This window comes from Pseudomonas sp. FBCC-B1667 (assembly GCF_059133255.1).
In genome coordinates this window covers 6845115-6901093 of sequence record NZ_CP101437.1, presented here as the reverse complement: position 1 = coordinate 6901093, position 55979 = coordinate 6845115, and the positions used below count along the sequence as shown (strand labels likewise).

Annotated in this window: 54 protein-coding genes and 1 pseudogene (2 of these 55 cut by a window edge); 28 read left to right on the top strand and 27 right to left on the bottom strand. The window is 59.7% G+C overall.

Going from position 1 to position 55979, the window contains the following annotated elements; genetic code table 11:
* Window positions 1–129 carry the 5' end (the start) of a peptide deformylase gene (gene def, locus NL116_RS31905; protein ID WP_074872237.1) on the bottom strand. The gene continues 378 nt to the left of window position 1, outside the view, so 129 of the gene's 507 nt are visible here — the first part of the coding sequence; it begins with the start codon at window positions 127–129; its stop codon lies off the left edge, out of view.
* A gap of 168 nt (window positions 130–297) precedes the next feature.
* Here def and NL116_RS31900 point away from each other — a divergent pair, with 168 nt between their 5' ends.
* The 3 genes from NL116_RS31900 to tsaC all read left to right on the top strand — a co-directional run bounded on the left by NL116_RS31900 (window position 298) and on the right by tsaC (window position 3115).
* On the top strand, window positions 298–1323 hold the full coding sequence (locus NL116_RS31900) for a LysM peptidoglycan-binding domain-containing protein (protein WP_494375499.1): 1026 nt from the start codon (window positions 298–300) through the stop codon (window positions 1321–1323).
* Between the two features lie 79 nt (window positions 1324–1402).
* On the top strand, window positions 1403–2503 hold the full coding sequence (gene dprA / locus NL116_RS31895; RefSeq protein WP_494375498.1) for a DNA-processing protein DprA: 1101 nt from the start codon (window positions 1403–1405) through the stop codon (window positions 2501–2503).
* Between the two features lie 54 nt (window positions 2504–2557).
* Window positions 2558–3115: an L-threonylcarbamoyladenylate synthase type 1 TsaC gene (gene tsaC / locus NL116_RS31890; RefSeq protein WP_027926187.1), complete on the top strand. Its 558-nt coding sequence runs from the start codon at window positions 2558–2560 to the stop codon at window positions 3113–3115.
* Window positions 3116–3214: 99 nt separating this feature from the next.
* Here the strand turns inward: tsaC and NL116_RS31885 are convergent, their stop codons facing one another.
* A complete protein-coding gene (locus NL116_RS31885; protein ID WP_494375497.1) occupies window positions 3215–4192 on the bottom strand; it encodes an NADPH:quinone reductase in 978 nt (325 codons plus the stop codon).
* 155 nt (window positions 4193–4347) lie between these two features.
* Between NL116_RS31885 and hemF the strand changes: the two genes are divergently transcribed.
* Window positions 4348–5262 (top strand): oxygen-dependent coproporphyrinogen oxidase, encoded by a 915-nt coding sequence (gene hemF / locus NL116_RS31880; protein WP_494375496.1) that lies wholly within the window; start codon window positions 4348–4350, stop codon window positions 5260–5262.
* A 13-nt stretch (window positions 5263–5275) separates the two neighbouring features.
* Window positions 5276–6097: a shikimate dehydrogenase gene (aroE, locus tag NL116_RS31875; protein WP_494375495.1), complete on the top strand. Its 822-nt coding sequence runs from the start codon at window positions 5276–5278 to the stop codon at window positions 6095–6097.
* 131 nt (window positions 6098–6228) lie between these two features.
* Here the strand turns inward: aroE and NL116_RS31870 are convergent, their stop codons facing one another.
* The 3 genes from NL116_RS31870 to betC form a co-directional block, all read right to left on the bottom strand.
* Complete coding sequence (locus NL116_RS31870; RefSeq protein ID WP_494375494.1) at window positions 6229–7797, bottom strand: SulP family inorganic anion transporter; 1569 nt, start codon at window positions 7795–7797, stop codon at window positions 6229–6231.
* Between the two features lie 102 nt (window positions 7798–7899).
* The gene (gene choX / locus NL116_RS31865) at window positions 7900–8820 is read right to left on the bottom strand and encodes a choline ABC transporter substrate-binding protein (protein ID WP_494375493.1); all 921 of its coding nucleotides are present in this window, start codon (window positions 8818–8820) and stop codon (window positions 7900–7902) included.
* Window positions 8821–8836: 16 nt separating this feature from the next.
* Window positions 8837–10351, bottom strand: a complete 1515-nt coding sequence (gene betC, locus NL116_RS31860) for a choline-sulfatase (RefSeq protein ID WP_494375492.1) — start codon at window positions 10349–10351, stop codon at window positions 8837–8839.
* A gap of 114 nt (window positions 10352–10465) precedes the next feature.
* On the opposite strand from betC, the gene NL116_RS31855 reads away from it, so the two are divergent.
* Window positions 10466–11416 (top strand): choline sulfate utilization transcriptional regulator, encoded by a 951-nt coding sequence (locus NL116_RS31855; RefSeq protein WP_494375491.1) that lies wholly within the window; start codon window positions 10466–10468, stop codon window positions 11414–11416.
* Here the strand turns inward: NL116_RS31855 and NL116_RS31850 are convergent.
* Entirely contained in the window at window positions 11403–12074 is a 672-nt protein-coding gene (locus tag NL116_RS31850) for an NAD(P)-dependent oxidoreductase (RefSeq protein ID WP_494375490.1), read from the bottom strand. The two genes, NL116_RS31855 and NL116_RS31850, sit on opposite strands and share 14 nt — an antisense overlap.
* 83 nt (window positions 12075–12157) lie before the next feature.
* On the opposite strand from NL116_RS31850, the gene NL116_RS31845 reads away from it, so the two are divergent.
* Window positions 12158–12484, top strand: coding sequence for a DOPA 4,5-dioxygenase family protein (locus tag NL116_RS31845; protein WP_494375489.1), 327 nt, complete (start codon window positions 12158–12160; stop codon window positions 12482–12484).
* Here the strand turns inward: NL116_RS31845 and NL116_RS31840 are convergent.
* A pseudogene (locus NL116_RS31840) lies at window positions 12485–12592 on the bottom strand (GFA family protein); the annotation flags it as partial. It lies immediately after the preceding gene.
* Window positions 12593–12882: 290 nt separating this feature from the next.
* Here NL116_RS31840 and NL116_RS31835 point away from each other — a divergent pair.
* Complete coding sequence (locus NL116_RS31835) at window positions 12883–14190, top strand: CitMHS family transporter (RefSeq protein ID WP_494375488.1); 1308 nt, start codon at window positions 12883–12885, stop codon at window positions 14188–14190.
* An 85-nt stretch (window positions 14191–14275) separates the two neighbouring features.
* On the top strand, window positions 14276–15043 hold the full coding sequence (locus NL116_RS31830) for a TerC family protein (protein WP_494375487.1): 768 nt from the start codon (window positions 14276–14278) through the stop codon (window positions 15041–15043).
* Between the two features lie 135 nt (window positions 15044–15178).
* Here the strand turns inward: NL116_RS31830 and NL116_RS31825 are convergent, their stop codons facing one another.
* Both NL116_RS31825 and NL116_RS31820 read right to left on the bottom strand, forming a co-directional pair.
* Window positions 15179–15466, bottom strand: coding sequence for a DUF6124 family protein (locus NL116_RS31825; protein ID WP_494375486.1), 288 nt, complete (start codon window positions 15464–15466; stop codon window positions 15179–15181).
* A gap of 189 nt (window positions 15467–15655) precedes the next feature.
* Complete coding sequence (locus NL116_RS31820; protein WP_494375485.1) at window positions 15656–15973, bottom strand: hypothetical protein; 318 nt, start codon at window positions 15971–15973, stop codon at window positions 15656–15658.
* Window positions 15974–16101: 128 nt separating this feature from the next.
* Here NL116_RS31820 and NL116_RS31815 point away from each other — a divergent pair, with 128 nt between their 5' ends.
* From NL116_RS31815 to NL116_RS31785, 7 genes are all read left to right on the top strand, one after another.
* Window positions 16102–17760 (top strand): Na/Pi cotransporter family protein, encoded by a 1659-nt coding sequence (locus tag NL116_RS31815; protein ID WP_494375484.1) that lies wholly within the window; start codon window positions 16102–16104, stop codon window positions 17758–17760.
* A gap of 178 nt (window positions 17761–17938) precedes the next feature.
* Window positions 17939–19315: a M16 family metallopeptidase gene (locus tag NL116_RS31810; RefSeq protein ID WP_494375483.1), complete on the top strand. Its 1377-nt coding sequence runs from the start codon at window positions 17939–17941 to the stop codon at window positions 19313–19315.
* A 203-nt stretch (window positions 19316–19518) separates the two neighbouring features.
* Complete coding sequence (locus NL116_RS31805; RefSeq protein ID WP_494375482.1) at window positions 19519–20547, top strand: DUF5924 family protein; 1029 nt, start codon at window positions 19519–19521, stop codon at window positions 20545–20547.
* 54 nt (window positions 20548–20601) lie between these two features.
* The gene (locus tag NL116_RS31800; RefSeq protein ID WP_494375481.1) at window positions 20602–21750 is read left to right on the top strand and encodes an ABC transporter permease; all 1149 of its coding nucleotides are present in this window, start codon (window positions 20602–20604) and stop codon (window positions 21748–21750) included.
* Window positions 21747–22550, top strand: coding sequence for an ABC transporter ATP-binding protein (locus NL116_RS31795; protein WP_494375480.1), 804 nt, complete (start codon window positions 21747–21749; stop codon window positions 22548–22550). The genes NL116_RS31800 and NL116_RS31795 overlap by 4 nt, the downstream gene beginning before the upstream one ends.
* Window position 22551: 1 nt before the next feature.
* Window positions 22552–23490: an MlaD family protein gene (locus NL116_RS31790; RefSeq protein ID WP_494375479.1), complete on the top strand. Its 939-nt coding sequence runs from the start codon at window positions 22552–22554 to the stop codon at window positions 23488–23490.
* Window positions 23487–24113, top strand: a complete 627-nt coding sequence (locus NL116_RS31785; protein WP_494375478.1) for an ABC-type transport auxiliary lipoprotein family protein — start codon at window positions 23487–23489, stop codon at window positions 24111–24113. Before NL116_RS31790 ends, NL116_RS31785 begins: the two co-directional genes overlap by 4 nt.
* A gap of 120 nt (window positions 24114–24233) precedes the next feature.
* Here the strand turns inward: NL116_RS31785 and NL116_RS31780 are convergent, their stop codons facing one another.
* The 5 genes from NL116_RS31780 to NL116_RS31760 all read right to left on the bottom strand — a co-directional run bounded on the left by NL116_RS31780 (window position 24234) and on the right by NL116_RS31760 (window position 28712).
* On the bottom strand, window positions 24234–25463 hold the full coding sequence (locus NL116_RS31780; RefSeq protein WP_494375477.1) for a nucleoside recognition domain-containing protein: 1230 nt from the start codon (window positions 25461–25463) through the stop codon (window positions 24234–24236).
* Window positions 25464–25679: 216 nt separating this feature from the next.
* Window positions 25680–27011: a glutamate/aspartate:proton symporter GltP gene (gene gltP, locus NL116_RS31775; RefSeq protein ID WP_494375476.1), complete on the bottom strand. Its 1332-nt coding sequence runs from the start codon at window positions 27009–27011 to the stop codon at window positions 25680–25682.
* A gap of 703 nt (window positions 27012–27714) precedes the next feature.
* Complete coding sequence (locus NL116_RS31770; RefSeq protein WP_494375475.1) at window positions 27715–28179, bottom strand: inhibitor of vertebrate lysozyme family protein; 465 nt, start codon at window positions 28177–28179, stop codon at window positions 27715–27717.
* Window positions 28180–28181: 2 nt separating this feature from the next.
* Window positions 28182–28346: a DUF1328 domain-containing protein gene (locus tag NL116_RS31765; RefSeq protein ID WP_003177151.1), complete on the bottom strand. Its 165-nt coding sequence runs from the start codon at window positions 28344–28346 to the stop codon at window positions 28182–28184.
* 78 nt (window positions 28347–28424) lie between these two features.
* Window positions 28425–28712 (bottom strand): hypothetical protein, encoded by a 288-nt coding sequence (locus NL116_RS31760; RefSeq protein WP_494375474.1) that lies wholly within the window; start codon window positions 28710–28712, stop codon window positions 28425–28427.
* 437 nt (window positions 28713–29149) lie between these two features.
* Here NL116_RS31760 and algB point away from each other — a divergent pair, with 437 nt between their 5' ends.
* Both algB and NL116_RS31750 read left to right on the top strand, forming a co-directional pair.
* Window positions 29150–30496 (top strand): sigma-54-dependent response regulator transcription factor AlgB, encoded by a 1347-nt coding sequence (algB, locus tag NL116_RS31755; protein WP_494375473.1) that lies wholly within the window; start codon window positions 29150–29152, stop codon window positions 30494–30496.
* Window positions 30497–30506: 10 nt separating this feature from the next.
* Complete coding sequence (locus tag NL116_RS31750) at window positions 30507–32297, top strand: ATP-binding protein (protein ID WP_494375472.1); 1791 nt, start codon at window positions 30507–30509, stop codon at window positions 32295–32297.
* Between the two features lie 7 nt (window positions 32298–32304).
* Here the strand turns inward: NL116_RS31750 and NL116_RS31745 are convergent, their stop codons facing one another.
* The 7 genes from NL116_RS31745 to NL116_RS31715 form a co-directional block, all read right to left on the bottom strand.
* Window positions 32305–33918: an EAL domain-containing protein gene (locus tag NL116_RS31745; protein WP_494375471.1), complete on the bottom strand. Its 1614-nt coding sequence runs from the start codon at window positions 33916–33918 to the stop codon at window positions 32305–32307.
* A 75-nt stretch (window positions 33919–33993) separates the two neighbouring features.
* Window positions 33994–34773: an N-acetylmuramoyl-L-alanine amidase gene (locus tag NL116_RS31740; protein WP_494375470.1), complete on the bottom strand. Its 780-nt coding sequence runs from the start codon at window positions 34771–34773 to the stop codon at window positions 33994–33996.
* Between the two features lie 102 nt (window positions 34774–34875).
* Window positions 34876–36897, bottom strand: a complete 2022-nt coding sequence (locus NL116_RS31735) for a diguanylate cyclase (RefSeq protein ID WP_494375469.1) — start codon at window positions 36895–36897, stop codon at window positions 34876–34878.
* Window positions 36894–37772: an endonuclease/exonuclease/phosphatase family protein gene (locus tag NL116_RS31730; protein WP_494375468.1), complete on the bottom strand. Its 879-nt coding sequence runs from the start codon at window positions 37770–37772 to the stop codon at window positions 36894–36896. Before NL116_RS31730 ends, NL116_RS31735 begins: the two co-directional genes overlap by 4 nt.
* Before the next feature lie 13 nt (window positions 37773–37785).
* Window positions 37786–38427 carry a thiol:disulfide interchange protein DsbA/DsbL gene (locus tag NL116_RS31725; RefSeq protein ID WP_494375467.1) on the bottom strand — a complete coding sequence of 214 codons (642 nt, stop codon included), beginning with the start codon at window positions 38425–38427 and terminating at the stop codon, window positions 37786–37788.
* Between the two features lie 200 nt (window positions 38428–38627).
* On the bottom strand, window positions 38628–39239 hold the full coding sequence (locus NL116_RS31720; protein ID WP_027926153.1) for a c-type cytochrome: 612 nt from the start codon (window positions 39237–39239) through the stop codon (window positions 38628–38630).
* Between the two features lie 46 nt (window positions 39240–39285).
* Window positions 39286–39576, bottom strand: coding sequence for a c-type cytochrome (locus NL116_RS31715; protein ID WP_027926152.1), 291 nt, complete (start codon window positions 39574–39576; stop codon window positions 39286–39288).
* Between the two features lie 191 nt (window positions 39577–39767).
* On the opposite strand from NL116_RS31715, the gene yihA reads away from it, so the two are divergent.
* On the top strand, window positions 39768–40409 hold the full coding sequence (gene yihA, locus NL116_RS31710) for a ribosome biogenesis GTP-binding protein YihA/YsxC (RefSeq protein WP_494375466.1): 642 nt from the start codon (window positions 39768–39770) through the stop codon (window positions 40407–40409).
* Window positions 40410–40709: 300 nt separating this feature from the next.
* Here yihA and polA read toward each other — a convergent pair whose 3' ends face one another.
* Window positions 40710–43481, bottom strand: coding sequence for a DNA polymerase I (gene polA, locus NL116_RS31705; RefSeq protein ID WP_494375465.1), 2772 nt, complete (start codon window positions 43479–43481; stop codon window positions 40710–40712).
* A 74-nt stretch (window positions 43482–43555) separates the two neighbouring features.
* Here polA and NL116_RS31700 point away from each other — a divergent pair, with 74 nt between their 5' ends.
* Together NL116_RS31700 and NL116_RS31695 are read left to right on the top strand one after the other, a co-directional pair.
* The gene (locus tag NL116_RS31700) at window positions 43556–43846 is read left to right on the top strand and encodes a DUF2782 domain-containing protein (RefSeq protein ID WP_494375464.1); all 291 of its coding nucleotides are present in this window, start codon (window positions 43556–43558) and stop codon (window positions 43844–43846) included.
* 57 nt (window positions 43847–43903) lie between these two features.
* Window positions 43904–44854 carry a homoserine kinase gene (locus NL116_RS31695; RefSeq protein ID WP_494375463.1) on the top strand — a complete coding sequence of 317 codons (951 nt, stop codon included), beginning with the start codon at window positions 43904–43906 and terminating at the stop codon, window positions 44852–44854.
* 57 nt (window positions 44855–44911) lie between these two features.
* Here NL116_RS31695 and NL116_RS31690 read toward each other — a convergent pair whose 3' ends face one another.
* Window positions 44912–45832 (bottom strand): zinc ABC transporter substrate-binding protein, encoded by a 921-nt coding sequence (locus tag NL116_RS31690; RefSeq protein ID WP_494375462.1) that lies wholly within the window; start codon window positions 45830–45832, stop codon window positions 44912–44914.
* A gap of 66 nt (window positions 45833–45898) precedes the next feature.
* Here NL116_RS31690 and zur point away from each other — a divergent pair, with 66 nt between their 5' ends.
* Genes zur through NL116_RS31670 form a run of 4 tightly spaced genes read left to right on the top strand, consistent with a single transcriptional unit; the run spans window position 45899 to window position 48701 of the window.
* Complete coding sequence (gene zur / locus NL116_RS31685; RefSeq protein ID WP_494375461.1) at window positions 45899–46381, top strand: zinc uptake transcriptional repressor Zur; 483 nt, start codon at window positions 45899–45901, stop codon at window positions 46379–46381.
* Window positions 46381–47166 carry a zinc ABC transporter ATP-binding protein ZnuC gene (znuC, locus tag NL116_RS31680; protein ID WP_494375460.1) on the top strand — a complete coding sequence of 262 codons (786 nt, stop codon included), beginning with the start codon at window positions 46381–46383 and terminating at the stop codon, window positions 47164–47166. Before zur ends, znuC begins: the two co-directional genes overlap by 1 nt.
* Window positions 47159–47947 (top strand): zinc ABC transporter permease subunit ZnuB, encoded by a 789-nt coding sequence (znuB, locus tag NL116_RS31675; protein ID WP_494375459.1) that lies wholly within the window; start codon window positions 47159–47161, stop codon window positions 47945–47947. Before znuC ends, znuB begins: the two co-directional genes overlap by 8 nt.
* 37 nt (window positions 47948–47984) lie before the next feature.
* The gene (locus tag NL116_RS31670) at window positions 47985–48701 is read left to right on the top strand and encodes a PA5502 family lipoprotein (RefSeq protein ID WP_494375458.1); all 717 of its coding nucleotides are present in this window, start codon (window positions 47985–47987) and stop codon (window positions 48699–48701) included.
* Window positions 48702–48795: 94 nt separating this feature from the next.
* On the opposite strand, the gene katE is transcribed toward NL116_RS31670, so the two are convergent.
* Window positions 48796–50934 carry a catalase HPII gene (katE, locus tag NL116_RS31665; protein ID WP_494375457.1) on the bottom strand — a complete coding sequence of 713 codons (2139 nt, stop codon included), beginning with the start codon at window positions 50932–50934 and terminating at the stop codon, window positions 48796–48798.
* Window positions 50935–51197: 263 nt separating this feature from the next.
* Here katE and NL116_RS31660 point away from each other — a divergent pair, with 263 nt between their 5' ends.
* From NL116_RS31660 to NL116_RS31650, 3 genes are all read left to right on the top strand, one after another.
* Window positions 51198–52205, top strand: coding sequence for a methionine ABC transporter ATP-binding protein (locus NL116_RS31660; RefSeq protein WP_123433290.1), 1008 nt, complete (start codon window positions 51198–51200; stop codon window positions 52203–52205).
* Window positions 52205–52879: a methionine ABC transporter permease gene (locus NL116_RS31655; protein WP_027926140.1), complete on the top strand. Its 675-nt coding sequence runs from the start codon at window positions 52205–52207 to the stop codon at window positions 52877–52879. Before NL116_RS31660 ends, NL116_RS31655 begins: the two co-directional genes overlap by 1 nt.
* 90 nt (window positions 52880–52969) lie before the next feature.
* Window positions 52970–53740, top strand: coding sequence for a MetQ/NlpA family ABC transporter substrate-binding protein (locus tag NL116_RS31650; protein ID WP_494375456.1), 771 nt, complete (start codon window positions 52970–52972; stop codon window positions 53738–53740).
* Window positions 53741–53916: 176 nt separating this feature from the next.
* On the opposite strand, the gene NL116_RS31645 is transcribed toward NL116_RS31650, so the two are convergent.
* The 3 genes in view from NL116_RS31645 to NL116_RS31635 are tightly spaced (each overlapping or abutting the next) and all read right to left on the bottom strand, a layout consistent with a single transcriptional unit that may run on beyond the window.
* Window positions 53917–54552 (bottom strand): SCO family protein, encoded by a 636-nt coding sequence (locus NL116_RS31645; protein WP_310262989.1) that lies wholly within the window; start codon window positions 54550–54552, stop codon window positions 53917–53919.
* On the bottom strand, window positions 54549–55448 hold the full coding sequence (gene cyoE, locus NL116_RS31640) for a heme o synthase (RefSeq protein WP_059181881.1): 900 nt from the start codon (window positions 55446–55448) through the stop codon (window positions 54549–54551). The genes NL116_RS31645 and cyoE overlap by 4 nt, the downstream gene beginning before the upstream one ends.
* A protein-coding gene (locus tag NL116_RS31635; RefSeq protein ID WP_494375455.1) for a COX15/CtaA family protein crosses the window boundary here: on the bottom strand, window positions 55436–55979 show its 3' portion. The gene runs 536 nt beyond the window's last position; 544 of the gene's 1080 nt are visible here — the last part of the coding sequence; its start codon lies beyond the right edge, outside the window — the gene reads right to left on this strand; the stop codon is at window positions 55436–55438. Before NL116_RS31635 ends, cyoE begins: the two co-directional genes overlap by 13 nt.

The window sequence follows — 55979 nt, the reverse complement described above, 5'->3', positions numbered from 1 at the left end:
TGGCGCTTCATACATTGTTTCAAACATGTCATCGACCAACTGACGCACTTCGTCGTCCACTACGGCCACAGGTTTGGCAATAGTGCGCAGGCGCGAGTCGGGGAATTCGAGGATGTCTAAAATGGCCATAAGCTTGATTGCTGCACATGTGAGGAAAGTCGGGTCGATGGCCTGGCGGGTCCGAAGATGCAGGCTACCGTTGTAAAACGTAGCTCCCTTTTCTTAGTAAAGCACGGGGAGCGAGCCACGAAGGCTCTGGCGTTTTACGCGAACGCACATAATAAAGGGATTCACCGCATGAGGAAATCACTACTCGCCTTGCTCCTTCTGGCTTCGGCCGGTGTGGCGCACGGGCAAGTGCAACTCAAGGAAGGTTTTCCACAGCGATACACAGTGGTTGCGGGGGACACGCTCTGGGACATCTCCGGTAAATACTTGCGCCAGCCGTGGCAATGGCCCGAGCTGTGGCAAGCCAATCCGCAAGTCGAAAACCCCAATATCATCTACCCCGGCGACTCGCTGGCGCTGGTCTACGTCAACGGCCAGCCGCACCTGACGCTCAATCGCGGCGTATCGCGCGGCACCCTCAAGCTCTCGCCAAGTGTGCGCAGCTCCCCGGTGGCCGAAGCCATCCCGAGCATTCCGCTGCGTTCGATCAACAGCTTTTTGCTGAGTAACCGCATCGTCGACAAGGTCGAGGATTTCAACGAGGCGCCTTACGTCGTCGCCGGCGATGCCGAGCGCGTACTGAGCGGCATGGGCGACCGCATCTTTGCCCGAGGTCATTTCGACCCCGATCAGCCGGTTTACGGGATCTTCCGTCAGGGCAAGGTCTACACCGACCCCGAGACCAAAGAGTTTTTGGGGATCAACGCCGACGACATCGGTGGCGGCGAGATTGTCGCCACGGAAGGTGATGTCGCCACCCTCGCCTTGCAGCGCACGACCCAGGAAGTGCGCCTCGGCGACCGCTTGTTCAGCGGTGAAGAACGCTCGATCAACTCGACCTTCATGCCCAGCGCGCCGAAAACCCCGGTCAACGGGCTGATCATCGATGTACCGCGCGGGGTGACGCAGATCGGCGCGCTGGATGTGGTCACGCTGAACAAGGGGCAACGTGATGGCCTCGTCGAAGGCAACGTGCTGGTGGTGATGAAAACCGGCGAAACCGTGCGCGACCGGATCACTGGCCAGCCGCTGAAAATCCCTGATGAGCAGGCCGGCCTGCTGATGGTTTTCCGCACCTACGACAAGCTCAGCTACGGGCTGGTGCTCAACGCTTCGCGCTCGCTGGCCATCATGGACAAGGTGCGAAATCCTTAGCCAGCTCCACAAGTTACCAACAGAGTTATCCACAGCTTATTCCCGTTTGAACGGGGCTCATAACGATCAAGGATGATCCATGTCGCTGCCTGCCGTTACACCGGTTTCCCCTGCGGAGCTGGAAGCACGTTTACGTTTGCACCGTTTGCCGGAACTCGGCCCAGCGCGATTCAAAAAGCTGCTTGAAGCCTTCGGTTCCGCGTCCAAAGCCATTAGCGCGCCGGCCAGTGCCTGGCGTTCGTTGGGTTTGCCATTGGCGTGCGCCGAGGCTCGTCGCGCCAACGAAGTGCGCGATGGCGCCAGCCACGCATTGGCCTGGCTAGAGCGTCCGGGCCAGCATTTACTGATGTGGGACCAGCCTGAGTACCCGGCGTTGCTGGCGGAAATCAACGACGCCCCGCCGCTGTTGTTCGTGGCGGGCGATCCGGGGATTCTGGAAAAACCGCAACTGGCGATGGTCGGCAGTCGCCGCGCTTCACGGCCGGGAATGGACACCGCTGCCGCATTTTCCCGCAGCCTGGCGGGCGCCGGTTTTGTCATCACCAGCGGTCTGGCGCTGGGCATTGATGCGGCCGCGCATCAAGCTGCACTGGATGTGGGCGGGCGGACGGTCGGTGTACTTGGCACGGGACTTGAAAAGTTTTATCCACAGCGCAATCGACGACTGGCCGACGCCATGATTGCGTCGGGCAGTGCGGTGCTTTCGGAGTTCCCGCTGGACGCCGGCCCTACCGCCAGCAACTTCCCCCGGCGCAATCGAATCATCAGCGGTTTGTCGCTGGGTGTGCTGGTGGTTGAGGCGAGTGTGGCGAGCGGTTCGCTGATCACCGCGAGGCTGGCGGCAGAGCAAGGTCGGGAGGTGTATGCGATTCCTGGTTCGATCCATCATCCCGGCGCCAAAGGCTGTCACCAGTTGATCCGGGACGGCGCGACGCTGGTGGAAACCATCGAACATATCCTCGAAGCCTTGCGCGGCTGGCAACAATTGCCGTTGTCCATCGAGGCACCTGCGGTGACCCATCCGCTGCTCATGCTGTTGCACGCGGCCCCGCACACCAGCGAAGCGTTGTCCGTCACCAGCGGCTGGGCCTTGCCCAAAGTGCTGGCGGCGCTGACCGAACTGGAAATGGAGGGCCGCGCCGTTTGCGAAAGCGGTCGCTGGTTTGCGCGGGTGAGCTAGGTTTTATAAGGAAGATCGGTAAACTGCGCAGAGCCTTATTCCGGAGAGTTTTTCATGGTCAACAGTTGGCGTGTGCAACAAGCCGCGCAAGCCGTTCGCGCAGGGGCGGTGATTGCCTATCCAACCGAAGCGGTCTGGGGGCTGGGTTGCGACCCGTGGGACGAAGAAGCGGTTGAGCGTCTGCTGATGCTCAAGGGTCGGTCTGTGGGTAAGGGGCTGATTCTGGTGGCCGACAACATCCGGCAGTTCGACTTCCTCTTCGAAGACTTCCCTGAGCTGTGGATGGACCGCATGGCCAGCACCTGGCCGGGACCGAACACCTGGCTGGTGCCGCATCAGAACCTGCTGCCGCAGTGGATCACCGGGGTGCATGAAACCGTGGCGTTGCGAGTCAGCGATCATCCGCTGGTACGGGATTTGTGCGCGATTGTCGGGCCGCTGGTGTCGACCTCGGCCAATCCGCAGGGACGGCCGGCGGCGCGGACGCGGATTCGCGTGGAGCAGTATTTCCGTGGGCAGCTGGATTTGGTGTTGGGCGGGAACCTGGGGGGGCGCAAGAATCCGAGCGTTATCCGGGATCTGGCGACCGGCCACGTTGTGCGTCAGGGCTGACACCGCGGCGCTGCCAATCGCGAGCAAGCTCGCTCCCACAGTGGTTATGTGTTGATCACAAATACCCTGTGAGAGCGAGCTTGCTCGCGATGGCGTCCGTCAAGGCAACAAAACAGTCGAGCCGGTCGTGCGCCGCGCCGACAACTCGGTCTGCGCCTTCGCCGCGTGAGCCAGCGGATACGTGTGACTGATGTCCACGTGCAGCTTCCCGCTGATGATCATCTCAAACAGCTCATCCGCCATCCGCTGCAGGTTCTCGGCATTGTTGGCGTAAGTCCCGAGCGTCGGCCGGGTCACGTACAGCGAACCCTTCGCCGCCAGGATCCCCAGGTTCACCCCGTCCACCGCACCCGATGCATTGCCGAAGCTCACCACCAACCCGCGGGGCGCTGCGCTATCGAGCGAGGTCAGCCACGTGTCTTTGCCGACACCGTCGTACACCACCGGCACCTTCTTGCCGTCGGTCAATTCCAGTACGCGTTGTGCGACGTTTTCATGGCTGTAATCGATGGTCGCCCAGGCACCATTGGCCTTGGCCAGCGCGGCTTTCTCCGGCGAGCTGACCGTACCGATCAACTTCACGCCCAGCGCCTTGGCCCATTGGCAGGCCAGCGAACCGACACCTCCGGCGGCGGCGTGGAAGAGAATGGTTTCGCCACCCTTGAGTTCATAGGTCTGACGCAGCAAGTACTGCACGGTCAGGCCCTTGAGCATCACCCCGGCCGCCGTTTCGAAACTGATCGCGTCCGGTAGCAGCATCAAATTGGCTTCGGGCAAGACGTGAACGTCGCTGTAGGCGCCCAACGGGCCGCTGCCGTAAGCCACGCGATCACCGACCTTGAAGCGGGTCACTTCGCTGCCCACCGCCTCGACGACGCCCGCGCCTTCCGAACCCAGGCCCGACGGCAGGGCGGGTGGTGGATAGAGGCCGCTGCGGTAATAGGTGTCGATGAAGTTCAGGCCGATGGCCTTGTTGGCGACGCGGACTTGTTGGGGGCCGGGCTCAGCGGGTTGGTAATCGACGTACTCGAGCACTTCGGGGCCGCCATGGGCGCGGAACTGGATTCGCTTTGCCATCAGAACTCTCCTTAGGTCATTTGCCAAGCGCCCTATCGGACTCCTAACCCTGATCTTCGTCAACTGCGGTGGAGCAAGGTGCAGTGTTATCCTACGCAGCAATTTGCCGCCGGCCATTGATGACCGCGTAGCTTTGCCCGATTCAAGGTGATGACATGACAACCCGCACCGAGGCCGTAAAAGCCTACCTGCTCGACCTGCAAGACCGCATTTGCGCGGCCCTCGAAGCTGAAGACGGCGGCACACCCTTCGTCGAAGACGCCTGGATCCGGCCTGCCGGCGGTGGCGGTCGCACGCGAGTGATCGAAAACAGCACCGTGATCGAAAAGGGCGGCGTCAACTTTTCCCACGTCTTTGGCAGCGGTCTCCCACCCTCCGCCAGCGCCCATCGGCCGGAATTGGCCGGCCGTGGCTTCGAAGCCCTCGGCGTGTCGCTGGTGATTCACCCGCACAACCCGCATGTGCCGACTTCCCACGCCAACGTGCGCTTTTTCATCGCTGAAAAAGAAGGTGAAGAACCGGTCTGGTGGTTCGGCGGCGGTTTCGACCTGACCCCTTATTACGGCAATGAAGCAGACTGCGTGCACTGGCACCGCGTCGCCGAGCAGGCTTGTGCGCCGTTCGGTCCGGACGTCTATTCGCGCTACAAAGCCTGGTGCGACAGCTATTTCCACATCAAGCACCGCCACGAGCCGCGTGGCATTGGCGGCCTGTTCTTCGATGATTTGAACGAGTGGGACTTCGACACTAGCTTCGCCTTCATGCGCGCCATCGGCGACGCGTATATCGATGCTTACCTGCCAATCGTGCAACGCCGCAAAAATGACGCGTTCACCGCCAAGCAGCGTGAGTTCCAGGAGTTCCGTCGTGGGCGTTACGTCGAGTTCAACCTGGTCTACGACCGTGGCACCTTGTTCGGCCTGCAATCGGGCGGGCGTACCGAGTCGATCCTCATGTCGCTGCCGCCACAAGTGCGCTGGAGCTACGACTGGAAAGCCGAACCGGGCAGCGAAGAAGCACGCCTGACCGAGTATTTCCTGCAAGACCGCGATTGGTTGGCCGAGGCCTGAACGAGGAGTTCTGATGGACCGTTACGTCGTATTCGGTAACCCGATTGGCCACAGCAAGTCGCCATTGATCCATCGTTTGTTCGCCGAGCAAACGGCTCAGCAACTGGACTACAGCACTTCGCTGGCACCGCTTGATGATTTTTCCGACTTCGCTCGGGGATTTTTCCGCGAAGGTCGGGGCGCCAATGTGACGGTGCCGTTCAAGGAAGACGCCTTTCGCCTGGCCGACAGCCTGACGGAGCGTGCGCAACGAGCTGGTGCGGTGAACACCTTGAGCAAACTCGCCGATGGCAGCTTGCTGGGGGATAACACCGACGGCGCCGGGCTGGTGCGTGATTTGACGGTCAACGCCGGTTTCAGCCTCAAGGGTAAACGCATCCTGCTGCTCGGCGCGGGCGGCGCGGTGCGTGGTGCGTTGGAACCCTTGCTGGCCGAGCAACCGGCGTCGGTGATCATCGCCAACCGCACGGTGGAAAAAGCCGAATTGCTGGCGGAGTTGTTCGCGGACCTGGGGCCGGTGTCGGCCAGCGGGTTCGATTGGTTAAAGGAGTCGGTGGACCTGATCATCAACGCCACGTCGGCGAGCCTGTCGGGTGATGTGCCGCCGATTGCCAGCAGCTTGATCGAGCCGGGCAAGACCGTTTGCTACGACATGATGTATGGCAAGGAACCGACTTCGTTCTGCCGGTGGGCCACGGAACATGGCGCGGCGGTGTCGATGGATGGTTTGGGCATGCTCGCGGAACAGGCGGCGGAAGCATTTTTCCTGTGGCGCGGTGTGCGCCCGGACACAGCGCCGGTGCTGGCCGAACTGCGCCGCCAGCTCGCGCTCTAGGCTTTTTGTGGCGAGGGGGCTTGCCCCCGTTGGACGGCGAAGCCGTCCCTCCAAGAAGTCACGACCGCTTCGCGGCCGAACGGGGGCAAGCCCCTCGCCACAGGTTCTGCTTTCGTCATTACAGCGTTGTTTCAGTCTTCGAACCGGATCGGGCACTTTTCCGCCCCTTCCAGCTTCCTCAACTCCTCCACCACCTGCGGCCGCGCGCGTCGCAACGTCAGGCTGCGTTCCTGCTTCAGCAGCCGGCGCGCTTCCTGGTGCAGCATTTCCACCCCTGAATAATCGATGAAGTTGATCTGCTGCGCCTCGATCACTACGCGCGCACCGTGCAGGCGTTGCAGGCGCACTTGCAGGTAATGGCTGGCGCCGAAAAAGATCGAACCCCCGACCCGCAAAATATCTTCATCGCCTTCGCGAGAGTGCTGCACCCGCGGTTGTGAGGTGCGTTTGAGGTAGAAGAACAACGAGGCGAGCACACCGGCATAAATCGCTGTCTGCAACTCCAGCAGCAACGTGGCGACACAGGTCAGCGCCATGACCAGGAATTCGGCGCGGCTGACGCGCAGCAGCGCACGAATCCCGCGATGGTCCACCAGCCCCCAGGCGATCAGCAGAATGCTGCCGGCCATGGCCGGGATCGGAATGCGAGCGATCAGCCCGGCACCGAAAATCGCGAACAGCGCCACCCACGCAGCCGAGAACACCCCGGCCATCGGGGAGCAGGCGCCGGCTTCATAACTCAAACCCGAACGGGTGAAGGACCCGGCCGACAGCGAACCGGAAAAAAACGCCCCGACGATGTTCGACAGGCCCTGAGCGCGGATTTCCTGATTGGCGTCGAGCAATTGCTGCGAGCGGGCCGACAATGAGCGGGCAATCGACAGGCTGGTCACCAACCCCAGCATGCCCACCGCCACCGCGCTCGGCAGCAGACGCAGGATCAGGTCCAGATCCAGCGGCACCGGGCTGAACGGCGGCAAGCGCCCGACAAAGGTGCTGACTAATTTCACATGACCGAACATTGATGGCCACAGCCACACCAGCAGCCCGCCGAGGGCCAGCGTGATCAACAGGGTCGGCCAGCGAGGCAGCAACATTTTCAGCACCGCGCCGACTGCGACCGTCGCCAGCCCCAACACCAACGATGGTTTATCCAAAGCACTGAGGTGCTTGAACAGCGTCAGGAAACTGTCCAGTGCCGTGGCCTGGCTGGGCAAGTCCAGCCCCAGCAGGTTGGGCAATTGCCCGATGGCAATCACCACCGCCGCACCGAGGGTGAAACCCAGCACCACCGAATGCGAGACGAAATTCACCAGTGCGCCGAAACGCAGTAAGCCGAGCAACCATTGGAAAATCCCGGCCAGGAGCGTCAGCAACAGGATCAGGGTGATGTAGTCCTGAGACGCGGTGACGGCCAGCGGACTGACGCTGGCGAACAAGACAATGGAGATCGCCGCCGTAGGACCGCAGATCAAATGCCACGACGAACCCCACAAGCACGCGATCAACACCGGGATGATCGCAGCGTACAAGCCATATTCCGGTGGGAGACCGGCGATCAGTGCGTAGGCAATGGACTGTGGCAACGCGAGAATCGCCCCGCTAAGACCGACGATCAGGTCACGCCCGATGCTGGCGCGGGTTTGCCGGGGCAACCAACTGAGGAAAGGGAAGAGTGAATGGCGGCTGGGGAAGGCCATGGGTCCTCTCGGATGGGGTTTTGCGCAAGGGTAGCAGGGTGACGCGATAGTTGTGGCGAGGGGCAAGCCCCCTCGCCACAAAGCCCCCCAACACCCATTGGTTCAGAGTTTGGCTTTCACTGCTGGCAACGCTTCCTTGCCATCGGCTGTCTTCACGCCATCCAGCCACTTATCCAGCACTGCCGGGTTGGCTTTTATCCACGCTTTAGCCGCATCCGCGTTGCTGACTTTCTTGTTGACCACCTCGGCCATGATGCTGTTCTCCATGTCCTGGGTGAAACTCAGGTTGGTCAGCAGTTTGCCTACATTCGGGCAGGCTTCGGCGTAGCCCTTGCGAGTCAGGGTATGCACGCTGCCGGTGTCGCCGAAATATTTCTCCCCACCTTTCAGGTAATGCATTTTCAGCTGCACGTTCATCGGGTGCGGGGTCCAGCCGAGGAACGTCACGAATTTCTGTTTCTTCACTGCGCGAGACACTTCGGCCAACATCGCCTGCTCGCTGGACTCGACCAGTTTCCACTGGCCCATGTCGAAGTCGTTTTTCTTGATGATTTCCTGCAAGGAGATGTTCGCTGGCGCGCCCGAGCCGATGCCGTAGATCTTCTTGTCGAACTTGTCGGCGAATTTGTTCAGGTCGGAGAAGTTATGCACACCCGCGTCCCACACGTAATCCGGAACCGCCAGCGTGAATTCAGTGCCGTCCAGGTTTTTTGCCAGTTGCGTGACATCGCCGGTAGCCACGAACTTGTCGTAGAAGCCCTGCTGCGCCGGCATCCAGTTACCCAAAAACACATCGACCTGGCCATCCTTCAGCCCGCCAAAGGTGATCGGCACCGCGAGGGTGTCGACTTTGGCCTTGTAGCCCATGCCATCCAGCAGAAACCCGGTGATGGCGTTGGTCGCGGCGATGTCGCTCCAGCCTGGGTCGGCCATTTTCACCGTTTCGCAGCTTTGATCGGCAAAGGCCGAAGCGCTGCCCAGAGCCAAAAGCCCGACCGTCATTACTGTGGATAACTTTTGCATGGACTTCCCCTTCACATTATTGGTTTTGGCAGGGTTGTGGATAACGTGCTTTGCGCTCCAGATCATCGAGGTCGATGTGGTTGCGCATGTACTGCTGACTGGCGTCCACCAGCGGCTGGTGATCCCAGCTCTTCAGCTTGCCGATGGTCAACGCCTCGGCAACGAAACGTCGGCGCCGCTGGCTGGCGAGCACTTGTTGGTGAATCGCCGGGATATTCCATTTGGCGCGTGCTTCGGTGAGAAATTCTTCGAAAAGAGAACGATGTAGCGGCGATTGGCTGAGTTCTTCCAGTTCTCGTGGGTCGTTGTGTACGTCGAAGAGCAGGCAAGGGTCGTCTTCGCTGTAGATGAATTTGTAAGCGCCGCGACGGATCATCATCAACGGACTAAGGGTGCCTTCGGCCATGTATTCGCCGAATACTTCGTCGTGACCACCCTGCCCTTGCAGGTGCGAAACCAGCGAGCGCCCGTCCAGCGGCAAACCTGGCTCCAGCGAGCCACCGGCCAGTTCCACGAACGTCGGCAACAGGTCAGCGGTGGACACGGCGGCGCTGACCCGTCCAGCCCCGAACTGCCCTGGCGCACTGATCAACAGGGGCACACGGGCGGCCATTTCGTACCAGTGCATTTTGTACCAGAGGCCACGCTCGCCGAGCATGTCGCCATGGTCGCCGGAGAAGACAATGATGGTGTCGTCGATCAGGCCGGTTTCCTCGAGTGTTTTCAGGAGTTTGCCAACGTTGCTGTCGATATAGCTGCACGCTCCGAAGTAGGCACGGCGCGCGTCGCGAATCTTATCCACAGGCAGCGGTTTTTCCCACAGGTCATAAACCTTGAGCAAACGCTGTGAGTGCGGATCGAGGTCGCCTTGTGCCGGGGTTTCGGGTAACGGAATGTCGGCATCGTCGTACATATCCCAAAAAGTCTTGGGGATCGTGTACGGATCGTGCGGATGTGTCATCGAAACGGTCAGGCAAAACGGCTGGTCACCGTCTTCGCGAATGTGGTCGAACAGGTATTGCTGGGCTTTGAACACCACCTCTTCGTCGAAATCCAGCTGATTGGTGCGCACGCACGGCCCGGCTTGCAGCACCGACGACATGTTGTGATACCAGGTCGGACGCACCTCCGGCTCGTCCCAATTCACGGCCCAACCGTAGTCTGCCGGGTAGATATCGCTGGTCAGGCGCTCTTCGTAGCCGTGGAGTTGGTCTGGGCCGCAAAAGTGCATCTTGCCGGACAGTGCGGTGCGGTAACCGAGTCGACGCAGGTAGTGGGCATAGGTTGGAACATCCGCGGGGAAATCAGCCGCGTTGTCGTAGGCGCCGATCTTGCTCGGCAACTGACCGCTGACCAGGGTAAAACGCGACGGCGCACACAGCGGGCTGTTGCAATAAGCGGCGTCGAACACCACGCCTTCAGCGGCGAGGCGGCTTAGATTCGGTAGTTTGATCGGCGAAGGACCGTAGAACGGCAACATTGGCGCGGCCATCTGATCGGCCATGATGAAAAGAATGTTCTTGCGCTTCATGTGATCGCGGCATTCCATAGTGAATATTTATGCGAGAGTGCTGCAATCGAGCATGTTACCCATGCACTTTGAGGTAAAGCCCCTGCCAGGCAATGACTAGGATTAGCCCAGCTTATGTATGACGCCCTTGGTGATTTGTCGTTGGATCTGCTGCGAGCCTTTGAAGCGGCCGCCCGTCATCGCAGCTTCACCGCTGCGGCCGTGGAGCTTGGCACCACGCAGCCGGCAGTCAGCCAGCAGATCAAGCGACTGGAGGAGCAACTCGGCACGCGGTTGTTTGACCGCATCTATCGGGGCATCGAATTGACAGAAGCCGGAACCATTCTTTTCGAGCAGGTTCAGCTCGGTTTGCAGAATATAGACGCAGGATTGAGCGCGATAAGCGCACAACAGCAACATGAGGTGCTGCAAGTCGCCACCGATTTCGCCTTCGCCGCGTATTGGCTGATGCCGCGGCTGCACCGCTTCCACAAAGCCAATCCACACGTGGACGTCAGCCTGGTCACCAGTGAACGCAGCCACAACATGCTGCGTCCCGATATCGATGTGGCGGTGTTGTTTGGCGACGGACGATTCAAACAGGACGATAGCCATTGGCTATTCAGCGAAGAAGTGTTTCCGGTGTGCAGTCCGCTGTTGCTCAAGGATCGTTCCCTACCGTTGTCTGCGCAGTCGCTGCTGGAATTTCCGCTGCTTCATTTAAGGGGTGAAAACAGCAGTAACTGGTTCGACTGGAGCGGTGTCTTTCGCGAGTTAGGAATAACGTCGGCACCTGCACCTGGGCAGTTGCGCTTCGACAATTACACGCTATTGATTCAAGCGGCGATTGGCGGACAAGGCGTCGCGATTGGCTGGCGGCACCTTGTGGATAACTTGCTGTTGCAAGATTTATTGTGTCGGCCAATTGCCGAGACTGTTATTTCCCGGCTGGGTTATTACGTGGTCCTGCCCGAGCGCAAACGACGCAGGGTGTTGATTCAACAATTTGTGGACTGGTTGATGGAGGAGCAGGCCAGTAGCGCGCAATCGCTCAATGGTTTGCCATTGCCCTCTATCGCTGTTTAGTGTCCGCCGAGATGAAACCCACATGCTCGCCAATGTGCAGGTTCAGCTTTAGCTCATCGGCAATCCCAACGGCAACGCGGTTCAACCGTTGCAGGGATTCGGCGAGGCCCGATTCAAGGCTGCTGCTGACATGGCTGAAGTGCTCGATAGTCAGGCCGGCGACGCCGCGCGGCGCATTGACCAGCGTCCAGTGCAACGTGCTGTTTTGCAGCGCTTCGCGGATTTCTTCGGCGGCGTGGCGCTGCAATCGGTCGTCTATTTCCGGATCGTCCAGCAATTCAAAATCACCCACCAGAAACAGCCGCCCAATGCCCGCCGCCTGCATGCCATCGATCAACGCATCCACGGCCAGTACTTGTTCGACCGGGCCCGGTACGATGGTTCTTTCAACGTATGCGCTGTTGAACGGCAATCCTGGTGCGTCCAGTAAACAGATGACCGCCGAGCAGCCCGCCACACTTTGTTTAACGCGTTCCGCCTCGAACAGGTCGCCGGTTTTTGTTCGCAGGCCCGGGCGTGGTGCCAGGGCGGTGAGGTTGTCCAGAATGGCGATTACTTCATGTTGGCGCCGCAGCATTTCAGCCATCAGCGCACTGCCTAGGCTACTCATGGCACCATAAAGCACCACTTTTACCACAGGGGTTTCGGCATTTTTCATGGCTGAAGTTCCTTGTTTCCTACGTATATGGCGTGTGACCTGTAGGAAACGGTGAGGGTTCGACCGGGTTTAGAGGGATTCCGATGCACCAGATCAAGGGTTATCACGCCCATGTGTATTTCGACGCGAGCACCATCGATCAGGCGCGAACGTTATGTGAACAGGCGGCAAAGTTGTTTGGCCTGAAGATGGGCCGCGTACACGAGCGCCCGGTCGGCCCCCATCCGGACTGGAGCTGCCAACTCGCGTTCGGCCCCGAACTCATCGGTGATGTGCTGCCGTGGCTGGCACTCAACCGTAAAGGCCTGGTGGTGTTCCTGCATCCGGACACCGGCGACGATTTGCTCGACCACACCGAGCACGCAATCTGGATGGGCGCGATCCGGCCACTGGACTTGTCTATTTTCTGATCAGATCGTTTCTGCTGCTTCGCCCGGCAGGTGTTCGTCCAGGTGCAGCCAGAGCAAACGGCTGTCGATCCATCTATGCCGCTCGGCTGGCGCGAGCTGCGGATGGTCGCGGTGGCCGCAACCCGCTCCGACGACCGGTCGCCCATCCGCTCAAAGCTTTCACCCGCGAAAGCTGGCTGAAAGCTTCCCCGATTAGGATCGCCTCCACTGCCGGCAACAGACCGGTTGGCCTATGAGTGTTTTATCGCTCGCTCGGTCCATTTAACAACAACAATGGTGATCCTGATGTCCTTTGCTACCCGCCGCTTCGCTGTTACTCCGCCCGTACGCCTCGTGCTTCCCGTTCTGCGCTGACCCCAGCCCATTTCCCCTAGCCGCGCTACGCCTGGAGTATTCCCATGCTGACTTTCCTTGGCTTTGCCATGGTCATCACGTTCATGTTCCTGATCATGACCAAGCGCCTGTCCGCGCTGATTGCCTTGATCATCATCCCGATCCTCTTCGCCCTGTTCGGCGGTTTTGCCCCGAAGATCGGTCCGATGATGCTCGAAGGCATCACCAAGCTCGCGCCGACCGGCGTGATGCTGATGTTCGCCATCCTGTACTTCGCCCTGATGATCGACTCCGGCCTGTTTGATCCGGCCGTGCGCAAGATCCTCAAACTGGTCAAGGGCGACCCGCTGAAAGTTTCGGTCGGCACCGCCGTACTGGCGCTCGTCGTTTCCCTCGATGGGGACGGCGCGACCACTTATATGATCTGCGTGGCCGCCATGCTGCCGCTCTACAGCCGCATCGGCATGAGCCCGCGGATCATGGCCGGCCTGATCATCCTCGCCGGTGGCGTGATGAACATGACCCCGTGGGGTGGCCCGACCGCTCGTGCGGCCAGCGCCCTGCATGTGGACCCGTCGGACATTTTCGTCCCGATGATCCCGGCGATGCTGGCCGGTGTGGTGGCGATCCTGGCGATTGCCTACTTCTACGGTAAACGCGAGCGTGCTCGACTGGGTGAGTTGCACCTGGCCGGCGATGAAATCGACCACAGTGAAATCAGCGTTTCGCAGTTCCCGGACGCCCGTCGTCCGAAGCTGATCTGGTTCAACGGTTTGCTGACCCTGGCCCTGATGTGCACCCTGATTGCCGGCCTGTTGCCGCTGCCGGTGCTGTTCATGGTGGCGTTCAGTATTGCAATGATCGTCAACTATCCTTGCCTGCAACAGCAGAAGGATCGCGTCGCGGCCCACGCCGGTAGCGTGCTGGCGGTGGTCGGCCTGATTTTCGCGGCCGGTATCTTCACCGGTATCCTGACCGGCACCGGTATGGTCGACGCGATGTCCAAAAGCCTGCTGGCGGTCATCCCGGATTTCCTCGGGCCGTACCTGGCCGTGATCACCGCGCTGGTGAGCATGCCGTTCACGTTTTTCATGTCGAACGACGCATTTTATTACGGCGTGTTGCCAGTTCTTGCCGAAGCTGCCAGTCATTACGGTATAACCGCGGTTGAAATGGCACGTGCCTCGATCGTCGGTCAGCCCGTCCACTTGCTGAGCCCGCTGGTACCATCGACCTACTTGTTGGTGGCCCTGGCCGGGATCGAATTCGGTGACCACCAGCGCTTTACCCTGAAATGGGCAGTGCTTGTGTGCATGTGCATACTGGTTGCTGCTCTGCTGTTGGGGACTTTCCCGCTGTTCAGCACTCTATAAGCCCAAGACTCGCCACAACGGGTCCCGGCTTCGCGATTTGAAGTCCGGGCCCTTTGTGGTTTAACACTCGCTCAAAGGAATACACATGGAATGGCTGACCAACCCTGAAATCTGGGTTGCCTTCTTTACCCTGACCGCCCTGGAAATCGTCCTGGGTATCGATAACATCATCATGATTTCGATCCTGGTCAGCCGCATGCCCAAGCACATGCAGGCGCGCACCCGGATTTTCGGTCTGGCCCTGGCCATGGTCACGCGGATCCTGTTGCTGCTGTCGATCACTTGGGTCATGCGCCTCACGGCCGACCTGTTCGAGGTGTTCGGCCAGGGCATTTCCGGGCGAGACCTGATCCTGTTTTTCGGTGGACTGTTCCTGCTGTGGAAGAGCTCGCAAGAGATGTACCACGCGCTGGAAGGTGAAGACGAAACCAACGAGGAGCCTTCGGGCAAGGGCGGCAACTTCCTCTATACCATCATCCAGATCGCGATCATCGACATCGTGTTCTCGCTGGATTCGGTGATCACCGCCGTGGGCATGGTGTCGCACGTTCCGGTCATGGTCGCCGCCATCGTCGTGGCCGTGCTGGTGATGATGTGGGCGTCCGGCACCATCAGCGAGTTCATCGACAAGCACCCGTCGCTGAAGATGCTGGCGCTGTCGTTCCTGCTGATCGTGGGTACCGTGCTGATTGCCGAATCCTTCGACGTGCACGTGCCAAAAGGCTACGTCTACTTCGCCATGGCGTTCTCGCTGGCGGTTGAAGCGATCAACATCAAGATGCGCACCGCCATCGCGAAAAAGAAGAAACAGCAAGATCCGGTGAAACTGCGCAAAGACGTTCCTGGCCAATAACCTCAACGTCACCGCAAAACCTGTGGGAGCGGGCTTGCTCGCGATAGCGGTCTTTCAGTCAACATAAATGTTGCCTGACACTCCGCCTTCGCGAGCAAGCCCGCTCCCACATTTTTTTTGCGCAAGGTTCAGGGGTTAGGGGCTGGCGGGCGGATCGAGGTTATCCAGCACTCGATTCACTGCCAATTCCCCAAGCATGATCACCTGCTGAATCCCCAGCAGGGTGTCGCGTTGCGGGCCCCCCAGAAACCCGGCGAGATCACTCGCCATCACGCTGGCTGACGCCAACGATTCACAGGCATGTGCAAGCAGGGTTTCGTTATCGACCTTGGGGTCTATGAGGAAAATGGTGCTGGGTTTGCGCGGCGGGAAGTCGTGGGGGACCGGATCGGTGTCCGGTGGGTTGGGCGTTACCTTGAACATAAATAGAACTCCAGTACTGGTTACGTGGAGCCCTCACACTCGCTACCAAACGAAGGTGGTGGCCATACACAGGTTGGTAGACCGGAGTACTGGAACCGGCGCCCCCGAAGGGGCCCTGCGCATGGCCACCATAAAGCTGCGACCTGAAAAAAGCGTCCGCAAGAAGTGGCTATGCGCCAGAACTCCGGGCTACCAAACCCGATCACTGTTTTCAGCGAAAAAAATCGACTTCAGACCAAACGCTTCGATCAACTGGACGGGGTAATCCTGTTGATCCCGCACAAGTACAGCTTGATCCTTCATATCAAATGCTACGCCCGCTGCGATCAGCGAAACCCCGAGACAGCGAAGTATCTGATCGACATAAGACTGGGTAAGGATCATTTCAGCGATTGACCCCCTCCGGGTCGGTGGATCAGTCCCTATTGGTGATGAAAGCAATGCCGCCATCACGAGTAGCCCCGATCCCACAAGGGCGGCGCAGTTTTCATGACAGTTCTGTTTCATTCACCTCTTTAGCTGTGCAATGCTGGCGCCCAGACCGTTAGCCAACTACAGCTTAAGTACAGAACGTAGAAGAACGCGCGGTACCGTCAATTTGCCCCTCTGGGGCGCGACCATCACAGGGGGCCTTTATGCTCACCCTGCTCAATTTGTTATCGGCCGTGGCCTTGTTGATCTGGGGCACGCACATCGTCCGAACCGGCATCCTGCGGGTTTACGGCACCAACCTGCGCCATGTGATCGGCCAGAACATGTCCAAACGGTGGCTGGCGTTTATCGCCGGCATCGTGGTGACAGCGATGGTCCAGAGCAGTAACGCCACCGCCATGCTCGTCACCTCGTTTGTCGGGCAAGGCCTGATGGCGTTGACCCCGGCGCTGGTGACCATGTTGGGGGCCGACGTCGGTACGGCACTGATGGCGCGGGTGCTGACCCTGGACCTTTCCTGGCTGTCGCCGCTGCTGATTTTTGTCGGGGTGATTTTCTTCCTGTCGCGCAAACAGACCCGGCTCGGGCAGATGGGCCGGGTCGCCATTGGCCTTGGGTTGATCATTCTGGCGCTGCAACTGATCGTCGAAGCGGCTGCGCCGATCACCCACGCCAAAGGGGTGAAGGTGATCTTTGCCTCGTTGACCGGCGACATTCTGGTCGACGCTTTGGTCGGCGCATTGTTCGCGATGATCTCCTACTCGAGCCTGGCCGCGGTGCTGCTGACGGCGACGCTGGCCGGGGCCAAGGTCATCAGTTTGCCCGTGGCCATCGGTCTGGTGATCGGCGCCAATATCGGCAGCGGCATTCTCGCGTTTCTCAGCACCAGCATGCAGAACTCCGCCGGGCGTCAAGTGGCGTTGGGCAGCCTGTTGTACAAACTGATTGGCCTGGTGTTGATCATTCCGGCGCTTAACCCATTGGTACACTGGCTCGATGGCCTGGACTTCAGTCCTCAGGAAACGGTCATCGGCTTCCACCTGCTCTACAACACCGTCCGATGCTTGATTCTGGTGCCGACTGTCGCAGGCATGGCCAGGCTGTGCGCCTGGCTGTTGCCGGAGCGGCCGGTTGCCAACGGAATGGCCAAGCCCCGACACCTCGACCCGACCGCGCTGGACACGCCGAGCCTGGCGCTGGCCAATGCGGCGCGGGAAACCCTGCGCATGGGCGATCTGATCGACAACATGCTCGAAGCGATGCTCGATGTGCTGCGCGGCAAGCAAACCGCCGTGACCCAGGAAATGCGTCGTCTGACCGATGATGTCGAAGCTCTTTACAGCGCGATCAAGCTCTATCTGGCGCAAATGCCCCGTGAAGACCTCAGCGACCAGGACAGTCGGCGCTGGGCAGAAATCATTGAATTGTCGATCAATCTGAAACTCGCCAGCGATCTGATCGAACGCATGTTGCGCAAGGTTCAGCAGCAGAAAACCTCACAGCGCCGGTCTTTTTCCGACGTGGGTCTGGAGGAGTTGGCTGGGCTGCACAGTCAGCTAATCTCCAATCTGCGCTTGGGGTTGTCCGTATTCCTGAGTGCCGACAAGGAAAGTGCCCGTCAGTTGTTGCGCGAAAAACGTCGCTTTCGCGCACAGGAACGGCGTCTGGCCCATGCCCATGTCAGCCGCTTGCAACGTAAGATTGTGCAAAGTATCGAGACCAGTTCGCTGCACCTTGAGCTGATTGCCGACATGAAACGGTTGAATTCGCTGTTTTGCAGCAGCGCGTATGTGGTGCTGGAAACGTCCGATACCGGGGCATTGTCGGTCGACGATTTCGCGGACATCACGCATTCGCCTTGAACGTCTGGCAGTGTGATCAGTCAGTTACATGGGCTCCGGTTCAAATCATCGTCGGAACGCCGCCCGGAGTAAGCTCGCTCCCCCACTGGATCTTCGGTGAAACGGTGGGCGCGAGTTTGCGCGCGATGGCTGCCCGGAAAGCGACACGGATCTCCAATCAGCCGTATGGAAACCTGTTATGCGTTGTCTGTTCTTCGCCTGTCTGTTGCTGGGTTCATTTCCTTCGTTTGCCCTGGATCGTTTTCAGGTCGAGGGCTATACGCTGCCCAATGGCCTGCAATTGCTGCTCAAGCCGGGCGCTGACCGCGGGCATGTGGCGATTCGTCTGGTGGTCGGCGTAGGCCTGGATGATTTCAGTTGCGACGACAAAGAACTGCCCCATCTGCTCGAACACTTGTTGTTCAGCGGCATCGACGCCACTGGTGAAGGGGGGCTGGAGGAGCGCATGCAGGCGCTGGGTGGTGAGTGGAACGCTTACACCAGCAACGCCGACACCACGTTCGTCATCGAAGCCCCGGCGAAAAACCAGCGCAAGGTCCTCGACCTGTTGCTGGCGCTGCTGACCCAGACCCGCATCGACGACAACGCTATCGACGCCGCCAAGCAAGTGGTCGAGCGCGAAGATGGCGGTCATTACACTCACCTGCAGCGTTGGCTGGATCGCCAGGACCTTGGTCACACGGCCAGTAATCAGCTGGCGGTGGAACTGGGCCTCAAATGCCCACAGCGCGCCGAAGTCGACCACCTGACCCGCGAACAATTGGAGAAGGTGCGCAAGCTCTGGTACGCGCCCAACAACATGACCCTGATCGTGGTCGGCGACCTCGACCGGTTGCTGCCAGCCTATCTGGAACGGGCTTGGGGCGAGTTGGTGGCGGTCGATCCGAGCGAACACTTGCCCCTTCCGGACATTCGCTCCAGTGCCGCCCACGAGCGCACGTTGAGCAGTGGATTCGTCGGCGATGGTGCCAAGTTGCACTGGCTGGTGCCGGAGCCGGTGCTGGAGGATGAGCACGACCAGACGTTCGACCTGCTCAAGGACTATCTGGACTGGGCGCTGTATCGCCAGATGCGTCTGGTCCATAGCCTGTCTTACGGGCCATCGGCGGAACGCGAGCTGTTTGGCGGTGTGGGTTTCGTGAGCCTGAACGCCGACCTTGAGCGCGACGATGTGCCGGAGGCCAAGCAGGTTCTTGAAGCGTTGAAAGCGCAGCTGCTCAAGGACGGTCTCGACGCCGACACCTTCAACCGTCTCAAGCAGGCGGCCATCGCGCGCCAGGCCTGGGCCGTGCAAGGCAATAGCGCGCTGGCGGATTATTACTGGAGCGCCCTTGGCGACTATGAGGACGGGCGCTTCGCTGACCCTGCGAGGGAACTGCAAGGCGTGACGCTGGAGGAAGCGAACAAGGCATTGCGTGAGTTGCTGCTGCAGCCCGGGTATTTGCGGATCGAGAAACCGGTGATGGGCGATGACCAAGTGATGTGGGTGATTGCCGGGGTGTTGGGACTGCTGATGTTCGGACTATTGGGCTGGCGTTTGCATCGCAGACAGTAGCGAGTCCCTGTGGGAGCCAAGGCTTTTGTGTTGAGGTGGGCTGGTGTGGCGAGGGGGCTTGCCCCCGTTGGGCTACGCAATAGCCCACTCCTGCTGCATCCACCGCATTTGGCGTGACGGGACGAAGGCAAGCCCCCTCGCCACAGGGGCCCACGGCGGGTAACCTGTCGAGGAAATTTCCTACGACGAATGTGAACCGCCGAATGCCGATCCTGACGCAATACGTCCAGCGCATCCTGGAATTGATGAAGCGCTATCCAGGGGTTATCGCGCTCGGTGGTTTCATCTCCGGTGTCGGCAGCTTCATCCTCGTGGATCGCCAACAAGGCCTGGCGACCTGGATCACCATCATCATGGTGCTCAGCTGGGTCTGGCTGATGCTGGAAAACAGCCTCACCCAGCTGTTCACCAAAATCTTCAAGCGCGAGATTCCCCAGCCGCTGCTGCGTTACGCCACGCAGATGATCCACCAGGAAAGCCTGTTCTTCGTTCTGCCGTTCTTTTTCATCACCACCACCTGGAACAGCGGCCAATTATTCTTTACCGGGCTGCTGAGCATTGCGGCGCTGATTTCCATCACCGATCCGCTCTACTACAAATGGCTGGCGCCCCGGCGCTGGGCGTTTCTGGCGTTGCATACCCTGACGCTGTTCGCGGCATTGCTGACCGCCCTGCCCGTCATCATGCACCTCACCACGTCCCAGAGTTTCAAACTGGCGCTGGGGATCGCCGTGCTGCTGTCGTTCCCGAGCCTGGCGTCGATCTTCCCGATCCGCACCGTGCGCAATGCGTTGGCGATCCTGAGTATCACGCTGGGCATCGGCGCGCTTGGTTGGGTTTTGCGTTCGTGGGTGCCGCCGGCGACGCTGTGGATGACCGACGTGGCGATCAGCACGCAAATGCAGGACCGCACCCCCGGCGAAAGTCTGGATGAAGTCACTGCCGAGCAGATTCGTGGCGGCGGACTGTATGCCTACACCGCGATCAACGCCCCGCGCGGTCTGGATGAGCGGATTTATCACGTGTGGCAGTTCAACGGCAAAGAGGTCGACCGCATCCCGCTGGATATCCATGGGGGACGCAAGGAAGGCTACCGCGCCTGGACCCACAAACAGAATTTCCCGGGCAACCCGTCGGGAAAATGGCAGGTCCGGGTATTGACCGAAGATGGCCAGGTCATCGGCGTGCTGCGCTTCATCGTCACGGACAGCACACCGACCAAAGAAAAGTAGCGCGGTTCATGCTATTACGTAGCTCTGTGTATTATCCGAACAAGCACGGAGCTTATGACCAGCAGCACAATGGCCGGCAATGCCCAACTGGACGCCTCTCACTCCCCTGCTCAACTGCGGGTTTCGGGTGACTGGACGCTTGCCCATTACGCCGATCTCAAGACCTTGTGCGAAAAGCTTCGCGGCCAGTACGACGACGACACCCACATCGATCTGAACAGCCTGGGCGCCCTCGACACCGCCGGTGCCTCGCTGCTGGTCGAGCTGTTGGGGACTGAGCGCCTCGGTCGATCCGCCGAACACCCCGGTTGCACGCTGACCGCCGCCGATCGCGCGTTGTTGCAGACCATTTACCGCTCAATGACCGATTTCTGTGTGCCGATCAAGGAACCGGAAATCAGCGTCAGTCTTCAATTGCTGACCCGCATTGGCCGCGCGGTGGACGCGGTCTGGCAGGACACCCTGCAACTGTTGGGCTTCGTCGGGCTGATTATCGAAACCATCGGCCGTGGTCTGTTTCAACCCAAGCGTTGGCGCATCACGCCGATGGTCGCGCACATCGAACAAACCGGTCTCGACGCTGCGCCCATCGTCGCCCTGCTGACCTTTTTGGTGGGCGCTGTGGTGGCGTTTCTCGGGGCGACGGTGTTGGCCAGTTTCGGCGCCACGGTGTTCACCGTGGACCTCGTGGCCTTTTCCTTCCTGCGCGAATTTGCGGTGTTGCTGACGGCGATCTTGATGGCCGGGCGCACCGCCAGCGCATTCACCGCGCAGATCGGCTCGATGAAGGCCAACGAAGAAATCGACGCCATCCGCACGTTGGGCCTCGACCCGATGGAATTGCTGGTGGTGCCGCGCGTCCTGGCCCTGCTGGTAGCGTTACCGATGCTGACTTTTCTGGCGATGCTCTCCGGGATTATTGGCGGCGGCGTGGTCTGTGCCGTGGCGCTGGATATTTCGCCGGCAATGTTCCTGTCGCTGCTGCAATCGGACATCGGCGTTCAGCATTTTCTGGTGGGGATCGTCAAAGCACCGATTTTCGCGTTCCTGATCGCCTCGATTGGCTGTCTTGAAGGGTTCAAAGTCAGCGGCAGCGCCGAGTCGGTCGGTGCGCACACCACGTCCAGCGTAGTCCAGTCGATTTTCGTAGTGATCGTGCTCGACGCCGTGGCAGCGCTGTTTTTCATGGAGATGGGCTGGTGAGTCGTATACCCCGAACGCCTTCCGAGGCGGTGATTGAAGTCCGTGGGCTGTGCAATCGCTTCGGCAGTCAAAGCGTGCACGAGCACCTCGACCTCGATTTGTACAAAGGTGAAATTCTCGCCGTGGTCGGCGGTTCCGGCAGCGGTAAGTCGGTGCTGCTGCGCAGCATTGTCGGCCTGCGTCGGCCCAATGAAGGGGATGTGAAGGTCTTCGGTCAAAACCTGCCGACCTTGTCCGAGCAGGAACGCTCGAAGGTTGAGCGGCGTTTCGGTGTGCTGTTCCAGCAAGGCGCCCTGTTCTCTTCGCTGACCGTGACTGAAAACGTTGCCCTGCCCTTGATCGAGCACGCTGGCCTTAGCCGTGACGACGCCGAGCATCTGGCGGCGGTCAAACTGGCGCTGGCCGGGCTGCCGCTGTCGGCCGCCGACAAGTACCCCGCTTCGCTGTCTGGCGGCATGATCAAGCGGGCGGCGCTGGCCCGTGCGCTGGCGCTGGACCCGGACATCCTGTTTCTCGACGAACCTACGGCCGGCCTCGACCCGATTGGCGCGGCGGCGTTCGATCAATTGATCCTGACCCTGCGCGATGCGCTGGGGCTGAGTGTTTTCCTGGTGACCCACGACCTCGACACGCTCTACACCATCACCGACCGGGTGGCGGTGTTGGCGCAGAAGAAAGTGTTGGTGGCGGACGCCATCGACAAGGTGTCGGAAACCGACGACGCGTGGATTCACGAATACTTCCATGGCCCTCGCGGCCGCGCGGCGCTGACGGCCGCTCAACAGTTGAACGAGGTCTGACATGGAAACCCGAGCCCATCATGTATTGATTGGCCTGTTCACCGTGATTGTGGTGGCGGGCGCCCTGCTCTTCGGCTTGTGGCTGGCCAAGTCCAGTGTCGACACCGAGTTCAAGGATTACGAAGTGGTCTTCAACGAGGCGGTCAGCGGCCTGTCCAAGGGCAGTTCGGTGCAGTACAGCGGGATCAAGGTCGGTGACGTGGTGACGCTGCGTCTGGACCCGAAAGACCCGCGCCGGGTGCTGGCGCGCATTCGTCTGGGCGGTGACACCCCGGTCAAGGAAGACACCCAGGCCAAACTGGCACTGACCGGCGTCACCGGGACTTCGATCATCCAGCTCAGCGGCGGCACTCCTCAGAGCCCGGCGCTCAAGGGCAAGGACGGCAACCTGCCGACCATCGTCGCATCACCCTCGCCCATCGCGCGCTTGCTCAATGACAGCAATGACCTGATGTCCGGGGTGAACACGCTGATGCAAAACGCCAATCTGTTGTTCTCCACGGAAAACGTCGAGCACATCAGTAAAACCCTGGAGCACTTGGAGCAAACCACCGGGACGATTGCCGATCAGCGCGGCGATATTCGTCAGGCGATGCAGCAACTGGCGTCGGTGGGCAAGCAAGCCAACAACATGCTGGAGCAGACCACGACGTTGATGCGCAATGCCAACGGCCTGCTCAATGATCATGGCAAGGACGCGTTGGGCAGCGCCGAGCAGGCGATGAAGTCACTGCAGCAGAGCACCGCGACGATCAACAAGTTGCTCGCCACCAACCAGGACTCGCTCAACAGCGGCATGCAGGGCCTGAATGGCCTGGCCCCAGCGGTGCGCGAACTGCGTGAAACTTTGACCTCGTTGCGCGCCATCTCTCAACGTCTGGAGGAAAACCCCAGCGGTTACCTGCTGGGCAGTGACAAGCACAAGGAATTCACGCCATGAAGCTGACTCGTATCGTCCTCCTCGCCGGCTTCACGTTGATCAGTTCCTGCTCGATCCTGCCCAAGCCCGAGCCGTTCGATGTGTATCGATTGCCGTCGGCCCAGAGCAACGTGTCGGCCAGTCATGGCGCGCCGCAGCGCTGGTCGCTGCGCCTGACCAAACTCCAGGCCAGCGACGCGCTGAATGGCCCGAACATCGCGGTGATTCCCCAAGGCAACGTGATCAGCAGTTACAAAGGCTCGCGCTGGAGCGATCCGGCGCCGGTGCTGCTGCGTAATCGCCTGCTCGACGGCTTCCAGCATGACGGCCGGGTGCCGCTGTTGAGCACCGATGACAGCATTTTTCAGGCGGATCTGGAACTGGGCGGTCATTTGCAGGCGTTCCAGACGGAGTATCAGGGCCCGACCGCCACTGTGGTCGTGAGTCTGGATGCCTTGCTGGTGCGTGGTTATGACCAGCGCATCCTCGCCAGCCGCCGCTTCGAAGTGCGCCAGCCATTGAGCGATGTGAACGTGCCCGCGGTGGTCGCCGGGTTTGGTCAGGCGAGCGACCAGTTGACGGCGCAAGTGGTGAACTGGGCGGTTGAGCAAGGGCAGAAAGTCGAGTTGCCCGCGAGACCTTAAACCCAACGCAAACCCAAATGTGGGAGCGGGCTTGCTCGCGAAAGCGGTGTGTCATTCAACGTTGATGTTGCCTGACACTACGCCTTCGCGAGCAAGCCCGCTCCCACAGGGGATATGTGGTTAGCCGAAGAACCAGTAGCACACCCCGATGGCGCCCAGTACGCCGGCCAGTTCTGCCAGCAACGCACACCCTACCGCATGCCGCGCGCGCTGGATGCCCACCGAACCAAAGTACACCGCCAACACATAGAACGTCGTTTCGGTACTGCCCTGGACCGTGGCCGCCACTAGCGCCGGGAAGCTGTCTACGCCGGACGTCTTCATGGTTTCAATCAGCATCGCCCGCGCGGCGCTGCCGGAGAACGGTTTGACCATCGCCGTCGGCAACGCGTCGACGAAGCGTGTGTCCCAACCGGCCCACTCCACCAGGTGCCGAATCCCGTCCAGGCCAAAGTCCAGTGCGCCGGACGCCCGCAATACGCCTACCGCGCAGAGCATCGCCACCAGGTACGGCAGCAGGTTCTTGGCCACGTCGAAGCCCTCTTTGGCACCTTCGACGAACGCTTCGTAGACCTTAACTTTGCGCAGCGCGCCGATGATCAGAAACAGCATGATCAGCCCGAACAGCGTCAGGTTGCCGAGGATCGATGACAGGCCGGCCAGCGCGGTGGCTGAGAGCGTCGCCAGCAGCGCCATGAAGCCACCGAGGGCGAGGGCCCCGGGAATCAGGTACGCCAGCACCACCGGGTCCCAGATGCGCAGGCGTTGCATGAACGCGACTGACAGGAAGCCGACGATGGTCGAGCAACTGGTGGCGAGCAGGATCGGCAGGAACACCAGCGTCGGGTCCGGCGCGCCTTGCTGGGCGCGGTACATGAAGATCGTCACCGGTAGCAGGGTCAGGGAGGAGGCGTTAAGCACCAGGAACAGGATCTGCGCGTTGCTGGCCACGGTGGCGCTGGGGTTGAGCTCCTGCAGGGCCTTCATTGCCTTGAGTCCGATCGGTGTGGCGGCGTTGTCCAGGCCCAGGCCGTTGGCGGCGAAGTTCAGGGTGATCAGGCCGATGGCGGGGTGACCGGGCGGCACTTCCGGCATCAGGCGCAGGAACAACGGGCCCAGCGCCTTGGCCAGCCATTCGACGATCCCGGCCTTCTCGGCGATGCGCAGAAAGCCCAGCCACAGGGTCAGGGTGCCGAACAGCAGGACCATGACTTCGACCGACAGCTTGGCCATGGCGAAAATACTCTCCACCATCGCCGCGAAGATCCCGGCGTTACCGCCGATCAGCCATTGCGCCAGCGCCGAAACGGCCGCCACGATGAAGAAGCCAAGCCACAGGCCATTAAGCATCAGTCAAATCCCCCGGAAGATGCGGCGAATGATAGCGGGGTGGCCAGAAACGACAAACCCCGGATTGCTCCGGGGTTTGTTTGTTCGGCTTGCGCCGGGCCTTTGTTGGCGTGAGCTGGCTCCGGGCGGCGATCCGACGATGAGGGCGGTACATCCAACATCTCTGTTGTTTGATACACCGCGATCGCGAGCAGGCTCACTCCTACAAGGTTTGCGTTAGTTCCTGGAAACTTCGCCAGCCGGCAGCTTTTCCTTGCTGCGCCAGTGCGGCAGGGAGTTCCAGTAGCGCTGACCCTTGGCGTCGTCGTACATGCCTTCCCAGCGCGAGATGACCAGCACGGCCAGTGCGTTACCGATCACGTTCAATGCGGTACGGGCCATGTCCATGATGCGGTCGACACCGGCGATGAATGCCAGGCCTTCCAATGGAATGCCGACGCTGCCCAACGTGGCCAGCAGCACCACGAAGGACACCCCCGGTACACCGGCGATGCCTTTGGAGGTGACCATCAAGGTCAGCACCAGCAGCAATTGCTGGCTGATCGACAGGTCGATGCCGTACAGCTGGGCAATGAAGATCGCCGCGATGCTCTGGTACAGGGTCGAACCGTCGAGGTTGAACGAGTAGCCGGTCGGCACCACGAAGCTGCAAATGGCTTTCGGCGCGCCGTAGGCTTCCATCTTCTCGATCACGCGCGGCAGCACGGTTTCGGAGCTGGCGGTGGAGTAGGCCAGCACCAGCTCATCCTTGAAGATGCGCATCAGCTTGATCACCGAGAAACCGAACATTTTGGCGATCAGCCCCAGCACCACAAAGGCAAAGAAGGCGATGGCGAAGTACACCAGCACCACCAGCTTGGCCAGCGGCAGCAGGGAAGCGAAGCCGAAGTTGGCCACGGTCACCGCGATCAGTGCGAATACGCCGATCGGGGCGTAGTTCATGATCATGTGAGTGACCTTGAACATGCTTTCCGAGACGCCCTGGAACATCTTCACCAGCGGCTCGCGCAGGTCCGATTGAAGGCTCGACAGACCGAGGCCGAACAACACGGAGAAGAAGATGATCGGCAGCATCTCGCCGCGGGCCATGGCCGCAAAGATGTTCGACGGGATCAGGTTAAGGATCGTTTCGATGAACGCGTGTTCATGCTGAACCTCGGCGGCAGTCGCCTGGTACTTGGAAATATCCACGGTACCCAGGGTGCTCATGTCGATGCCGGTGCCCGGATGGACCACGTTGGCCAACACCAGACCGACCAGAATGGCGATGGTGGTGACGATCTCGAAGTAGATGATGGTCTTCAGTCCGATGCGACCGAGTTTCTTGGCGTCACCAACGCCAGCGATGCCGACGACCAGTGAGGAGATCACGATCGGGATCACGATCATCTTGATCAGACGGATAAAGATATCGCCTGCCGGTTGCAGGACATTGCTGATCCACCAGGCTTTTTCGGCACTGAAATGGTTGAGCAGCGCACCGATTGCAATCCCCAATACCAGACCGATGAGGATCTGCCAGGCGAGGCTAAGCTTTGCCTTCTTCATATCATTACCCTTACTTGCGTTTGACTCAGGCAGACGCAGTCACTGGTTCGCTTGTGGCGAAAAGTGCGTGCATCTGCCCCCGTATAAGGAGCCCCGGAGCGCTTGTTAGTGGCTCTCTGGCAGGCGAAAAAAGGCGCAACTATTCCGATGCAAGGATGCGACGTCTAATGCCGTAAACGCCTACCCTATGCCGAATCGGCATGAGCTTTTCCAAATGAAACAGGCGTCCCAACCGGTTCGAATACGCCAATTCGGCAGCCATAAGTGCCGTTAACCGGCCATTTCAGAGGAGGTTGGTTGTTTTTGAAGCGGAGGATTCTGGGTTAAATCTTCAGATAAAACCTACGTTTAGCTGCGCAAAATCGTCGCTGTATTCGGTAGGCTTCTCGATATACGGTCGCGAAGAAACACCGCGAAATGTATTTGCGGTGGATGTATCGCAACTGGCATACGGATAAGTGAGCGGTCCGCTCTGAAAGAATGTCTGGCGAAGGAAGCTCTCCGCAAATTCGCCGAGCCCCTGATGGCCCGGCGAACTTGCGTCGCAGCTTTTGCCTGACCCGGCCCTTGCGCAGGCACTCCCTGTACCCGTAGGTCACTCCGACCCTGTAACAGTCAGAACGTCCCGGCCCCATGGTCATGCGTCTACCTTCCTCGGGTAGCGCAGTAGAGAGAAGCAGGGTGCTTCTCTCATGTGACAAATTCAGTACCAGTTCGGATCTTTTTTAAGCTGCTCCATCAACAGGTCCTGCATGCTCTGGTCCGGTTTACCCAGGAAGCGGTACGTGGCATGTCGTGTGGGCGACTTGTCGGCCGGCAGTCCTTCGGGCACTTCGACCAGCATGGCGTAGGCATCTTCCTTGTCGAAACTGAAAGCCACGATCAAGCGCTCGTTCAGGCAGGTGGGCTGTGATTCACACAGCGGTCCGACCAGATACTTGTGGCCATCCTCCTCAACAGCAGTCATTTGCTCGGCGTCGCCGGACAGGTTCATCACCCATTCCGGCAGGCGTTCTTCCTTCCTCACCACGCCTTGCCACGTTTCACGGTATTGCGGGTCGGTGGTGAGTAACTCGTTGGCCCGCGTTTGGCCATCATTGGCCGCCATTGCCATGGCACTACCGCCCAAAAGCAGGGCGGCTGCCAGTGTCTTGTACGAAACGCTCATGTTCAGCCTCGGCCGCGACGGCCAAAGAAGAAGGAGGCAATGAACATCACCAGGAATACGACAAAGAGAATTTTGGCGATACCCGTGGCGGTGCCCGCGATACCACCGAAGCCCAATACTGCAGCGATGATGGCAATGATCAAGAAGGTGATTGCCCAGCTCAACATGGTGATTCTCCTTACGCTTCATTATTTAGGGGGTAGCTTGTGGTGCTTGTCCCGGCGCAGAGATCACGCCAAGTTAGTTTAGAAAACCCAACGCTCCTGTCTTGGCCTCTCGTCCAAGGGCTGCGCCTGGTCGACGTCCATCATCCGCATTGGGGTGAGATCGGCCTCGATGTTGCTGGCAGCGCTGAAATGGGTTTGGGCTGCATGGTGAATCGATACGTGCGGCGCTTCTGGCTGTTGGCTCTGCTCCCAGCGCAGGAACTGTTGGCCGGCGATCAATGTGATCAGCAAGGCCAGAACAGCAAACAATCCTTGCTGGATATGCAGTGGCGAGATTCGCAGTTGGGCGGCACGGTAGCGATTCATCCTGAAGCTCCTCCCACGTTGGTGGTGATCTTGTGAGTCGGCATACATAAATGCCCTTATTACCTAGACCATTGCAGCCTGCATGCCAGCTTTTTTATATGAATAAAAGCCAATAAAATCAATAGGTTAGCCAGAGCATGAAAATCGTTTGCGACGCATCCTGCACGATGGCCTCTCCAGGGTCGTGCGAAATGCACGATGGATTCGCCAGCACTTTGAATATTATTGAATTGAGCGACGGGGGCAGATGTCAGAAAGGGAGGCAGGTAACCGCCAAAAAACCGGTTTTTTGATAAAAAACCATAAAAATCAGCTCATTAGGCAGGTAAGCCTCAGATAGCTACCCTGCGAGCGCTGGAATGGATCAGAATCGACCATGCAACTTGCCCGATTTATCCGGGACTAACCAAGATCAATCATCAAAGGAGGGCGGGAACATGGAATCAGCCACGGTGCATCAAGGCCGCATTCTGTTGGTAGACGATGAGTCCGCTATCCTGCGAACCTTCCGCTATTGCCTCGAAGACGAAGGCTATAGCGTTTCCACCGCGAACAGCGCGGCGCAGGCCGATGCCTTGTTGCAGCGTCAGGTCTTCGATCTGTGTTTTCTGGATTTGCGCCTGGGTGAGGACAACGGTCTGGATGTGCTGGCGCAGATGCGTATACAAGCGCCCTGGATGCGAGTGGTGATCGTCACCGCGCACTCGGCCGTGGACACCGCAGTCGATGCGATTCAGGCGGGTGCTGCCGATTACCTCGTCAAACCGTGCAGCCCGGATCAATTGCGCCTGGCCACCGCCAAACAGTTGGAAGTGCGGCAACTGTCCGCTCGCCTGGAAGCGCTTGAAGGTGAAGTGCGTAAACCCAAGGATGGCCTGGACTCCCACAGCCCGGCGATGAAAGTGGTACTTGAAACTGCCCGCCAAGTGGCCGGGACTGATGCCAACATTCTTATCCTGGGTGAGTCTGGTACCGGTAAAGGTGAGCTGTCTCAGGCCATTCACGGTTGGAGCAAGCGTCAGAAGAAGTCCTGCGTCACGATCAACTGCCCGTCGCTGACCGCCGAACTCATGGAAAGTGAACTGTTCGGTCACAGCCGTGGCGCTTTCACCGGTGCCAGCGAAAGCACACTGGGGCGAGTCAATCAGGCCGACGGCGGCACGCTGTTTCTTGACGAGATCGGCGATTTTCCGCTGACATTGCAACCCAAGTTGTTGCGGTTCATTCAAGACAAGGAATACGAGCGGGTGGGGGATCCCGTGACCCGCCGCGCCGATGTTCGCATTCTCGCGGCGACTAACCTGAACCTTGAAGACATGGTGCGTGACGGTCGCTTCCGCGAAGACTTGCTCTATCGCCTGAACGTCATCACGTTGCACCTGCCACCACTGCGCGAACGCCGCGAAGACATCCTGAACCTGGCCGACCGTTTCCTCGCTCGTTTCGTCAAGGAGTACGCACGCCCGGCCCGGGCCTTCAGCGATGAGGCCCGCGAGGCGCTGCTGGGTTATCGCTGGCCCGGCAATATTCGCGAATTGCGTAACGTAGTGGAGCGGGCGAGCATTATCTGCCCACAGGAACGGGTCGAGATCAGCCACTTGGGCATGGCCGAAACCCCGGTTAACAGCGCGCCGCGCATTGGCGCGGCGTTGAGCCTGGATGAATTGGAAAAAGCCCACATCGGTGCAGTACTTGCCACGGCGGATACGCTGGATCAAGCGGCCAAGACCTTGGGCATTGATGCCTCTACCCTGTACCGCAAACGCAAGCAATACAACTTGTGAGCTGGCTCCGATGAAACTGGCGATGAAGCTGCGTACTCGGCTGTTTCTGAGTATCTCCGCACTGATCACCGTGGCGCTGCTCGGGCTCATGCTCGGGCTGGTCAGCGTGATGCAGATGGCCGGGTCCCAGGAGGCGCTCGTTCGCAATAACTTCGTCACGCTCGATCTGGGATTGAAATTACGCCAGACCCTCGGCGATCAATTGATGATCATGGCCAACGAAAAACCCGACCCAGTCAAGTTCGAGGCGGCCAGGCAACGCTACGTGCAGTTGCTCGATGAGGGCATCGCCCTCGAGCAAGCCGGTAATGGTGGGCAGTACGGGTTCAAACAGGCCAAGGTTGATTATCTAGAGTTTCTTCAGGCCTACGCTCAGGCCGCTGAGCCCACCAAGGTACTGAGTGGCAGCGAAGCCCTCACGGAAAAATTCAATACCTTGCGCAACGGTCTGCTCTCAGAGCACAAGCGTGCGCTGGATGACATCAGCATCACCGAACGTCAGTCCCGGGAGCGCGCGTTGCTGGTAGCTGGCCTGCTGGGTCTGGTGGGATTGGCGGTGCTGATCATCGGCTTCGTGACGGCCCACGCGATTGCCCGACGTTTTGGCGGACCGATCGAGGCCTTGGCCCAGGCCGCCGATAATATTGGCCAAGGCAATTTCGAGGTGACCCTGCCGGTGTCCTCCGCCGTGGAACTGAACCTGCTGACCAAGCGCTTCGGGATCATGGCCGAGGCATTGCGTCAGCATCAGGCCACCAACATCGATGAGCTGCTCGCCGGTCAACAACGGCTGCAAGCGGTGCTCGACAGTATCGACGATGGGCTATTGATGATCGATCGCGACGGCCATCTCGAACACCTCAATCCAGTGGCGCAGCGTCAGTTGGGTTGGGACACCGATCGGCTCGGCCAAGGGCTCGGCGCGGCGCTTGAGCGTCCCGAGCTGGATGAACAGCTGAATCTGGTGCTACGGGGCGGCACGCTGGAGCGTGCGCCGGAAGACTTGAGTATCGAGGTCGACGGCGAATCGAGGCTGCTGACTTACAGCCTGACGCCGGTCAGCCATACCCAGGGCCATATCCTCGGCGCGGTGATGGTGTTGCATGACGTGACCGAACAGCGGGCGTTCGAACGGGTGCGCAGCGAGTTTGTCTTACGCGCTTCCCATGAATTGCGCACGCCGGTGACCGGCATGCACATGGCTTTCGGTCTGTTTCGAGAGCGGGCGAAATTTCCACAGGACTCTCGCGAAGCCGACCTGCTGGATACGGTTAATGAAGAAATGCAGCGCCTGATGCAGTTGATCAACGACCTGCTGAACTTCTCTCGCTACCAGAACGGCTTGCAGAAACTGACCCTGGCCCCATGCTCCATCGAGGAACTCTTGGCGCAGGCCCATGCCCGCTTTGCCGAGGCGGCGACTGAGCAGGGCATCGAATTGCGCTTAGAGGTGCAAGGGCCGTTGCCCCGATTGCAGGCCGATCAACCGCAGCTGGACCGGGTGCTCGACAACCTGATCGACAACGCTTTGCGCCATACCGCACGGGAAGGCCTGATCCGGTTGCAGGCCCGGCGCCATGGCGAGCGGGTGATTATCAGTGTCGAGGACAACGGCGAGGGAATTGCCTACGGCCAGCAAGGGCGAATCTTCGAACCCTTTGTCCAGGTCGGCCGCAAGAAGGGCGGCGCGGGACTTGGTCTGGCGCTGTGCAAGGAAATCGTGCAGCTGCACGGCGGACGGATGGGCGTTTATTCGCGGCCGGGGCAGGGTACTCAGTTCTACATGGCGCTGGCGGTGTAAGGCGTTTTCACGCCTCGTCATCCAGGCGCCGGCCTTTCATTCGTCGGCCGCGGGTAATCAGTTCGATGAACTGCACGGAGCTCAAGGCATGCGCGAACAGCCAGCCTTGACCGAACTTCACCCCTTCACTGCTTAAAAACGCTGCCTGCGCTTCATGCTCGATGCCCTCGGCAATCACTTTGAGTTGCAGCGCTTGAGCCATGTGGATGATGTGCGGTGCCACGCCACTGCTGGCGGCATCATGCCCCAGTGCGTCGATAAACGCCTTGTCGATCTTCAGGCAGTCGACCGGCAGGGTTTGCAGGTAGGCGAGGCTGCAATAGCCGGTGCCAAAGTCATCGATCAGCACTTGATGCCCGACATCGCGTAACGCTTGCAGGTTTTCCCTGGCCACCACCACATCGATCAATCCCCGTTCGGTCACCTCAAAGGCAATTTGTTTGGCCGCGACGCGGTGCAGCGTCAGCAGGCGGGCCATCACTTGGCCGATACGCGGCACCATTACATCGCACGCTGCCAGGTTGACCGAGATGTACAACTGAGGATTGGCGCGTAGCAGTTGCCCCAATTGTTCGAGCAAGCGCTGCAGGACGAAATCGGTCATCTGGCGGATCTGGCCAGTGTTTTCTGCCATTGGAATAAACAGGTCGGGGCTGGTCAGCGTGCCATCAGGCCTTCGCCAGCGCAGTAACGCTTCGGCACCCACGCAATTGCGACTGTCGAGATCGAAAATCGGTTGATACAACACCTGCAACTCTCCACGTCGTATGGCGCCATGCAACTCGGCATCCAGTGACTGCCGCTGGCGAACCAGAAGAAACACCAGAAATCCGACAATGATGCCCAGCACCAGACTGGCCGGAAGCAGCCACCACCAAACCGCTGGCACGTGCATGCCAGTGCGCGGCGTGATTAATACCAATTGGTATTCCGGGTTGTTGGTCGGCATGCGGTAAATCAACCGGCTTTGCGTGACTTGCAGTGCGTCGCGGCTTTTGGGGGCCCAGGATTCCGTCGGTGGCCAGACTTGGGCGGCGCCCAGTACGGGAATGGCGCGAGTGCCGTGGTCCAGCACCACCAGCAGGCTGCTTCCGGGCGTCAGGTCGACCATGTCCGTCAAATGCCCTCGAGACGTCGCCACCCGGAAATTGCCTCTGCCGAGCATCAGGGCAGCGCGGTTTTCATCCGGTTCTGTGGTGGTGTTCAGCCAGTAGCTGTAGGTGGGGCCTCGAATGTCGGGCGGGCGCAGCAGCGAAAGTCCTTCCTGGCGAGGACGATTGGAGCACAGGCGTGATGCATCGATGTAGGCCGCTTCGTAAACGAAGCGGTAGTTGAAGCTGACCTGTTGCAACGTGGCGATCATTTCGGCATCGCAGCCTCGAAGCGGTTGGGCTTCGAGGTCGTCCAGGCTTTCGCGCAGTTGGCCGAACAGCTGTTCCAGGCGGGCTAGAAAGCGCTCGCCTTGAGCATTCATCTCCCCGCTTTCGTTCTGTTCAACCTGGTGCATCGCGACGAACAGGCTGCCGGTCATCAATAGAGTTGCGCTGAGGGCAGCAGCCAGTATCGCCAGAAACCAGGGGCGATAGAACCAGCTACGGAGGGTCTCTCGTGCGGCAGCCATTATTGATATCCGAAGAATTACCAATGAGTTATAGCTGCTGATTGAGAAAAAGCTCTTACTGTCGGACGGGTGTCATTATTTTGTCTGATTCAGGACCTGCAGGATCGCAGCGGTTTCTGCATCCGGCGTGCCGTCGAATCGGGCAGGGCGGAAGTGCATCTGAAAAGCCGCCAACACATGACGCGTCGCTACGTCCAGCTCACCGGTTTGTGGCGTGGCGTAACCCAGTCGTGCCAGTTGCCCCTGAAACCAGCTGATGCTCGGCAGTTGTATCGCGAATTGGGCCTGCTGGCGCGCCACGGCCTGCTCGTTGGGCCAGACACCCAGTCCTTCGGCGGCCAGGCGTTTCCAGGGGAACAGCGGACCGGGATCGAGTTTGCGCAACGGCGCGATATCGCTATGGCCGATGATCGCGTGTGGATTGATGTTGTAGCGCTTGCTGATGTCCTTGAGCAGGACGATCAACGATTTCACCTGGTCTTCGCTATAGGGATACCAGAGGCGCCCGGTGGGGGTGTCTTTGAAGCCTGGGTTGACGATTTCGATGCCGATGGAGCTGGAGTTCAACCAGGTCCGGCCTTGCCATTCGCTTTCGCCCGCGTGCCAGGCGCGAAAATTTTCGTCCATCAGCTTATAGATAGTGGCGCCCTTGTCGTCGCCAATCAGGTAATGACTGCTGACTTCGCCGTGGGTCAGCAGTTGCAGCGAGCGCTCGAGCGAGGCATTGGTGTAATGCACCACCACGAACTGGATGCGGCTGTCGTAGTTGGCCGAGGGGTGGCTGGTGTCGATACGCGGGCCGCTGGAACAAGCGGCCAACAGCAGCAGTGACACGATGAGAGCAAGATATTTCATGGCAGGAGACGTACACGCAAGACAGTAATGCAACAGTGTAACGTACTGTCTTGCGTGCCGACGGCAAATGGCCGGTTTTAAACAAAATGGAACAATTGGCCGTCAGCCAGCTTCCACCCGATTGCGCCCGGCATGCTTGGCGCGATACAACGCCTGATCGGCTCTTTTCAGCGTCATATCGCTATGTTCGCCGGGTTTGAACGCGGTAAAGCCCATGGAAATGGTGATGATGACCCGTTCACCTTTAAAGTGGAAAGGGCAGGCTTCGATTGCCGCGCGCAACGTTTCCAGTAGTTTTTCACCGACTGCCGGCACCGTGCCGGGCATCAGGAGCACAAATTCCTCACCGCCAAATCGCGCGATGAAATCCGTCCCCCGCAGGCGCTTGCGCAACACATTGGCAATGATTTTCAGTACCTTGTCGCCCGCCAGATGGCCGTAGTTATCGTTGATGCTTTTGAAGTGATCGAGGTCCAGCATGGCCAGCAACAGCGTATTGCCGTGCCGCTGCCATTGACCGATTTCGTGATCCAGGCGTTCGCTCCAGGCGGCGCGATTGGCCAGGCCGGTGAGAGGATCAATCAGTGCTTTCTGGCGTTGTTCTTCAAGATGTTCACGGTAGCCCAGCGCCTCTTGCTCCATATGCGCCACCCGTTCGGCCAAACTGTAAAGGCGTGCCGCCACTTCCTGCTCACGCTCATCGCGCTGCTTCTGGTGGTGATCCATGGTGCCGAGCAGACCTTCCAGGTGGTTCTCCAGAACGACTTTCAGGTCTTCCAGGTTTGCAGCTTCTTGCACGCTGCTTTGCAGGCCGTCGACCTGTTCGCGGATCTGCGTATCCATCTGGCGCGCCGCAGAACGGCTGTCGGCGTGGCCTTCGCTGGCCGCCTGCAAATTATTCTGGAAGGACTCAAGGCGTTCATTGAGTTGCTGAAGATAGACTTCGAATTCATGCTGGCCGCTGTCATTGATCGCCAGCATCAAGGTCGCCAGATCGTCGAGTATCGGGATCAATTCGTACCAGTTCAGACCATTTTGCAGGCGATCGCGCATCGCTTCGGCTTGCGGGCGGTGACGTTCCGGTAATGTCAGGTCATCGAGCAGGCCCAGCAAGGTGTCTTCGATGTGCTTGGCGACGGAGCTATAGGACGGCTCTGGCGAGTCGGGCAAGGCGTAGAAGATGTCCTCGTGTTCGGTTTGCTCCGGATCAATAGGCGTCGATGACCGGGTCAGTTCATCAGGATTGATGGCTGGTTGAACCGGAGTGGCTGGCGAAAGAATCGGAAGGGCGGGCGCTTCCAGGTGTTCACCGTTCGGCGGTGTTGGTGATTTTGGCGCGGGCACAGGGACGATGTCGGGCTGAAGTACAGGCGGGACAAACGCTACCACCTCCGGAGCGGGCGCCGGTGCGTGAGTCTCTAGAGGTTCAGGGGTGACCGCCGTGGGATGGATGCTGTGCGCCGCTGGCGGTGCGACTGGCAGCTCGTCCTCTTCCTCATCGGCGTCATCCGTGTGCGCCATCTCGACAACCCGTTCCACAGCCTGTGCAGCCGATGCGTGAACGACAGGAGCGACGACCTGCGGCACTTCCTCATCCGTTTCGTGGCCACCGAACAGTCTCTGCAGAAAACCGGGCCGCCCAGGCTCGACGGGGTTCTCCAGTTGCCTCAAGGCTTTGCCTTGCAGGCTACTCAGTTCGCTGAGCAGAAGCGGAATCTCACGGGCCTGACTGACTCGTCCATCGAGCTTTTTGGCAAAGCTCTTGAGCGGCCGGCTGACTTCCCGAGGCAGCGGCAACGATTGCAGCTGGGCGACCAGCGCAGTCAGTGCTGCGCTGGTTTGATTGACACGGGTTTCACGGCGCTGTTCGGAATCGAGCACGGCTTTTTCGAGTCGCGGCAGCAGGGCTGCCAAGCCGGCATCCATGTCATCGGTGCGCACGACTTCGCGCATCTCTTTCATGCATTGGTCGACAGCGCGGTCGGTGCCCTCCGCCGCCAGCGTACTGCGCACCAGCCCACGGCGCAGCAGGTCGAGCCGTGCATCCCAGCGACGCTCAAGCTTTTCCTGTTGTTCGATGCTTTTGAGGTATTTCTCTTTCCAGCGCTGTGTTTCGTCGCTCATTCATGGGATCCGCGAAGGGCAGGACTCAACGCGGGCAATGCATCAGCCGTGAGCGAACCCGGCAGACGAATCTCTACCGCGACCGGCAGGTGATCGGAAATGGGCTGCGCCAGCACTTCGACCTTTTCGAGGGTCAGTGTCGGGCTCAGCAGAATGTGATCCAGACAGCGCTGCGGGCGCCAGCTGGGAAAGGTCGCTTCCAGTTGCGGCGCGAGCAGGCCGAGGTCACGCAACGGAGAGTTTTGCAGCAAATCACTGGCATGGGTGTTCATGTCGCCCATCAGTACCTGGTGTTTATAGCCGCCGATCAATTCGCGGATGTAGGCCAGTTGCAGGCTGCGCACGCGAGCGCCCAGCGCCAGGTGCATCATGACCACTACCAGCGCCTCCGGACCTTCGCCAAAGCGCACCAGAATCGCCCCGCGGCCCTTGGGCCCTGGCAGCGGGTGATCTTCAATCGCCCACGGACGCAGGCGGCTGAGCACGCCATTGCTGTGCTGGCCGAGTCGTCCGAGGTTGCGGTTGAGTTGTTGATACCAGTAGGGGAAGGCACCGAGTTGCGCCAGGTGCTCGACCTGATTGACGTAGCCTGAGCGCAAGCTGCCGCCATCGGCTTCTTGAAGGGCGACCAAGTCGAAGTCGCCCAGCAGGTTGCCGATTTTTTGCAGATTGTCGGCACGGCCGGAGTGCGGCAACAAGTGTTGCCAGCCCCGGGTGAGGTAGTGCCGATACCGCTCGGTACTGATGCCGACCTGGATATTAAAACTGAGCAAGCGCAGACGACTGTCTGCGGGCAGGCCCGTGGATTCCAGGTGATGTTCGTTGACCCTTGGATCATGCAGGCCAACAACGCGGTCAGTTCCCCAGCGGCGCATGGTAGTGCTTCGCTTAGTTGGCGGCAGCCTTGTTAGCCGCTCGCTCTTTGTCGACCAGTTTATCGGCCAGTTGCAGGGCTTGCTCGGCACCGCCGGCAGAGCCCACGTCAAAACGATACTTACCGTTGACGATCATGGTGGGTACGCCAGAAATCTCATATTTCTTGGCCAGCTCTTTGGCCTGGACAATTTTGCCCTTGATGGCGAAGGAGTTGTAGGTGGCCAGGAACTTGTCCTTGTCGACGCCCTGGGTGGCAAGGAATTCAGCCATCTCTTCCGGGGTGGTCAGTTTTTTGTGTTCTTTCTGGATCGCTTCGAACACTGCTGCGTGAACCTTGTGCTCGACGCCCATGGCTTCCAGGGTCAGGAACATCTGGCCGTGTGCGTCCCAAGGGCCGCCGAACATGGCCGGAATGCGCACGAAGTTGACATCGGATGGCAGCTTCTCGACCCATGGATTGATCACTGGCTCAAAAGCGTAGCAATGCGGGCAGCCATACCAGAACAGCTCCACGACTTCGATCTTGCCAGGCACGGCAACCGGAACCGGATTGGTCAGTTCGACATAAGGGGCGGCGGGTGCTTCGGCGGCTTGGGCAGTCATGCCGAACAGGCTGGCAGCGACGAGTGCGGCGCTGATGATCAGATTACGCATGCTTTACTCCTGGACAATTTTGGTCGCCTCGCGCGACCTGTTTTCAGACAGGTCCTGGCGGGCTTGAGTTCTGTAGTGTAACGGCAGCGGCCACAAAAAAGGGCGGCCTAAGCCACCCTTTTTATACTTGCTGCGACGGATTAATCGAGCGTTAACGTTGCAGGAGATGTTCATCGCACGCAACGCTCGATCAACGGGCCTTAGTGCAGGCCTTGAATGTAGCTGGACACGGCGGCGATATCTTCGTCGCTCAGTCGTTTGGCGATGGTCTGCATGGTTTTGGCATCACCATCGTTGGTGCGTCCGCCTTCTTCCTTGCGGAAGTCGGTCAGCTGCTTGGCGACGTATTGAGCGTGCTGGCCACCCAAGTGCGGGAAGCCGGCAGCGACGTTGCCTGCGCCATTCGGCGAGTGGCAACCGGTGCAGGCAGGCAAGCCTTTGGCCAGGTCGCCGCCACGGAACAGTGCTTCACCGCGAGCCACGATTTTAGGGTCGGCGGCGCCAACACTGCCGTTCTGCTTGGCGAAGTAGGCGGCGATATCAGCCAGGTCCTGGTCACTCAGGTTGGTCAGCAGGCCGGTCATTTCCAGAACGGTGCGCTTGCCCGACTTGATGTCGTGCAATTGCTTGGTCAGGTAGCGTTCACCCTGACCCGCCAGTTTCGGAAAGTTAGGCGCCATGCTGTTGCCATCCGGGCCATGACAGGCGCCACATACTGCGGCTTTCGCCTGACCAGCAGTCGCATCACCTGCAGCATGGGCAATGCCGGAGATCCCCACGGTCAACAGCAGACTCACGATCAATTTGTTCATCAGCTAATCCAACTACGGCTAAGGGTTAAAGAGTTATGGACCGGGATCACTCGCTCATCCAGTGGATGATGGCCTGGTAATCCTCGGCACTGCAGTCCATGCACAAACCACGCGGCGGCATCGCCTTGAAACCCTGGGTCACGTGTTGCACCAGCGTCTCCATACCTTTCGCCAACCTCGGCGTCCAAGCTTCCTGATCGCCTTTTTGGGGCGCCATGGGGAGTTGGCCGGAATGACAGGCACCACAAACACGGTTGTACACAGCTTCCGGATCCTGTGTAGCCTGAGCGCTGTAAAGCGGTATCAAGACACCGGCAGCTAGCAGCCATTTCGTCATAAAACGACCTTTTCAGGGTTGAGAGCGTTCTGCGTTCTAATGCGCAATCAAGGTCAATCGCTCTCGTGAACTTCATCCTACGCTGGGACAAAGCGCACACAAAATCTGCGGCATTATATACTGGCGTCACTGAAACGGAAACGACACCGCTTGCCGCGTCCATTCCCGGCGCCGCCCACATCGGAAATCCCATGCAACTCAAGAATCCCATCCTCGGCCTGTGCCAACAGTCCACCTTCATGCTCAGCGCTGCCAAAGTCGACCAATGCCCGGACGATGAAGGCTTTGAAGTGGCCTTCGCGGGCCGTTCCAACGCCGGCAAGTCCAGTGCGCTGAACACCCTGACGCACGCCAGTCTTGCGCGAACCTCGAAAACGCCGGGGCGCACGCAGCTCTTGAACTTCTTCAAGCTAGACGATGATCGTCGTCTGGTCGACCTTCCGGGGTACGGTTACGCAAAAGTACCCATTCCGTTGAAGCTGCACTGGCAGCGTCACCTGGAAGCGTACCTGGGCGGTCGCGAGAGTTTGAAAGGCCTGATCTTGATGATGGACATCCGTCATCCAATGACCGACTTCGACCTGTTGATGCTTGATTGGGCCGTCGCCGCCGGCATGCCGATGCATATTTTGCTGACCAAAGCCGACAAGTTGACGTACGGCGCAGCGAAAAACGTCTTGCTCAAAGTTCAGGCAGATATCCGCAAGGGCTGGGGGGATGCGGTCAGTATCCAGTTGTTCTCGGCGCCAAAACGCTTGGGCCTGGAAGACGCCTACACTGTACTGGCGGGCTGGATGGAGCTGGCGGACAAGGGTTCCGAGATTGCCGAGTAAGGCGTTCAGGCAAATCGCGGGCAAAAAAAACCCCGGACTTCTATGGGGAGGGGGAAGTTCCGGGGTCCAAGTTCCGGACCGCTAGGGCGGGGTCCAGATATCTGCCAACACTTAACACAACATAGGAGCATCGAAGGGCTTCACCAGCCATTCAGTAACTCTGAGTGGCGGTTGACGGAATTAGTTCCGAAGAAGTTCCAAATCCATTGGAAATAAGGCCAAGCATTTTTCGACATAATGGTGCTCCCTGTTTTTCTGCCGCGGCACTATGCCGCAGCAGAAAACGCCTGTTTAGACGGCTCAGTGAGCCTCATCCCAGTTATTTCCGACCCCAACCTCAACCAGAAGCGGCACGTCCAGCTTCGCCGCATCGCTCATGTGGACACGAATTTCTTCGCGAACCTGATCCACCAGGTCTTCACGCACCTCAAGCACCAATTCATCGTGCACCTGAAGGATGACTTTGGCGTCGAGCCCTGATGACGTCAGCCAGTTATCCACAGCCACCATGGCTTTCTTGATGATGTCCGCCGCCGTGCCTTGCATCGGGGCGTTGATCGCGGTGCGCTCGGCCCCTTTGCGCAAGGCCGGGTTTTTCGCGTTGATTTCCGGCAGGTACAGGCGACGGCCGAAGATCGTTTCAACGAAACCTTGCTCGGCCGCCTGGGCGCGCGTGCGCTCCATGTATTGCAGCACGCCTGGATAACGGGCGAAATAACGGTCGATGTAGGCCTGAGACTGTTTGCGATCCACGCCGATCTGCTTGGCCAGGCCAAACGCGCTCATGCCGTAGATCAAGCCGAAGTTGATCGCCTTGGCACTGCGGCGTTGATCGGTGGTGACGTCGGCCAGTTCCACGCCGAAAACTTCGGCGGCGGTGGCTTTGTGCACGTCCAGGTCATTGCGGAAGGCGTGCAGCAAGCCTTCGTCCTTGGCCAGGTGGGCCATGATCCGCAGTTCGATCTGCGAGTAGTCCGCCGCCAGCAATTTGTAGCCTGTAGGTGCAACAAACGCCTGACGAATACGACGGCCTTCGGCGGTGCGGATCGGAATGTTCTGCAGGTTCGGATCACTGGACGACAAACGTCCGGTCGCCGCGACAGCCTGATGATAGGACGTGTGAATCCGCCCGGTGCGCGGGTTGATCTGCTCCGGCAGCCGGTCGGTGTAGGTGCTTTTCAGCTTGCTCATCGAGCGGTACTGCATCAGCACCTTAGGCAGCGGGAAATCCTGCTCGGCCAGTTCCGCCAATACTGCTTCGGCTGTGGAGGCCTGGCCCTTGGCCGTTTTGCTGAGCACCGGCAGGCCGAGTTTTTCGTACAGGATCACGCCCAATTGCTTGGGCGAGCCGAGGTTGAACTCTTCCCCGGCGATGGCGAATGCCTCACGCTCGAGTGCGACCATCTTCTCGCCCAACTCCACGCTCTGAATGCCCAGCAGGTTGGCGTCGACCAACGCACCCTGGCGTTCGATCCGCGCCAGCACCGGCACCAGCGGCATTTCGATGTCGCTCAGGACTTTGCTCAGGCTCGGGATGGCGTTGAGTTTTTCCTGCAGGGTTTGGTGCAGGCGCAGGGTCACGTCGGCGTCTTCGGCGGCGTAAGGCCCGGCCAGCTCCAGAGAAATCTGGTCAAAGGTCAGCTGCTTGGCGCCTTTGCCGGCGATGTCCTGAAAACTGGTGGTGGTGTGATTCAGGTACTTGAGCGCCAGGCTGTCCATGTCGTGACGGGTCGCGGTGGAATCCAGCACGTAGGATTCGAGCATAGTGTCGAAAGCGATGCCCCGCACGGTGATGCCGCAGCTCTGATCACCGCCGATGGCGCAGTTGGCCAGGATGTTCATGTCGAACTTGGCGTGCTGGCCAACCTTGAGCTTGTTCGGGTCTTCCAGAATTGGCTTCAGCGCACGAAGTACGGTGTCACGGTCCAGTTGATCCGGCACGCCCATGTAGGAATGGGTCAGTGGGATGTAGGCCGCTTCGTTGGCTTGTACAGCGAAAGACAGGCCAACCAATTGCGCCTGTTGGGCATCGATGCCGGTGGTTTCGGTGTCGAAGGCGATCAGTTTGGCGTCGTTGAGCTTCTTCATCCACAGGTCGAAATCGGCCTGAGTCAGAATAGTGGTGTACTTCAGTTCGGTCTCGGCGGCGACTTCTTCAACTACCGGCGCGGTCACTTCCTGCCCGGAGCGCTTGGCGTCGCGCTGGTTGTCTTCGAACCAGCTTTTGAACTCCAGCAGGGTGTACAACTCAGCGAGCTTGTCATGATCCGGCTTGCCCATTTGCAGGTCATCGAGTTCGATGTCGAGCGGCACGTCGATCTTGATGGTTGCCAGTTGGTAGGAGAGGAAGGCCATCTCCTTGTGCTCTTCAAGCTTGGCCGGCAGGGTTTTCGCGCCGCGAATCGGCAGGGTCGGGACGATGTCGAGCTGTGCATACAGCTCGGTCAGGCCGCCATTTACGCCCACCAACAGGCCGGAAGCGGTCTTCGGGCCAATGCCCGGAACGCCCGGGATGTTGTCGGAAGAGTCGCCCATGAGGGCCAGATAATCGATGATCTGCTCGGGAGCGACGCCGAATTTCTCCTTCACGCCCTCCACGTCCATGCTGCTACCGGTCATGGTGTTGACCAAGGTAATGTGGCCGTCGACCAGTTGCGCCATGTCCTTGTCGCCGGTGGAGATGATCACCGGGCGATCCGCTGCCGCGCTGCTGCGGGCCAGGGTGCCGATCACGTCATCGGCCTCGACACCTTCGACGCACAGCAGCGGGAAGCCCAAAGCGATCACGCTCTGGTGCAGCGGCTCGATTTGCACGCGCATGTCGTCGGGCATACTTGGGCGGTTGGCCTTGTACTCGGCGAACATCTCGTCGCGGAACGTCCCGCCTTTGGCGTCGAACACCACGGCAAAGGGACTGTCCGGGTACTGCTTGCGCAGACTCTTGAGCATATTCAGCACACCTTTGACCGCACCGGTCGGCAAACCTTTGGAAGTGGTCAGCGGCGGCAGGGCGTGAAAGGCGCGGTACAGGTAAGAAGAACCGTCCACCAGGACGAGGGGGGCTTGGCTCATGAGCAGGATCAACCTTTTCGGCGGGGCCGGCGCTAGAATAGCGGGACCGTTGACGACAAAGGGACAAGGTTATCATGCGCACACTAAATCGCCTGTTGCTGGCTGGCTTGTTTGCAACTGTTCCATTGACTGTCATGGCGGCGGGCGATGTTTCAAAGTCCGAGCCAGAAGTCACGATCCACACGGAAGGGGACAAGGTCATTCAGGAGTACCGTCAAAACGGTTTCCTGTATGCGATCAAGGTCACGCCGAAGGGCGCACCGCCGTATTTTCTGGTGCGCGCGGACGGGACGGACGCAAACTTCATCCGCTCGGATCAACCGGATATGCTGATTCCGGCGTGGAAAATTTTTGAGTGGAAGTAGTTTCTTAATTTCAATCGGCGCCGGCTCACGAGCAGCGCCCGTACTGGCAGTTTAAACATGTCTGTGTTCACCCCCCTGGCTCGGCCCGAGCTGGAAGCTTTTCTCGCCCCTTATGGCCTCGGCCGCCTGCTTGATTTCCAGGGGATTGCTGCCGGTAGCGAAAACACCAATTTCTTTATCAGCCTGGAGCAGGGCGAATTCGTCCTGACCCTGGTCGAGCGCGGTCCGGTCGATGAAATGCCGTTCTTCATTGAGCTGCTCGACGTCCTGCACGAGGCCGATTTGCCGGTGCCTTACGCCCTGCGCACCACCGACGGTGTTGCCCTGCGCGAACTGGCCGGCAAGCCTGCACTGCTGCAACCGCGACTGGCCGGCAAGCACGTCAAACAGGCCAACGCGCAGCACTGTGCGCAGGTCGGCGAGTTGCTTGCCCACCTGCATCTGGCAACCCAGGCCAACATGATCAAGCGCAAAACCGATCGTGGCCTGGACTGGATGCTGGAGGAGGGCACGCAGTTTCTCTCCCATCTGAATGCCGAGCAAAGCGATCTGTTGAAACGGGCGCTAGATGAAATCGCCGAGCAGAAGGAAAAAATTCTGGCGTTGCCGCGGGCCAATATCCACGCCGACCTGTTTCGCGATAATGCGATGTTCGAAGGCACGCACCTGACCGGGTTGATCGACTTCTACAACGCCTGCTCGGGGCCGATGCTCTACGACGTGGCGATTGCCTTGAACGACTGGTGTTCGGACGACGACGGGTTGATCGACGGGCCGCGGGCGCGGGCATTACTGGGGGCTTATGCAGCGTTGCGTCCGTTCACGGCGGCGGAAGCGGAGCTGTGGCCGACGATGCTGCGCGTGGCGTGCGTGCGGTTTTGGTTGTCGCGGTTGATCGCGGCAGAGTCTTTTGCCGGGCAGGACGTGTTGATTCACGACCCGATGGAGTTTCAGTTGCGGTTGGCGCAGCGGCAGAAGGTCAGCACACTGCTGCCGTTTGCCCTTTAAAGACAGAACTGCAAATCCCCTGCGGGAGCGAGCTTGCTCCCACAGGTTTTGTGTTGGTTACAACGACTCCAGACACCCAGCCAAATCATTTCCCAGCTTCTCCAGCACCTGCTCATACCCCTGAGCGGTCGCTGGCGTGTACCCGCCCAGCGCATCCAGTTCCGCCAGCTTTACCGGCAAACCCGCGACCAACGTCTCTGCCAGACGCGGGCGCAACGGAGGTTCGCTGAATACGCAGGTCTTGCCGACTTCCTGCAGCCGCGCGCGCATGGCTGCGACGTGTTGGGCTCCCGGCTGGACTTCTGCCGCGACACTGAATACGCCGGTGTGTTTCAGGCCATAGGCGTCTTCAAAATAGTCGAACGCTTCGTGAAACACGAAGTACGGTTTGCCCACGATTCCTGCCAGCCGCGTTTTTAAACGCAGGTCCAACGCATCCAGACGTTCATCGAACGCCTTGAGGTTGCTCTGATAACGCTCTGCATTGGCCGGATCTGCCGCACTCAAATCAGCGGCCATTTTCGCGGCAATCACCCGGGCATTCACCGGGGACAGCCACAAATGCGCGTCCAGGCTGCCTGGGCGGTGATCGTGGTCATGCTCATCGGCTTCTTCTGCATGGGACTGACTGTCTTCGGCGAATCGACGCAATGTCAGGCCCGGCAAATCCTGCACCGCGATGCTCGGCAGCGTACGACCCTTCAGCACGCGCGGCAGGAAACCTTCCATGTCCGGACCGATCCAGTACAGCAGATCGACCGATTGCACTTTCCGTACGTCGGAAGGGCGCAAGGCGTAGTTATGCGGCGAAGCTCCCGGCGGTAGCAACGCTTCCGGAATCGCTACGCCATCCTGCACCGCAGCGGCAATCAACTGCAGGGGCTTGATGCTGGTGAGGACTTTGACCTCGGCGTGGACCGAACCGATCAGCAGAAAACTGGCGACAAATGCAACAAAGATAGAAAAAAGTCGGGACACGATGACCACTCGAAGAGGCGAGAACGGGTAACATAATAACGTCTCTCACAAAACTCGTCGCCGCTCATGCCTAAAACACCGATTGCCAGCCGTCCCCACGACCACTCTCATTGCGTGCATAGCGCTCTGTCTGAGGCGGATGCCCTGTGCGCACGTCAGGGGCTGCGCCTGACCGCTTTGCGCCGACGGGTGCTGGAACTGGTGTGGCAAAGCCACAAACCGCTGGGTGCCTACGACATCCTCGCGGTGCTCAGTGAACAGGATGGCCGCCGCGCCGCGCCGCCCACCGTGTACCGCGCGCTGGATTTCCTTTTGGAAAACGGCCTCGTACACCGTATCTCGTCGCTGAACGCCTTCGTCGGCTGCAATCACCCAGGCCATGCCCATCAAGGGCAGTTCCTGATTTGCCGCGAATGCCACGCCGCCATTGAGCTCGAACAGCAATCCATCAGCGACGCCATTGTTGGCAGCGCCAAGGATGTGGGATTTATCGTCGAAGGCCAGACCGTCGAAGTGGTCGGTCTCTGCTCGGGTTGCCAGGGGGCTTGATGAGCAACGCGCTGATCCGCCTCGAGCAGGTTGCCGTCACGTTTGCCGGGCAATCCGTGCTGGATAACATCGCCCTGAGCGTCGAGCCGGGGCAGATCGTTACCCTGATCGGCCCTAACGGCGCCGGCAAGACCACGCTGGTGCGCGCGGTGCTTGGGCTGTTGAAGCCGGACAGCGGCACGGTTTGGCGCAAGCCGAAACTGCGTGTGGGTTACATGCCGCAAAAACTTCACGTCGACCCAACCCTGCCGCTCTCGGTGCTGCGCTTCTTGCGTCTGGTGCCAGGCGTGGACCGGGCCATGGCCTTGTCCGCGCTCAAGGAAGTCGGCGCCGAACAGGTGATCGACAGCCCGGTGCAAAGTGTTTCCGGCGGTGAAATGCAACGCGTGCTGCTGGCCCGGGCGCTGCTGCGCGAGCCGGAGCTGCTGGTGCTCGACGAGCCGGTGCAAGGCGTCGACGTCGCCGGCCAGGCTGAACTCTATAGCCTGATCACACGGCTGCGCGACCGTCACGGCTGCGGCGTGCTGATGGTTTCCCATGATCTGCACCTGGTGATGAGCACTACCGACCAAGTGGTTTGCCTCAATCGCCATGTCTGCTGCTCCGGCCATCCGGAGCAAGTCAGTGGCGATCCGGCTTTCGTCGAGCTGTTCGGCAAGAACGCCCAAAGCCTGGCGATTTATCACCACCACCACGACCACGCCCACGACCTGCATGGCTCGGTGGTGACTGCGGCCTCGGCGGCCCAACCCCACGTACACGGAGATAGCTGCAAGCATGGCTGATTTTCTGCTCTACGCCCTGCTTGCAGGTTTAGCTTTGGCGCTGGTGGCGGGCCCGCTGGGTTCGTTCGTGGTCTGGCGGCGCATGGCTTATTTCGGCGACACCTTGTCGCACGCGGCCCTGCTCGGCGTAGCGCTGGGATTCTTGCTGGACGTCAGCCCGACCGTTGCGGTAACCGTAGGCTGCTTGCTGTTGGCAGTGCTGCTGGTGACGTTGCAACAACGCCAACCGCTGGCGTCTGACACCCTTTTGGGAATTCTCGCACCGAGCACGCTCTCTCTGGGCCTGGTGGTACTAAGCTTCATGCACGAAGTGCGGATCGACCTGATGGCGTATCTGTTCGGCGACTTGCTGGCGATCAGTCCGACCGACCTGGTCTGGATCCTCGGCGGCAGCGCGGCGGTACTGGCGCTGTTGGTGGCGCTGTGGCGGCCGTTACTGGCCATCACGGTGCACGAAGAGTTGGCCAGGGTCGAAGGGTTGCCGGTGGCGTCGCTGCGCCTGGCGCTGATGTTGCTGATCGCCGTGGTGATCGCGGTGGCGATGAAAATCGTCGGCGTTTTGCTGATTACGTCGCTGTTGATCATCCCCGCGGCTGCGGCACAACGTCACGCCCGGTCACCGGAACAGATGGCAGTGGGCGCGAGCCTGCTGGGCATGCTCGCGGTCTGTGGCGGGTTGGCACTGTCGTGGTTCAAGGACACACCGGCCGGCCCCTCGATTGTTGTGACGGCGGCCGCACTGTTTCTGCTGAGTTTTGTCCTGCCCCGTCGAGGGGTGTAGACTTGCTCGTTTTTTGCGCAAATAGAGAGTCGCAGGAATGAAGCCGTTCGCCTCACGTTATCTGCTCCTTGTCGCATTTTCCTTGCTGCTGGGCGCCTGCCAAAGCACGCCACCGGCGACCACCGAGTCCACGGATGCGCGCGCTACGGCCATCGCACAGCTGCAACAAAGCCTCGCCAGCAACGAGTTGGCCACCGCCGAAGATCAACTGGCCGCCTTGCAGTCCCTGTCCCCCAACGATCAATCCCTTGAGCAATACCAACGGCAACTGGCCGAAGCCTATCTGCGCCGTAGCCAGATCGTGTTGCAAAAAGGTGATGTGAATGCCGCCGCCACTGCGTTGAGCCGTGCTCGGGTCCTGATGCCGAAAGCACCGGCGCTGACCGGTGGAGTGAACAACGCCATCGTCACGGCTCGCAAAGCCGAGCTGGATAAAGCGGAAGCCGATCTGAGAGCCGCTGAAGCCAAACCTCAGGCGAAGGTAATTGATCCGACGGCTGAAAGCACCACGGTTGCGTTAAATCTCAACGATATGGCGAAACTTCGTCGTCAACTGGATGCCATCGCCGCCGATGTGGTGAACTATCAGTGCGACGTGAGCATTCAGGCGCCACGCACCGATGATTACCCTTGGCTCGCCACGTTGCTGACCAAGCGGGTGAAGAAACTCGATCCCGACTTCGATCTGAAGCTGGAAAAGCAGATCCTGCGCAACATTCCGGCGCAAATGGTTCTGAGTCCCCGTAAACCCTAAAAGCATCGCGAGCAGGTTCACTCCTACATGGGTCACAAAACTCCTGTAGAAGTGAGCCTGCCCGCGATAGCGTTCTAACTACTGATACCAATCCTCAAGCCGGAATCGCTTTAGCCTTAGGCTCCCGATCCCAAACCCGATGCTGCCCGATCGCCGCAAAAAACGGCTTGATCAACTTCGCATCCGCCCCAACGATCAGCCCCGCATCAACCTCCAGCTTCAACACGTCCAGCAACTGCTTCGCCTCGCCATGCAGCGCAATGGCCTTCAAGTGCTTGTACGCCTCCAGCAGGTAATGCAACGCCACGCCATCACCGCTCAATGCCTTGATCGACGCTGCACCACCCGGCACAAACACCGCATCAAACGCCACTGAAGGCAGACCTTCCATCGACGCATCCACCGGCAACGTTTTCCCATCGGCGGTTTTTACGGGTGCGGAGGTCGGCCCCAGCAATTTGGCGTGCGCGCCTTCGGCCTGCAGTGCCTTCTTCATCGCATCAATCGCTGCACTATCGACACCGTTGGCTGCAAGAATCGCCACTTTGCGGGTTTTGATGTTGCCCGGCAGCAAATTGGCCTGACTCAGGGCCGGCGATCGCTCCAGAGATGTTTTTGGCACCTCCACCGTCCCGGCTTTTGGCGCGGGCAAGCCAAGATTGGCGGCCACGCGTTTCGCCAGTTCCAGATCGATGTTGGCGAGGATCTCGTTCACCTCGCGCGCCCGAATGGCCTCACGCTCCACCTTGCCGAGCTCAAAGCTGTACGCCGAGATGATGTGTTCCTGCTCGTGCTGGCTCATGCTGTGGAAAAACAGCCGCGCCTGGGAGAAGTGGTCGCCGAACGATTCGCTGCGCTGGCGGATCTTGTTGGCGTCGATCCGCTCCGGATAACTCTCGAAACCGCCATCTTGCGCGGCGGGCGGTGTTTCTTTCGGCCAGCCGCCGTCAATGGAGTTCGGTTCGTACGCTGCGCGCCCCTTGTCGATGGTGGTGCGGTGCATCGCATCGCGCTGACCGTTATGGAACGGCGCCACCGGCCGGTTGATCGGGATCTCGTGAAAGTTTGGCCCGCCAAGTCGGCTAATCTGCGTATCGGTGTAGGAAAACAGCCGACCTTGCAGCAATGGATCGTTGGAGAAATCGATCCCCGGCACGATATGGCCCGGGCAGAACGCGACTTGCTCGGTTTCGGCGAAGAAGTTGTCCGGGTTGCGGTTGAGCACCATTTTGCCCAGCGGCGTGATGGGAACGGTTTCTTCGGGAATCAGTTTGGTGGGGTCGAGGATGTCGAAATCGAAACTGTGTTCGTTTTCCTCTTCGATGATCTGCACGCCCAGCTCCCACTCCGGGTAATCGCCCATCTCAATGGCTTCCCAGAGATCGCGACGGTGGAAGTCGGTGTCTTTGCCGGCCAGCTTCTGCGCCTCGTCCCACACCAGCGAACACGTGCCGGCAGTAGGGCGCCAGTGGAATTTGACGAAGCGCGATTTGCCTTCGGCGTTAATCAGCCTAAACGTGTGCACGCCGAAGCCCTGCATGCTGCGCAGGCTTTTCGGGATGGCCCGGTCGGACATGGCCCAGATCACCATGTGCGCCGATTCCGGCACCAAAGAGACGAAGTCCCAGAATGTATCGTGAGCCGAGCCGCCAGTAGGAATCTCGTTATGCGGCTCCGGCTTCACGGCGTGTACGAAGTCCGGAAACTTGATCGCGTCCTGGATGAAGAACACCGGCATGTTATTGCCGACCAGATCGAAGTTGCCTTCGTCGGTGAAGAACTTCACGGCGAAACCTCGAACGTCCCGCACCGTATCGCCTGAGCCGCGTGGACCCTGCACCGTGGAAAAGCGTGTGAATACTGGCGTCTTCTTGCCCGGATCCTGCAGGAAACCGGCCTTGGTCAGCACAGAATGGTTTTCGTACGTCTGGAAGTAACCATGCGCCCCGGTCCCGCGGGCATGGACGATGCGCTCGGGAATGCGCTCATGGTCAAAGTGCGTGATTTTCTCACGCATGATGAAGTCTTCCAGCAGCGAAGGCCCGCGGGCGCCGACTTTCAGGGTGTTCTGATTGTCCGAAACCTTTACGCCCTGGTTGGTGCGCAGGGCCTGTTCAGTGGCGTCGGAGCGAAATTTCTCCAGGCTGTCGAGCTTGGTATTGGTGTTGCCGCGGTCCAGGGTGTCGGTACCGGCCAATGCGCTTTTACCGGGGGCAGGCTTCTTGATACTCATCAGGCTAAACTCCTCGTTGCGATTCCCGCCGTAGCCAGGATTCTTGTGCATTCCCCAGGCACGGCACCGGGGGCGTTTTCGAGTTGCCTTATTAGTGACTGATGGGGTTTTTAGCCGTTCCTTTTTTATGACCTTTGATCGCGTTATTGCCAAATCGAAGGTTGAATGCGGAATAAATGCTAATAACCTCTATACGGACAGGCTAAAATGCGCGCCCGGCTAACCGCTGATCCTTTTCTAACGCGCCCCACAAGGTTCGCTACGTGATCGAGTTTCAAAACGTCCATAAAACCTACCGCGTTGCCGGTAAGGATATTCCCGCCCTGCATCCGACCAGTCTGACGATTGAGAACGGTCAGGTCTTCGGCCTGATCGGCCATTCCGGCGCGGGAAAAAGTACCCTGCTGCGTCTGATCAATCGCCTGGAGAACTCCAGCGGCGGCAAGATTTTCGTCGACGGCGAAGAAGTCACTGCGCTGGATGCCAACAGCCTGCGCCGCTTCCGTCAGCAAGTCGGGATGATTTTCCAGCACTTCAACCTGTTGGCGTCCAAGACAGTGGCCGACAACGTCGCATTGCCGCTGACCCTGGCCGGCGAACTGTCGCGCAGCGAGATTGATCTGCGGGTGGCCGAGTTGCTGGCGCGGGTGGGTTTGTCCGACCATGCCAGGAAGTACCCGGCGCAGTTGTCCGGTGGCCAGAAGCAGCGCGTCGGCATTGCCCGCGCCCTGGCGACCAAACCAAAAATCCTGCTGTGCGACGAAGCCACCAGCGCCCTCGATCCGCAGACCACTGCGTCGGTCCTGCAATTGCTGGCCGAGATCAACCGCGAGCTGAAACTGACCATCGTCCTGATCACCCACGAGATGGACGTGATCCGCCGTGTTTGCGATCAGGTGGCGGTGATGGACGCCGGTGTGATCGTCGAGCAAGGTTCGGTGGCCGAGGTGTTTCTGCACCCGAAACACCCGACCACCAAGCGCTTTGTGCAGGAAGACGAGCAGATCGACGAAAGCGAGCAGCGCGATGACTTCGCCCATGTGCCGGGCCGCATCGTGCGTCTGACCTTCCAGGGCGAAGCGACCTACGCGCCGTTGCTGGGTACCGTCGCCCGGGAAACCGGTGTGGACTACAGCATTCTGGCCGGTCGTATCGACCGCATCAAAGACGTCCCTTACGGGCAACTCACTTTGGCCGTCACCGGTGGCGACATGGACGCGGCGTTTGCCCGTTTCACCGCGGCTGATGTCCACATGGAGGTGCTGCGCTAATGGAAGCCCTGACTGCGTTCTTTGCCAATATCGACTGGTTCGAAATCTGGCTGGCCACCGGCGACACCTTGCTGATGCTCGGTGGTTCGTTGTTGTTCACCGTGTTGCTCGGCTTGCCGCTGGGCGTGCTGCTGTTCCTGTGCAGCCCGCGGCAATTGCTGGAAGCCAAAGGCGTCTACGCGATGCTGTCGCTGGTGGTGAACATCCTGCGTTCGCTGCCCTTCATCATCCTGCTGATCGTGATGATTCCGTTCACCGTGTTGATCACCGGTACATCGCTGGGTGTCGCCGGTGCGATCCCGCCGCTGGTGGTAGGCGCTACGCCGTTCTTCGCCCGCCTGGTGGAAACCGCGCTGCGTGAAGTGGATCGCGGCATCATCGAAGCGACCCAGGCCATGGGCGCGACGACGCGCCAGATCATCACCAATGCCTTGCTGCCAGAGGCCCGTCCGGGCATCTTCGCGGCGATTACGGTGACGGCGATTACACTGGTGTCCTACACGGCCATGGCCGGTGTGGTCGGCGCTGGTGGTCTGGGTGACCTGGCGATCCGCTTCGGCTACCAACGTTTCCAGACCGACGTCATGGTGGTGACGGTGGTGTTGCTGCTGGTGCTGGTCCAGGTGCTGCAAACCGTTGGTGACAAATTGGTTGTCCATTTTTCCAGAAAATAAACAGTACCCGTAAATAAGTCATGAGCCGGCCATTCGCTGGCAGGCGCCAAACGGGCGCCGCAAGCGGGTGGCTCATATGGAGTTAGCTGAATGAAGAAACTACTCGTCGCGTTCGCTGCCGTTGCAGCCTTTTCCGCCCACGCCGACACCCTGACGGTCGCGGCGACCCCGGTCCCGCACGCAGAAATCCTCGAATTCGTGAAACCGGCCCTGGCCAAAGAAGGCGTGGACTTGAAGGTTAAAGTCTTCACCGACTACATTCAGCCGAACGTGCAGGTGGCGGAAAAACGTCTGGACGCCAACTTCTTCCAGCACCAACCGTACCTCGATGAGTTCAACAAGGCCAAGGGCACCCACCTGGTTGCGGTTGCCGGTGTTCACATTGAGCCGTTGGGCGCTTACTCCAGCAAGTACAAGGCACTGACCGAATTGCCGGGCGGCGCCAACGTGGTGATCCCGAACGACGCCACCAACGGCGGCCGTGCGCTGTTGCTGCTGGCGAAGGCTGGCCTGATCAAGTTGAAGGATTCGAACAACATCCTGTCGACCACCAAGGACATCACCGAAAACCCCAAGGACCTGAAATTCCGTGAACTGGAAGCCGCGACCATCCCGCGCGTGCTGACCCAGGTCGACCTGGCGCTGATCAACACCAACTACGCGCTGGAAGCCAAGCTCGATCCGTCCAAGGACGCATTGGTCATCGAAGGCAGCGACTCGCCTTACGTGAACATCCTGGTGGCTCGTCCGGACGACAAGGACAGCGATGCGATGAAGAAACTGGTTGCTGCGCTGCACAGCCCGGAAGTCAAAGCCTTCATTCTTGAGAAGTACAAAGGCGCGGTATTGCCGGCGTTCTGATCTGAAGCTTTAACAAAAATGGGGCGCATTGAATGCGCCCCATTTTTTATGCCTGCAACACGGACCCTGTGGAGCGAGCTTGCTCGCGATGGCGGCTTAACAGTCGACGAAGATATTGAATGGACCGGCCCCATCGCGAGCAAGCTCGCTCCCACAGGGGTATGTGTCGTGCCGAGCTATTTGCGGTTCAGCATCACCGGCAACTGCGCCACCAATTTCACATTGTTCAACGGTGCCCGAATAAACCCGCGCTGCGTCCCGTCCGGCCCGATCACCGCCAGATTGCCGCTGTGATCCACCGTGTAATTGGGCTTGCTGGTGTCCGCCGGAATGAATGGAATGCTCACTGCATTGGCCAGCTTCTGAATGTCATCCACCGACGAGGCGGTCAGGCCTTTGAACTGCGGATCGAAGTAGCCCAGGTATTGCTTGAGCTGAGCCGGGGTATCACGGTTCGGGTCGACGCTGACCAGGATGACCTGCATCTTGGCCGCCGCTTCCGGTGGCAACTCGCTCTTGATCTGGCGCAATTGGGCGAGGGTGGTCGGGCAGATGTCCGGGCAGAAGGTGTAGCCGAAGAACAGCAGGCTCCACTTGTCTTTCAGCTGATTGACCGTCACCGGATTGCCGTCCTGATCGGTCATCTTCACGTCCGGCAGATTGCGGCTTTGCGGCAGCAGGATAATGCCCGCATCGATCAGCGCCGTCGGATCACCCTGGCCTTTACCGGACAGCACTTTGTTGATGGTCAGGCCCAGGACCAGTGCGATCAGGGCCACGAGAATGAAGACGGTTTTCTGGGTTCGAGTCATAGGTTCAACAGTAAGTAGTGGTCTACGAGCAGCGCGATAAACAGCAGGAACAAGTAGTAAATAGAGTACTTGAACGTGTTGATCGCCGCGTGCGGCCGAGTGCCACGGTACAGCACCACGGCCCATTGCAGAAACCTTGCGCCCAGCCCCAGCGCGCAAATCAGGTACAGCATGCCGCTCATGTGGATCACGTAGGGCATCAGGCTGACGGCCAGCAAGGCGAAGGTATAAAGCAGGATGTGAACCTTGGTGTAGTGCTCGCCGTGGGTCACCGGCAGCATGGGAATGTCGGCCTTGGCGTATTCCTCTTTGCGGTGGATCGCCAGGGCCCAGAAATGCGGCGGGGTCCAGGCGAAGATGATCAGCACCAGCAGCAGCGGTTCGGCACTGACATGCCCGGTGGCGGCAGTCCAGCCAAGCAGCGGCGGGGCAGCCCCGGCCAGGCCGCCGATGACGATGTTCTGCGGCGTCGCGCGTTTCAGAAAGCCGGTATAGACCACCGCATAGCCGAGCAGCGAAGCGAGGGTCAGCCAGGCCGTCAGCGCATTGGTGAACGCGAGCAGCACGGCTTGGCCCAGCACGGCCAATACCAACGCAAACGTCAGTGCCGCCGCCGGTGACACGCGGCCTTCGGCCAACGGGCGTTTATGTGTGCGGGCCATCACCGCATCGATGCGCCGGTCCACCACATGGTTGACCGCCGCCGCGCCACCGGCACATAACGCAATCCCCAGATTGCCGAACACCAGCACCGTCCACGGCACTCCGGCGCGAGTCGCGAGGAACATGCCGACCAGCGAGGTGATGAGCATCAGCACCACCACTTTCGGCTTGGTCAGCTCCAGATAGTCGCGCCAGATTGCCTGACTGTGACGTTCGCCGATCAGAGTCGCCATGGCATCTCTCCTTTTATTGTTATGGGCCCGGCCGAGTGTTTACGCGCCCTGAACCGCCAGCGCGCAGGGGATTGCTGCTTGACCCGAACCAGACTGGTTCGTGCGTGATAATTGACCAGCACCATCGTCAGCAAGAGGGCTGCACCGCCCGCATTGTGGGCGACGGCCACCGGCAGCGGCAGATGGAACAGCACGTTGCTGATCCCGAGGGTGACTTGAGTGGCGAGTGCAATCAGCACCAGCCCCGCGAGGCGTGTCATGCCGACAACTTTCAGCTGCCAGGCGAGCCCGAGCAGCACGAGGGTCACCAGCAGCGCGCCGATTCGGTGGGTGAGGTGAATCGCGGTGCGGGCGTCGCTGTCCAGTTGCCCGCCGAGATAGTTCGGGCCGATGTGCTGAGTCAGGTGGAAGCCGTTGGCGAAATCAGCCGGTGGAATCCACTGTCCATGGCAGGTCGGGAAATCGATGCAGGCCACGGCGGCATAGTTGGAGCTGACCCAGCCGCCGAGGGCGATTTGCAGGATCACCAGC

What these genes read in the sequence shown, in the direction of transcription:
- NL116_RS31835 (WP_494375488.1), top strand. Translation starts at nt 12,883, where the DNA reads ATGCTGACTTTCCTTGGCTTTGCCATGGTCATCACGTTCATGTTCCTG.
- NL116_RS31810 (WP_494375483.1), top strand. Translation starts at nt 17,939, where the DNA reads ATGCGTTGTCTGTTCTTCGCCTGTCTGTTGCTGGGTTCATTTCCTTCG.
- NL116_RS31785 (WP_494375478.1), top strand. Translation starts at nt 23,487, where the DNA reads ATGAAGCTGACTCGTATCGTCCTCCTCGCCGGCTTCACGTTGATCAGT.
- NL116_RS31700 (WP_494375464.1), top strand. Translation starts at nt 43,556, where the DNA reads ATGCGCACACTAAATCGCCTGTTGCTGGCTGGCTTGTTTGCAACTGTT.
- polA (WP_494375465.1), bottom strand. Translation starts at nt 43,481, where the DNA reads ATGAGCCAAGCCCCCCTCGTCCTGGTGGACGGTTCTTCTTACCTGTAC.
- NL116_RS31805 (WP_494375482.1), top strand. Translation starts at nt 19,519, where the DNA reads ATGCCGATCCTGACGCAATACGTCCAGCGCATCCTGGAATTGATGAAG.
- NL116_RS31825 (WP_494375486.1), bottom strand. Translation starts at nt 15,466, where the DNA reads ATGTTCAAGGTAACGCCCAACCCACCGGACACCGATCCGGTCCCCCAC.
- zur (WP_494375461.1), top strand. Translation starts at nt 45,899, where the DNA reads ATGCCTAAAACACCGATTGCCAGCCGTCCCCACGACCACTCTCATTGC.
- NL116_RS31855 (WP_494375491.1), top strand. Translation starts at nt 10,466, where the DNA reads ATGTATGACGCCCTTGGTGATTTGTCGTTGGATCTGCTGCGAGCCTTT.
- NL116_RS31655 (WP_027926140.1), top strand. Translation starts at nt 52,205, where the DNA reads ATGGAAGCCCTGACTGCGTTCTTTGCCAATATCGACTGGTTCGAAATC.
- choX (WP_494375493.1), bottom strand. Translation starts at nt 8,820, where the DNA reads ATGCAAAAGTTATCCACAGTAATGACGGTCGGGCTTTTGGCTCTGGGC.
- znuC (WP_494375460.1), top strand. Translation starts at nt 46,381, where the DNA reads ATGAGCAACGCGCTGATCCGCCTCGAGCAGGTTGCCGTCACGTTTGCC.
- NL116_RS31780 (WP_494375477.1), bottom strand. Translation starts at nt 25,463, where the DNA reads ATGCTTAATGGCCTGTGGCTTGGCTTCTTCATCGTGGCGGCCGTTTCG.
- algB (WP_494375473.1), top strand. Translation starts at nt 29,150, where the DNA reads ATGGAATCAGCCACGGTGCATCAAGGCCGCATTCTGTTGGTAGACGAT.
- betC (WP_494375492.1), bottom strand. Translation starts at nt 10,351, where the DNA reads ATGAAGCGCAAGAACATTCTTTTCATCATGGCCGATCAGATGGCCGCG.
- NL116_RS31850 (WP_494375490.1), bottom strand. Translation starts at nt 12,074, where the DNA reads ATGAAAAATGCCGAAACCCCTGTGGTAAAAGTGGTGCTTTATGGTGCC.
- NL116_RS31800 (WP_494375481.1), top strand. Translation starts at nt 20,602, where the DNA reads ATGACCAGCAGCACAATGGCCGGCAATGCCCAACTGGACGCCTCTCAC.
- NL116_RS31820 (WP_494375485.1), bottom strand. Translation starts at nt 15,973, where the DNA reads ATGAAACAGAACTGTCATGAAAACTGCGCCGCCCTTGTGGGATCGGGG.
- NL116_RS31645 (WP_310262989.1), bottom strand. Translation starts at nt 54,552, where the DNA reads ATGACTCGAACCCAGAAAACCGTCTTCATTCTCGTGGCCCTGATCGCA.
- NL116_RS31770 (WP_494375475.1), bottom strand. Translation starts at nt 28,179, where the DNA reads ATGAGCGTTTCGTACAAGACACTGGCAGCCGCCCTGCTTTTGGGCGGT.
- dprA (WP_494375498.1), top strand. Translation starts at nt 1,403, where the DNA reads ATGTCGCTGCCTGCCGTTACACCGGTTTCCCCTGCGGAGCTGGAAGCA.
- yihA (WP_494375466.1), top strand. Translation starts at nt 39,768, where the DNA reads ATGCAACTCAAGAATCCCATCCTCGGCCTGTGCCAACAGTCCACCTTC.
- NL116_RS31830 (WP_494375487.1), top strand. Translation starts at nt 14,276, where the DNA reads ATGGAATGGCTGACCAACCCTGAAATCTGGGTTGCCTTCTTTACCCTG.
- NL116_RS31725 (WP_494375467.1), bottom strand. Translation starts at nt 38,427, where the DNA reads ATGCGTAATCTGATCATCAGCGCCGCACTCGTCGCTGCCAGCCTGTTC.
- NL116_RS31720 (WP_027926153.1), bottom strand. Translation starts at nt 39,239, where the DNA reads ATGAACAAATTGATCGTGAGTCTGCTGTTGACCGTGGGGATCTCCGGC.
- aroE (WP_494375495.1), top strand. Translation starts at nt 5,276, where the DNA reads ATGGACCGTTACGTCGTATTCGGTAACCCGATTGGCCACAGCAAGTCG.
- NL116_RS31750 (WP_494375472.1), top strand. Translation starts at nt 30,507, where the DNA reads ATGAAACTGGCGATGAAGCTGCGTACTCGGCTGTTTCTGAGTATCTCC.
- NL116_RS31885 (WP_494375497.1), bottom strand. Translation starts at nt 4,192, where the DNA reads ATGGCAAAGCGAATCCAGTTCCGCGCCCATGGCGGCCCCGAAGTGCTC.
- NL116_RS31670 (WP_494375458.1), top strand. Translation starts at nt 47,985, where the DNA reads ATGAAGCCGTTCGCCTCACGTTATCTGCTCCTTGTCGCATTTTCCTTG.
- NL116_RS31900 (WP_494375499.1), top strand. Translation starts at nt 298, where the DNA reads ATGAGGAAATCACTACTCGCCTTGCTCCTTCTGGCTTCGGCCGGTGTG.
- gltP (WP_494375476.1), bottom strand. Translation starts at nt 27,011, where the DNA reads ATGAAGAAGGCAAAGCTTAGCCTCGCCTGGCAGATCCTCATCGGTCTG.
- tsaC (WP_027926187.1), top strand. Translation starts at nt 2,558, where the DNA reads ATGGTCAACAGTTGGCGTGTGCAACAAGCCGCGCAAGCCGTTCGCGCA.
- znuB (WP_494375459.1), top strand. Translation starts at nt 47,159, where the DNA reads ATGGCTGATTTTCTGCTCTACGCCCTGCTTGCAGGTTTAGCTTTGGCG.
- NL116_RS31765 (WP_003177151.1), bottom strand. Translation starts at nt 28,346, where the DNA reads ATGTTGAGCTGGGCAATCACCTTCTTGATCATTGCCATCATCGCTGCA.
- hemF (WP_494375496.1), top strand. Translation starts at nt 4,348, where the DNA reads ATGACAACCCGCACCGAGGCCGTAAAAGCCTACCTGCTCGACCTGCAA.
- NL116_RS31745 (WP_494375471.1), bottom strand. Translation starts at nt 33,918, where the DNA reads ATGGCTGCCGCACGAGAGACCCTCCGTAGCTGGTTCTATCGCCCCTGG.
- NL116_RS31845 (WP_494375489.1), top strand. Translation starts at nt 12,158, where the DNA reads ATGCACCAGATCAAGGGTTATCACGCCCATGTGTATTTCGACGCGAGC.
- NL116_RS31730 (WP_494375468.1), bottom strand. Translation starts at nt 37,772, where the DNA reads ATGCGCCGCTGGGGAACTGACCGCGTTGTTGGCCTGCATGATCCAAGG.
- NL116_RS31790 (WP_494375479.1), top strand. Translation starts at nt 22,552, where the DNA reads ATGGAAACCCGAGCCCATCATGTATTGATTGGCCTGTTCACCGTGATT.
- NL116_RS31715 (WP_027926152.1), bottom strand. Translation starts at nt 39,576, where the DNA reads ATGACGAAATGGCTGCTAGCTGCCGGTGTCTTGATACCGCTTTACAGC.
- cyoE (WP_059181881.1), bottom strand. Translation starts at nt 55,448, where the DNA reads ATGGCGACTCTGATCGGCGAACGTCACAGTCAGGCAATCTGGCGCGAC.
- NL116_RS31695 (WP_494375463.1), top strand. Translation starts at nt 43,904, where the DNA reads ATGTCTGTGTTCACCCCCCTGGCTCGGCCCGAGCTGGAAGCTTTTCTC.
- NL116_RS31870 (WP_494375494.1), bottom strand. Translation starts at nt 7,797, where the DNA reads ATGGCCTTCCCCAGCCGCCATTCACTCTTCCCTTTCCTCAGTTGGTTG.
- katE (WP_494375457.1), bottom strand. Translation starts at nt 50,934, where the DNA reads ATGAGTATCAAGAAGCCTGCCCCCGGTAAAAGCGCATTGGCCGGTACC.
- NL116_RS31760 (WP_494375474.1), bottom strand. Translation starts at nt 28,712, where the DNA reads ATGAATCGCTACCGTGCCGCCCAACTGCGAATCTCGCCACTGCATATC.
- NL116_RS31815 (WP_494375484.1), top strand. Translation starts at nt 16,102, where the DNA reads ATGCTCACCCTGCTCAATTTGTTATCGGCCGTGGCCTTGTTGATCTGG.
- NL116_RS31650 (WP_494375456.1), top strand. Translation starts at nt 52,970, where the DNA reads ATGAAGAAACTACTCGTCGCGTTCGCTGCCGTTGCAGCCTTTTCCGCC.
- NL116_RS31735 (WP_494375469.1), bottom strand. Translation starts at nt 36,897, where the DNA reads ATGAGCGACGAAACACAGCGCTGGAAAGAGAAATACCTCAAAAGCATC.
- NL116_RS31740 (WP_494375470.1), bottom strand. Translation starts at nt 34,773, where the DNA reads ATGAAATATCTTGCTCTCATCGTGTCACTGCTGCTGTTGGCCGCTTGT.